Raw genomic sequence first — 57671 nt, 5'->3', positions numbered from 1 at the left:
TCTTCGTCCTCGGACTTGGGGCCGCGGTCGACATACATCTTATGGGTGCGCTTCTCCATTACAAAGGCAATAATCGCAAACAGCAGGATGCCGCCGGCGAAAAGGATGGCAAAACCGGTGCGGGTGCCAAACAAAAAGGAAAAAACTGCGTCCATTGGGTGCCTTCTTGCGTAGTTGAGTTGGGTCGTAAACGCTCATAAGTATATACTTGCCCATACATGTACAAGGTTGCAACCTAAATGGAATGTATATCGCCGGAGGATCTAATGCTTGATATCAAGTTTGTTCGCGAGAACCCCGATGCCATCGATGTCGCCATGGCTAACCGCCAGACGTCTTGGGATCGCGAGAAGTTCTTTGAGCTCGACGACGAGCGTCGTGCCGTCATCACCGAGGTCGAGGAACTTCAAGCTACGCGCAACGCCGAGTCCAAGAAGATCGGCGCCCTGATGAAGGAGGGCAAGAAGGACGAGGCCGAGGCCGCCAAGGAGGCCGTGCGCGCCGTCAACGAGAAGATTGACGGTCTGGCCGAGCGCCGCACTGCTCTCGAGCAGGAGCAGTACGACTTCATGGCTCACCTGCCCAACATTCCTTGCGAGGCCACGCCGTACGGCAAGGACGAGGACGAGAACATCGAGCGCCGTCGTTGGGGCACCCCGCGCGAGTTCGACTTCGACTTTAAGCCGCACTGGGATCTGGGCACCGACCTCGACATCCTTGACTTCGAGCGCGGCAACAAGCTCTCCGGCAGCCGCTTCACCGTTCTCGGTGGCGCCGGCGCCCGTCTTGAGCGCGCCCTCATCAACTTCTTCCTCGATACGCACACCAGCCGTGGTTTTAAGGAGTGGTGGCCGCCCATCGTCGTCAAGCGTCAGACCATGTTCGGCACGGGCCAGCTGCCCAAGTTCGAGGACGACGCCTATCACGTCTCGGGCGACAACTTCCTGATCCCCACCGCCGAGGTCGTGCTCACCAACCTGCACGCCGGTGAGGTCCTCGACGCCGATACCCTGCCGCGCCGCTACACCGCCTTCACCCCCTGCTTCCGCGAGGAGGCCGGCTCCGCTGGTCGCGATACCCGCGGCATCATTCGCCAGCACGAGTTCGACAAGGTCGAGATGGTAAAGTTTGCCAAGCCGGAGGAGTCCGACGAGGAGCTCGAGAGCATGACCGCCGAGGCCGAGTACCTGCTGCAGCAGCTGGGCCTTCCGTATCGCGTGATTAGCCTGTGCACCGGCGACTTGGGCTTCTCTGCCCGTCAGACCTACGACGTCGAGGTCTGGCTGCCGAGCTACAACGCCTACAAGGAGATCAGCTCCTGCTCCAACTGCGGTGACTTCCAGGCCCGTCGCGCCAACATCAAGTATCGCGACCCCGAGAACTTCAAGGGTTCGCGCTATCTGCACACCCTCAACGGTTCCGGTCTGCCGGCTGGCCGTACCATGGCAGCCATTCTGGAGAACTACCAGAACGCTGACGGCACCATCACGATCCCCGAGGTTCTGCGTCCCTACATGGGCGGCCTCGAGAAGATCGAGCCGGTCGCGTAGATTGGCTGCATAAGCGATTTGCTAGGGCACTCCTTTTTGGGGTGCCCTTTTTGTGTACGGCCATACCATGCTGTGCGGACAGCTCAATAGAAAACACACGAACAACTGTTCTGTATACAGCCATCTACCTGCTATGCTTTTGCTAAATAAGAGCGAGAGAAAGGGGACGCGATGGAGCTGTTTGATGATCGGGTGGTTTTGTTTGAGAGCGACGAGGGCGGGGAGTACCTGCTTGTAACGTGTGAGCCGTCTGGCATGGGTGGCCTGGTGGTTCGACAGACGAGCGGGGGTCCGTTGACCCAATGGTGCTTTGAGGAGTCGCCTCATGTGGTTGAGACGTTTGTGGCGCACGAGGGGCTTGTGGCCCTGGAGCATTTCTATGGGGTCCGGACATCTAACCAGGTTGCTCGCATGTTGAGTATCTCGTTTGCCGATTATGATTGTGCCCAGCGGGTGAGATCGCTCCTGAGGGAACTTGATGCTAAGTTTGACGTGATCGAAAAGCCAATCGATCGTACGGGGAACGACGGTATATGCGGAGCAGCATGACAAGACTGCGTTCCACAAAAAAGTTTGAAATTGTGCTTGACTCCAATAAGCTAAAGTGGTTTTATATGTCTTGCGCTGCGGCGTTACCTCAGCTGGATAGAGGGTCTGACTACGAATCAGAACGTCATAGGTTCGAATCCTATACGCCGCACCAATTGAAATTGAAAGCCTCCGGCAACGGGGGCTTTTCTTTTATGGCAGCACCGCATGGATTCGAACCTCGGTCGAGGCACGAACAACTTAATTATCACTCCGTAAAATTTTTTTCTAATTGTCGCTTGACCCATCGGGGGCTCGCGTGCATAATAATCCGTGCGTTGCGGCGTTACCTCAGCTGGATAGAGGGTCTGACTACGAATCAGAACGTCATAGGTTCGAATCCTATACGCCGCACCAATTGACTTTAAAGCTCCCGGCGACGGGGGCTTTTCTTATATCGCGATGCGTCGAAGATCGCGCCAAGCCCTCCAAATGATTAAAAATCAAATTCGATAACTTTTTTTGAAAAAATGCTTGACCATTATTCAGTCTCTGTGCATAATAATCAACAAGTCGCGGCGTTACCTCAGCTGGATAGAGGGTCTGACTACGAATCAGAACGTCATAGGTTCGAATCCTATACGCCGCACCATTTGAGATTAAAGCTCCCGGCAACGGGGGCTTTTCTTTTACGTAAACACCGCATGGATTCGAACCTCGGTCGAGGCGCGGGCGTAAAGAAAACGCGGAGCGTTTTTAGCCCGCGGGCGAGCACGCCGGCAGGCGGGCGAAGCCGGTGCGGATCCGCGCAGCGGATGCGCGGAATCCTATACGCCGCACCATTTGAGATTAAAGCTCCCGGCAACGGGGGCTTTTCTTTTGCGCCAGCTTGAGTGCTTTTGTCCAAAGGGACGATTTCCTGTCGACTCGTGTAAGATTCCGAGTAGATGTCGCGACTTATTCGCGACCACTCCTTCTCAAGCGACCGATCAGGGTGATATTTCGTGGCAGAGCGTCCGACATACAAGCTCAGGTTTCTCGATCCCAAGAAGCGCTTTCCGGCGATGCCCGAGCAGCCTGCGGGACGCTCATATGGCGTGGTCTGGAAACTCTTTGGCGAGGATCAGCATGAATCTTGTTATGTCGTCGAATTCGTTGGCAAAAGCCATGTGTCGCTTTTGGGCTACGTAAGCGTTTCGGGTGAGGTGTACAAGGTGGACCGCCCCGTCAGCGAGGCTCCGCTGCCCAACGATCCCGACATGGAACTGGTCCTTGACGAGTCGGACTCCGGTATTGGTGAGATTATGGTGAGGGGAGCAAACGGCACGATGCGCGCGTGCGCGCGAACCGTCGGCTCTCCCGAAGGTCCCATGCGCGAACAGTCCGATCACGAGACATGGAATTCGACCCGCTCCCTTCCTTACGGTGAGTTCATGGCATCGATGTTCCTGCGCTACGTGATATTCGCTGACTCCGAAAATACCATTGCGAGCACGGCGGACGCCGACGGACTCGACGAGGGTGTGCAAAACGTTGTCGACAAGATCAAGCTCGTAAAGTTGCCCGAGCCGGTCGAGGTGTTTTTGGGCTTTAACACGACACCGCTACCTGACGCTATCGAGACGCTGCTCTACCGCGTTGACCATGCCGAGAATCCGAGCGGTATCGAGCGCTATGCCGCCGCCCTTATGAGTGAAATTGACTTGCCTCGCTTGCGCACCATCGCCGCTAAGTCCGAGATGAGCCTGGCTCGCATCGATCGCTCAAAGCTTTTCTATCTCAATTTTGATCGCAGCCTGCTGGACCAGGACGAGATTGACATGCTGCTTGCCATCGAGTGCCGTCTTAACCGTCTCTCCGGCATCCTTGAGCACATCGGGGCCGGATTGGTCCCTGCGGCATCCTCGCCGAGCCTTGAGGGCTGCGCGCTCTTTGATGCGTGGCATATCGCCAAGACGACCAACGATGTTCCCCGACTGCTTGATACGGCCTCGAGCGATAACCCGTGGGGCAAACCGGGTACGGTGGCTTGCCAGCCGGGCGGTGAGTGGGATGTGCGTACCCGCTTCGCGCGTATTGTCGAGGCACTTAACGTGGTCACGCGGCTCGACTATACCTATCGGGCAAACGTTGCCGAAGGGATCATGCTCGTTCGGTTTGGGCAGTCTGTCGTTGATGCCATGCCGCAACGTGAATACGACGCTCAAGATGACGCCTGGCGCGAGTTGGACGAGGACGCGCGTGCGATCTGGGCCGCGGAGCACGATGCGCGCGTGGCACTCACGCTTGCGGCAGCGTGTTTTGCCGCGGGCACCTGCATCACGCGCTGCTATGTGCAGATTGCTGCTCCCGACAGTGAGCAGGGCGAGCGCGTTGTTGCAACGTATTTCTTTGGGCGCGCGGCCTATCTGGCCGATTGCGTGCCTGTCGCCAAGGATCTTGAGAGTATAGACATGGACGATATGCCGTGCAGGCGTGTGCTTGAGGCATATGAGTCAACCGCTCCGGAGACGATTGAACCTGCGGAGGTTCATGCTCGTCCGCGTGATGACCATCGCATGCTGCCGCCGGCGCTGCGCGATCTGCTGCTTGCCGATACGGCTGACGAGCTGGAGGTCATGGAAGAGGACGACGACCCATACGTGGCCCGTGTTGTTGAATTGCGCGAGCAGGCAAAAGTCGACCGTACAGGTGCTTTTGAAGGCTTTTCCCGTCTTGTTGAGGAGTTGGAGGCTAAGTGCGCCGTCGCCGAGCTTTTGGCGACAGGTCCGGTTCAAACGCAGTTTTGCGATAACCAGCTGGTGCGCATGGTGCTACCGGTGTTGGAAGAAGACCGCTCTGTGCGAATCCTTCGTGCGCCCGATGCGCTGTACTTTGCCCAGCACGAGATCTGCAGCTTTTACGCCGAGCAAGAGGACTTTGAACGAGCACTGCCCGAGGTGCGCCATCTTTACGATCTGGCGCGCTCGTCCATGCAGTCGCACTTTGCGCTCATCAACGTGCTTGCGCGTCTGGAGCGCTTTGACGAGATTATCGAGGTGGCGCGCCACGGCCTACGTATTGCCAGCGATCGTTCTGCAATCGGCTACCTGTTCTATCGCTTGGCGTTTGCCTATTGGAATTGCGATCAGCTCGACCTGGCGCTGGCTTGTTACCGTCTGGTGCCGCGCGGCGAGGAGTCGGGCAGCAGCGCGCTGGAAGAAATGCAGGGCCTTATGAACGAGATGGGCGTCAGCGAGCCTCCGACGTTCGAGGAAGCGGTCGAGACCATCCACAAGGCTGGACTAGAGCTGCCGCCAGTGTCCGCCGTGACGAATCAGCTGGCAGATGCCGCTGTGCGACTGGTCGATAACGGTTTCTTTTTCCTGGCGCGCGGTTGCATCTTCCAAATGTGGCGCACCATGGGCAACGACGAGCTCGGCTCCCTCAACCGCTCGCTGGGGTAGGCGAAGCTTCCAAGGAAGAAAGGCTGCTAGGCAATTAGAAAATTTCCTCTTGCTCATCCTTGGCTGTTTGGTTACTATAGAACGGCTGTTACGGAGAGCTGACCGAGAGGCCGAAGGTGCTCGCCTGCTAAGCGAGTATGCCCCAAAAGGGCATCTGGGGTTCGAATCCCCAGCTCTCCGCCAGTATGACTTGAAAGAAGGGTCCCATTTGGGGCCCTTTTTTGTGCGGAGAAAGGAGGCTGGGGATTCGAACCCGAGAGGGCACGGGCGTTAAGCAAACGCGAAAGCGTTTGTAGCCCGTGGGCGAAAAGCCGCCAGGCTTTGAAGCCGGAGGGCATGCGCAGCATGCCCGGACATCCCCAGCTCTCCGCCAGTATGACTTGAAAGAAGGGTCCCATTTGGGGCCCTTTTTATTATCAAGAATGGCGGCTGGGGATTCGAACCCTCAAAAAAAGGAGGCATCCTTTCGGACGCCTCCTTTCAGTGGACTTATTATTCTTGCGCCCTACACCTCGGGCGCCTTGGCGACGGTCTCGCTTTCTGCCGTGAGCGGGCGGTTGTCGATGCGACGGCCCAAGCGATCGAGCTTCACGAGCAGCCATTCAATGGGATTCGGCCCTGCGCCTTCCTCGTCGGCAACCAGGTCCATGACGGCGATCTTGGTGCCGTCCTGCTTGAGCGTGACGCTACCCACCTTGTCGCCCACATGCACCGTGCCCGAAAGATCGTCGTAGCTAACCTTTTCGGTCACCTCGCCGGCAAGGGAAAACACGGTCGCTTGCGCCGTAGGATCGGCGAGTGTGGCGTCGATCGTCTTATCAGTCCAGTCGGTTTGACCGATGCGCGCCATAAGCGGGTTGCCGTTGGCGGTCTTTTCCTGCGTGTTGGCGATTGCGACCGTCACCTTGTGACCGTAGTACCAATTGGCAAGGGTTGCGGTATCGGTAAAGCGCTGGTCGGTGGTGGTGGAGTTCAAAACGACGGTGTAGATCTCGTCGCCATCGCGGTTGTAGGCACCCGTAAAGCAATAGCCTGCATCATCGGTAGTGCCGGTCTTGCCACCGATGTTGCCATCTTGGCCCAGCAAATAGTTATGCGTGTCCATGGAATGCGAATGGTCGGTGCCGTCGGCGCCCGTGACCTCGATCCAGGAATCTTCGCTCGCTACGACCTCGCGGATCGTGTCGTTTTTCATGGCCTCCTGCATCATCAGCGCTACGTCGTGTGCGGTTGAGTGCATATCGCCAGCCCACTCATCAAAGTCCAGACCATGCGGGTTTTCAAAAAGCGTACCGGTGCAGCCGAGCTTCTTAGCGCGCTCGTTCATGGCCTTCACAAAGGTTGCCTCGGCGTCTTTGGTCTTAGGGTCGATCTTCTTGCCTACATATTCGGCGAGCACGACGGCGGCGTCGTTGCCCGAGGGAATCATCAGGCCGCGCAGTGCCTGCTCCACGGTAAGCTCGTCGCCTTCGAGTAGGCCGGCTGTTGAATTGCCCACGGTGGCTGCGGCGTTGCTCACCGTGACCTTCTCGTCCATCTTGCAATTCTCGACGGTTAGGATTGCGGTCATGACCTTGGTGATCGAGGCAATCTTGACCTGCTCATCGGCGCCGCGGGCATAGTAGACGGTGCCGTCTTTGCCCATGACGAGGGCATTGGTCGCATCGATATCGGGCAGGTTTTCGGCCGTGATGCCGCGCGCATCGGCGGTTTTGCCGCAGACATTGTCGGTCGTGAGCACTTGGGCGCCGGCGACGGTGGGCACGCCAGCGGCAAGGGCGATAGCGCAGACAAAGCCGGCGGCAAGCTGGGCTGAGCGCTTTGCAAAAGAGATGAGGGACTTCACAGATTTCGCTTTCGACGGGATGGTCTCTTCTGGAACTAGAGTATATCGTTTGCCGGTGTCGGCGATCATCGCGTGCGTGCGTGGCCCACATCCGCGCCCGAACGGGCACAAGGGTGCTTAAGGCCGACTTAATCACCCACGCTTGTTGTGTGTGGCATGCGCCCCCTCGGGCATAATGGAGCGCGAGAGGAGCACGCATGAACGAGCGCATTTTGGTAGTTGATGACGAAAAGGCCATCGCCGACTTGGTTGGTATCTACCTTACAAAAGAAGGCTTTGACGTACAGGTCGCCTATAGCGGGGCCGATGCTGCCAAGGCAATCTTGGAGCAGGAGTTCGATCTGGCGCTGCTGGATGTCATGCTGCCCGATATCGATGGCTTTGAGCTGCTACGTACGATCCGTTCCAGCCATACCTATCCCGTGATCATGCTGACGGCGCGCGATGCCCAGCAAGACAAGATCGAGGGCCTTTCGCTTGGCGCGGACGATTATGTGGTCAAGCCGTTCCGTCCGCTTGAGCTCATCGCACGCGTGCACGCTCAGCTTCGTCGCTACACCAGCTACGGTAGCCGCGCGCAGGCGGCCGAGTCGCCGACCATCCAGCTCGACGGCCTTGAGATCAACCGCGATGCTCGTTCCGTGACAGTGGACGGTTCACCGGTTCGCCTCACGCCCATCGAGTATTCCATCTTGCTGTATCTGGTCGAGCATCGCGGCAGCGTGGTGGCCGTGGAGGACCTGTTCCGCGCGGTGTGGAACGAGGATTTTATGCCCGGCTCCAACAATACGGTGATGGTGCACATTCGCCACCTGCGCGAAAAGATCGGCGACGACGCTCAAAAGCCGCGCTTTATCAAAAACGTCTGGGGCGTCGGCTACATAATCGAATAACGCCTTTGATGGTGGGGAAGTGGATATGACAAAAGACGATAGGCGGGTATTCGAGGTGCCCGATCGACTCTTTGAATACGTAAGGGCGGTCGTTGACAACCGTGCGTTGGCGACGGTACTGCTCTTTATGCTGAGTCTGCTGCTCATCGGCATCGACAATATCGTTGGCATCCTGGCGGTGCTGCTCATTGGCTTTTTGCTGATCGATCGATTCGAAATCGTTCGCCGCTGCGTGGTAATCGGCGGTGCCGCGTGGACCCTTACGCTGGCGATCGGGGCCCTGGCGCTTGGCGGTATTCGCGAGCCCGTGTTCTTTGATGCCGGCTTTGTGTTCAACATGCTTGGCTTTGTGCTGGCACTTGCCGTGTGCGTCCTGTTCTTTTGCGGGCGTGCCCTGTACTACCAGGGTTATGAGCAGGGCGAGCAGCATGCCGACCGCGTGATCGCCGCCCGCATTCAGGACCGTCTGATCGATAACCCCGACACATGGGACAACATTGACGGCGACTTCCTCGAGGTCGAGGGCGCGCTCAACCGGGTGCGCGATTGCGAGCGTAGGGTTCAACAAGCCCTGCGTGACGAATCCCACCGCAAAGATGACCTGGTGACGTACCTGGCGCACGACCTGCGCACGCCGCTCGCCAGCGTGGTGGGCTACCTTTCGCTCTTGCAGGAGGCCCCCGATTTGCCGCTTGAGCAGCGCGCACGTTTTACGGGCGTGGCACTCGACAAGGCCCACCGGCTCGATGCGCTCATCGAGGAGTTCTTCGACATCACGCGCTTTGATTTCCACGATATCGTGCTCACCCGCAGCTACGTCGATTTAGGGCTCTTACTGGCACAGGTGGCCGACGAGTTCTATCCCATTCTCAACGAACAGCATAAAGAAGCCCAGGTTGATATCTGCGAGGATCTGACGGTGCTCGTGGACGGCGACAAGATGGCTCGCGTATTCAACAACATCATGAAAAACGCCGTTGCCTATAGCTATGAAGGCTCGATGATCACGATTGAGGCCAGGCGCCAAGACGATGGCGGCGTGCGCGTACGATTTATAAACCAGGGCGATCCGATCCCTGCGGCAAAGCTCAAGGTGATCTTTGAGAAGTTCTATCGCCTGGATGCGGCGCGTGCAACCAATCGCGGTGGCGCCGGTCTGGGCCTTGCTATTGCCAAGGAGATCATCGCGGCACACGGCGGTACCGTTGCATGTGAATCGACGCCCGAACACACGATATTCACCATCGAGCTGCCCGCCGCATAGCCAGCGTGCCCTTACAAACACTTGACAATGTGCTCACGTGCGTATGAGCCGCGATTCCTACTATCGATACTGCTGAATTGATATCGATATGGAGGTATGCGGTATGACGGCTGCTGCGGCTGTGGAGCCCACGGAGCTTGAAGAACTCATGGAAGCGCAGGCCGAGGCCGCGCATGAGCGCGAGGTTGGGGATGCGACTCGCCCCACGGCAGAGGATCTTGCCGCCTCGCCGACGCGCATCGATGTCGAGGGCCTCGACCTGTTCTATGGCGACCACCATGCGCTCAAGGACGTGAATATCAAGATCCGCGACAAGCAGATCACCTCGTTCATCGGGCCTTCGGGCTGCGGAAAGTCCACGTTGCTGCGCTGCTTTAACCGCATGAACGACGGCATCAAGGATTGCCGCATCGAGGGCAAGATCGCGCTCGATGGTCAAGATATCCTGGGCGATTACGACATCTGCCGTTTGCGCCAGCGCGTGGGCATGGTGTTCCAGCGCCCCAACCCGTTTCCCATGAGCATCTACGACAACGTCGCCTACGGTCCTCGCGGTATGGGTGTGCGCGAGCGCGCCGTGCTCGATGAGCTGGTCGAGGACTCCCTGCGTCGCGCTACCCTGTGGGACGAGGTCAAGGACAAGCTCAAGGAGTCGGGCCTGGGTCTTTCGGGTGGACAGCAGCAGCGCCTGTGCATCGCCCGCGCACTTGCCGTGCAGCCCGACATTCTGCTGATGGACGAGCCGACCTCGGCGCTCGACCCCGTGTCGACGCTCGTGGTGGAGCAGCTTGCCTGCGAGCTCAAGGAAACCTGCACGCTGGTGGTCGTGACGCACAACATGCAGCAGGCCGCGCGTATTTCCGATTCGGTTGCGTTCTTTTTGCTGGGTGAGCTGGTGGAGCACGCGCCTACCGCACAACTCTTCAAAAATCCGTCCGATCCGCGCACGGCGGATTATTTGACGGGGCGTTTTGGCTGACGCTGTCTTTTACAGGTGCTTTTAGGGTTAAGATGCGGTCATATCGGCCGCAAAGGGGTTCAACATGATCTATTACGTCGAGGACGATGACAACATCAGGGATTTGACGGTCTACGCGCTGCGCAAGCAGGGAATCGAGGCCGAGGGCTTTTCGTGCGATGGCGAGTTTAAGGCTGCCGTGGCGCGACGGGTGCCCGATGCTGTGCTGCTCGATATCATGCTGCCCGACACCGATGGCCTAGCGATTATGCGTCGCCTGCGTGCCGATCGCCTGACGGCGACGGTGCCCATCATGATGCTTACCGCCAAGGACACCGAGCTCGACAAGGTGATGGCGCTCGATGGCGGTGCCGACGATTACCTGACTAAGCCGTTTTCGCTCATGGAGCTTGCGAGCCGCTGCCGCGCACTGCTGCGTCGCGGCGGCATGGTCAAGCAGGCGAGCGATGTGCTCAGCGTGGGCGGCATCGTGCTCTCGCCCAGCCATCGCGAGGTGACCGTTGCCGGCGAGCCGCTTAAGCTCACCCTGCGCGAGTTCGACCTGCTCGAGTACCTCATGCGCAAGCCCGGCGTGGTCTTTACCCGCGAGTCGTTGCTGCAGAGCGTGTGGGGCTGGGACTTCGACGGCGGTTCGCGCACCGTTGACGTGCACGTGCAGACGCTTCGCCAAAAACTGGGCGAGCATGCCAGCGCCATCGAGACCGTGCGCGGCGTGGGCTATCGCCTGGCCGAGCCTTCTGCCGGTGATGGTGCCGAAGGCGACGACACCGCGGCCACCGCATCGGAGGAGTAACCCGTGGTCTTCGCCCCCCAGGGAAAACATACGCTGTCGCACCGCGTTTTTGTGACGATCTTTGTCTGCGCCATGGCGGTTATCGTGGCGTTTACGGTGCTGGGCGCGTTCTTTGTGCAAAACACTTTGGCGGATGCCACGAGTGCCAATCTGGCGCAGGAAACCGAGCTCATTGCTGCCGCCCTCGACGAGCAGCGGGAGCCCATCCCGTTCTTGCGAAGCCTCGATCGCGAGGACTTGCGCATCACGCTGATTAACAAGGATGGATCGGTTGCCTACGACAACGAGGCGTCGCCTTCCACACTGCCCAACCACGGCGATCGCCCCGAGGTCATCGAGGCCTTTGAGAATGGTTCGGGTTCCGCGGAGCGTGCAAGCTCTACGCTCGACGAGATTATGCTGTATCGCGCCGTCGTCCTTGATAACGGCCAGGTCGTTCGCTTGGCGCAGGCCCAGCCTGGCGTTGCGGCGATTTTGCTGTCGATGCTGGCGCCGATGCTGCTTATCGCAGCAGCGGGTGCAGTACTCTCGTTTTTTATGGCGCGCCGTGAGTCCCGTGCCATCATCGCGCCGTTACAAGAGGTGGATTTGGATCACCCACGCCGTAGCTATGAGCACGCCTATGCCGAGATGGTTCCCATGCTTGAGCGCATCGAGTCGCAGCGCCAGGAACTCAAGCGCCAAATGGCGGTGCTAGCGGACAACGACCGTATGCGCCGCGAGTTCACGGCGAATATCACCCATGAGCTCAAGACGCCGCTTACGGCGATTTCGGGCTATGCCGAGCTCATCGCAAATGGCATGGTCGAGGGCGAGGACGACCTGCGCAACTTTGGCGGTCGCATCTATCGTGAGGCGGGCCGCTTGGCAGCGCTTGTCAACGACATCCTTACGCTGTCTAACTTGGACGAGGCCGAACGTGCGACTGAAGGCGAGGCAGTGCCCATTGGTTCCACGGAGCCTATTGAGCTCTCGCGTGCGATCTACGCGGTTGAGCAGCGTCTTGAACAGGTCGCCCGTCAAGCGAATGTGACGATAAGTCATGAGACCAAGCCTGTGGTCATCGAAGGCGTGTCGCGCTTGATCGACGAGCTCATCTATAATCTGGCAAGCAACGCCATCCGCTACAATCGACCCGGCGGTACGGTTACGTTGCAGTGCGGCACCAACGACGAAGGCCATCCGTTCCTCGCTGTCGCCGACACGGGAATCGGTATCGCGCCTGAAGAACAGGGCAAGGTATTTGAGCGGTTCTATCGCGTGGACAAGAGTAGGTCCAAGGCACGCGGCGGAACCGGCCTGGGGCTTGCCATTGTCAAGCATGCGGCCCTGTATCATCACGCCACGCTCGATCTGTCGAGCGAGTTGGGCGTGGGAACCACCATTACGGTGACGTTTCCCATACAGCAGGAGGAGCCATTCGCATAGCGATACAACATAGATATTGATGTAGACGCCGCATTTGACTTTCGGGTGCGGCGTTGTTGTGCAATTTTACGATTGCTTCCGACATTTTTACAGGAGAGCCTGTTTCTTATGTATAGAGTTTGGTCTCGGTAAAAAGATGCGATAACATACGGACAGTTTTGTCAATCCGAACTGGGGAAATGAAAGGCAAGCTGCATGACCCTTCTCGAACTGTTCCAGCTGCTGAAGAAGCACCTCAAGCTGGTCATCACCCTTCCGGTGGTCTGCGCGATCGCCATGGGCATCGTGTCCTTCGTTGCGATGGACAACACCTATACCGCGACGACGAGCATGTACATTCTCGCCAAGACCGACGATAGCGGTCAGATGAGCTACAACGATCTCTCGGCGAGCCAGATGCTTTCCAACGATATCGCCACGCTGCTGGATAGCGATAGCGTTAAGAGCGGCGCCGCCAAAGAACTGGGCCTCACCGATCTGGATGACTACAAGGTGTCTGTTTCCTCCGAGACCACCACGCGTGTCATTACGCTTTCGGTTACCGGCACCGATGCCAAGGAGACGGCTGAGGTCGCAAAGGCCATTGCCAGCTCGGTGAGTACGGTCGCTCAGAACGTCGGCGCTGCCCAGAGCATCAACGTTATCGACGAGGCTAAGACCCCCGAAGCCCCCAGCGGCCCCAAGCGCACGCTGTATATTGCCGTCGCGTTCCTCGCCGGTATCTTTATCGCAGTTGCCTATGTCGTTTTGGCAGACATGCTCAATACCCGCATCCGCGGTGCCGAAGAGGCAGAAGAGCTCCTGGGTATTCCTGTTGTTGGCCGAATTCCGGCTATGAAAGGTGGTAAATAGGCATGGCTAAGGCAAAGAACACCGATAAGCTCGTTGTGCAGAATGCCGCCAAGACCCTTCTGGCCAACATCCGCTTTGCGAGCGTGGACGACCCCATTCGCACCATCACCGTTACCTCCTCGATTCCCAACGAGGGCAAGTCTACGGTTTCCATTAATCTTGCTCAGGCAATCGCCACGAGCGGCAAGAGTGTCCTGCTGGTCGAGGCTGATATGCGTCGCAGGTCCCTTGCCGATATGCTCGGCGTCCGCTCCCGCGGCGGACTCTATGCAGTCCTGTCCGAGCAGGTTTCTATCGACCAGGCGATTGTCGAGACAGGTCAGAAGAATTTCTACTTCCTCGATGCCGAGCCGCATATTCCCAATCCTGCCGACATCATCGTCTCCCATCGCTTTGCCAAGCTGGTCAAGGCACTGTCTGCTAAGTTCCAGTACGTCATCTTCGATGCTCCTCCGGTCGGCACCTTCATCGATGCTGCCGAGATTGCCAGCCTGACCGACGGCGCGCTGTTCGTGGTGCGTGAGGACTTTACCAAGCGCGAAGAGGCGCTCAACGCCATCGGTCAGCTTAAGAAGTCCGAGAAGGTCAAGCTCATCGGTACCGTCATGAATTACTGTGAGACCGAGACCAGCGAGTACTACTATTCTTACTACACCAAGGACGGTAAGAAGGTTAAGAAGGGCTCCGACGGTCAGGGCACTTCCAAAAAGGGCATCTTCACCAACCGAGCAAACGTTTAGTTGATTAGGGCCGACCTATGCGTGACATTCATTGCCATATCTTGCCGGGTGTAGACGACGGCGCCGCCGATCTCGATGAGAGCTTGGCGATGCTCGAGGCTGCCAAGCGGGCCGGTGTAACCAGAATCGTTTGCACTCCTCACTGCCGTGATCCCTATTTTGATTACGACAAGATGTGGGATGCCTTTGAGCTGCTGCGCGATAACGCTGACGGTTTTCCGCTCCAGATGGGCTTCGAGGTCAACCATCGAAAGCTCGTTGAACTTGGTATCGATGCCGCGGAGCACTTGCATTTCGATGGGACCAACGAGTTTCTGCTCGAGCTTTCGACGCATGCCGATGCGTATGCGTTTAGAGAATACGAGAACACGATTTACGATTTGCAGTGCCGTGGCTACCAGGTGATCATCGCTCATCCTGAGCGCTATCGTGCGGTTCAAAAGGATGTAAGCGTGGCGGAACGCCTGGTCGATATGGGCTGCAAGCTGCAGGCTTCGGCGGACTTTATTGCCGGTGGTCGCTTTGGTCGCGAAAAAAAGCCGGCCCAGCGCCTGTTCGATCAGAACCTGTACAGCTTCATCGCGAGCGATGCCCATAACGTGGGTCATTACGACTGCCTGGCGAAGGCTCGCGCGAAGTTTAGCGTGCGCGGAGCTCATTTTCGCTAAAATCTGTCCCTAACGTTCTCATTGAATGAAAGGGCAGCCATGGATATCCAACTTAAGACGGGATGCTTTGATGACGCGGCGTTGGTGCGCCGCGTCGTTTTTATGGACGAGCAGGGCTACGAGAATGAGTTCGACGCTATCGACGAGGACCCGAACTGCATTCATGTGACGCTCTATGTAGACGGCGAGCTTGCCGGTTGCTCGCGCGTGTTTCCCGAAGAGCTTGAGCGCGCGGCTGACGCAGAGGCTCCGGTGTCGCCGGCGTGCGACTTGGACGAAGGCGTCGCAGCGGGGGAGACCTACATTATGGGGCGCGTCGCCGTGCTGCCGGCTATGCGTCGTCGTGGTTTGGCGAGCAAGATTGTCGAGGCCAGTGATACCGCCGCGCGTGATGCCGGCGCCAAGCTCATTAAGCTGCACGCGCAGGAATACGTGCTGCCGCTCTATGCCAAGGCGGGTTACACGCAGATTGCCCCAGTGGACTATGAGGATGAAGGCCAGCCCCATGCCTGGATGGCCAAACGGGTCGAGGGTGACAGATAGGGACGTTCCTTTTCTGCCGGCAGTTGGGGATACTCCTTGGCAATTGGCGCATCAGAGCGTTTGGACATACAGTTTTTCGATTCCGTATGTATATATGCGCGCTAATGGGTTATAAAATCTAAGTCTGAACATAGCAGGTCTGCGATGCGGCTCGGGCAACCGGGCCGTTTTTGCGGACGGGGGTAGCGCGAAAGGACTGCACATGCGTCAATTTAAGACCGAGAGCAAAAAACTGCTCGACCTCATGATCAACTCCATTTACACCAATAAGGAAATCTTCCTGCGCGAGCTTATCTCCAACGCGAGCGATGCCGTCGACAAGCTCAACTTTAAGAGCCTTCAGGATCCGAGTGTCAAGCTCGACCAGGGCGACCTGGCCATTCGTGTCTCCTTTGATAAGGATGCCCGTACCATCACAATTTCGGATAACGGTATCGGCATGACCGCCGAGGAGCTCGAGCGCAACCTGGGCACCATCGCCCATTCCGGCTCCGAGGAGTTTAAGACCGAGAACGCCGAGCAGCAGGGCTCCGATGTCGACATCATCGGCCAGTTTGGCGTGGGCTTCTACTCGGCCTTTATGGTCGCCAGCCACGTGAAGGTCGTCAGCCGCGCTTATGGCGAGGATACCGCCCACGTTTGGGAGTCCGACGGTCTTGAGGGCTACACCATCGAGGATGGCGAGCGTGCTGAGCACGGTACCGATGTCATTCTGACACTGCGTGAGAACGAGAAACTCGACGCCGACGGCGAGGCCGAGACCTACGATCGCTTCCTGACCGAGTGGGGCCTCAAGAGCCTGATTCAGCAGTACAGCAACTATGTGCGCTACCCGATTCAGATGATGGTGAGCAAGAGCCGCCAGAAGCCCAAGCCCGAGGACGCCGGCGACGACTACAAGCCCGAGTACGAGGACTACCAGGAGCTCGAGACCATCAACTCCATGACGCCGATCTGGAAAAAGCGCAGCTCCGACGTTGAGCAGAAGGATTACAACGAGTTCTACAAGTCCACGTTCCACGACTTTGACGATCCCGCGCGCACTATCAGTTTCCATGCCGAGGGTACGCTTGAGTACGATGCACTGCTGTTTGTGCCGGGTCGCGCCCCGTTCGATCTGTACAGCAAGGACTACGAGAAGGGCCTGGCGCTCTACAGCTCTAACGTGCTGATTATGGAGAAGTGCGACGACCTGCTGCCCGACTACTACAACTTTGTGCGCGGTGTCGTGGACTCTGCCGACGTGACGCTCAATATTTCGCGTGAGACGCTGCAGCAGAATCGTCAGCTCAAGGCCATTGCCAAGCGTGTCGAGAAGAAGATCACCGCCGATCTCGAGGACATGCGCGACAACGACCGCGAGGCATACGAGAAGTTCTTTGAAAACTTTGGTCGCGGTCTTAAGTACGGCATCTACTCGAGCTACGGCATGAAGGCCGACGAGCTCGCCGACCTGCTGCTGTTCTGGTCTGCCAAGGAGCAGAAGATGATCACCCTTGCCGAGTATGCCAAGGGCATGCCCGAGGGCCAGAAGGCAATCTACTATGCCGCCGGCGATTCGCGCGAGCGTCTGGCCAAGATGCCCGTCGTGAAGGGCGTGCTCGACCGCGGTTACGATGTACTGCTGCTGACGCAGGACGTGGATGAGTTCACCTTCCAGGCCATGCGTGAGTACGTGGCTGCCGATATGCCCAAGGTCTACGAGGATGACGCTGCTCGCGAGGCTGCTGAGAAGGCAGTTGCCGATGGCGCTGAGCCTGAGGTCGAGGATCGTCACCTGGAGCTTAAGAACGTCGCGACCGGCGATCTTGACTTGGCGACCGATGACGAGAAGAAGGAGGCCGAGGACGCCACCAAGGAGAACGAGGACCTCTTTAACGCCATGAAGGAGGCGCTCGGCGACAAGGTCGAGAAGGTTGCCGTCTCTGCGCGTCTGACTGACGCCCCCGCCTGCATCACCACCGAGGGCCCGCTTTCGCTCGAGATGGAGAAAGTGCTTCAGAAGGGCCCCGAGGGCGCGCCCGACGGCATGCCTAAGAGCCAGCGCGTGCTCGAGCTCAACGCCAAGCACCCGGTCTTCGCCAAGCTCGTCGCTGCCCAGAAGGCGGGCGACGCCGACAAGATCAAGCAGTACTCCGGCTTGCTCTACGACCAGGCCCTGCTCGTCGAGGGCATCCTCCCCGAGGACCCCGTAGCCTTCGCCGCGGCCATTTGTAATCTTATGTAACTTGGTTCCGCCGTTCTAACGAACGCCGTAGCTAGTTAGTAGAACGAGAGAGGAAAATCTCCCACATTGAGCCTGTATTTGGGCAAAAAGTGGGAGATTTTCCTCTCTCGATGTGTAGGTACGCATTTGGCACTTGGTTGCTTGCTAGTTTGTGCGGGTTGTGGTTTTGGGAGCTGCGGGAATTTAAGATACTGTACAACTGTACGTTAACTCATCTTCGTAGTATATTGCTACCCGCAAAACTCAGCACCATTGCGCCGTGACACGCTAAAGTGCCCCCGTACAATGGTTGTTAATAGCATGATTCGGCTAAACGACAGGATGGATGGTCCAAGCGTGAGTCTCGGCAGCAAACTATCCGATGCAAAGGTTTCCTTTGCAATCTTTAAACGCGACATCAAGCGATTGATCGTGAACCCCGTCGCCCTGGTGGTTACCCTGGGCGTGTGCGTCATTCCCTCGCTGTATGCCTGGTACAACATCGTTGCCAACTGGGATCCGTACGGAAATACCCAAGGCATTAAAATCGCCATCGCAAACAACGATCAGGGCACCCAGAACGACCTAGTGGGCGAGCTCAACGCAGGCGATAAGGTGGTCGACCAGCTCAAGAAGAACGACCAGCTTGGCTGGACCTTCGTCGACTCGGCGGCAGATGCCAAAGAGGGCGTCGAAAGCGGCGAATACTATGCTGCCATCGTGATTCCCAAGAACTTCTCTGACAATCTCGTCTCGATGCTCGACGGCAATTACCATCAGCCGAAGCTCACCTATTACGTCAACGAGAAAAAGAGCGCCATTGCGCCCAAGGTTACCGATACCGGTGCCAACACCATCGAGGAGCAGATAAACTCGGAATTTGTCTCTACGGTGGGCGAGACCGTTGCCGGCATTGCCAAGGATGCCGGAGTCGATCTAAAGGACAAGGCAACCCAGACGCAGGATTCGCTGGCAAGCTCGGTGTCCGAGGCATCCGATACCTTGGGCGAGGTACGTGATTCCATCGGCGACATGAACACCGCCATCGACAAGACGAGCAGCTCGATTGCTTCGGCCGATGCTGCGCTGGCGGGCCTGCAGGGGCAGGCGCCTTCGCTAACGCAGGCAATCGCTCAGGGTAATGATCTGCTGGGCGAAGCTCGCACCACGGCTGGCAAGTCCATCACCTCGCTCTCCAAGGCACTTTCGGAGGGCAGCCTTGCGCTAACCAAGACGTCGGCTTCCGCGAATGCTGCCATCGGCAAGTTGACGGGCACGGTCACATCTACGACCACCCGCATCGACAACTCGCTCGAGTCTCTCCAGGCAACGATCGATCACAACACCGCAGTTATCGGCCACCTGCAGATTCTTGCCGGCGATACCTCGACGGGATCGGATCAGATCGACGCACTGATCGCCTCGACGATCGATACGCTCAAGAAGCAGAACGACCAGCTGCAGAGTATCAAGAACAGTCTGTCCGCGCAGTCGAGCGCCATGGCAAATGATGCCGCGGCTGTCTCGGGTGCCAGCGACGCTATCAATAACGCAATTCAGACCGGGGCGACCAACCTTGGCCAGGCCCAGGCAGATCTGGGTCAAAACGCGCTGCCGAAGGCTTCGAGCGCGCTTGACTCCTTTGCCGCCGTTTCGGGCGATTTGACCGGCATTGTGTCGGGTATGACCCCCACGATAGCGAGCGCGCGCGGCACGCTGGCGCAGCTCGACGCCACGCTCAAGCAGGCAAAGACCACGCTGTCCCAAACCGACGCCTCCCTTGCCAAGGTTCAGGACAAGCTCGCGACCGCCGCCAATGACATCGCGGCGCTGCAGACCTCTGAGTCTATGGGCGAGTTAGCCGACCTCATGGACGTCGACGTCAATGACGTGGCAGATTTCATGGCATCTCCGGTTGAGCTGACATCCAAGTCAATCTATCCGGTCAAGAGCTTTGGCTCGGGCATCGCGCCCTTCTACACCAATCTGGCGCTGTGGGTAGGCGGCTATGTGCTCATCGCTATCTACAAACTCGAGGTCGACCGCGAGGGCATCGGTAGCTTTACGGCGCGTCAGGGCTACTTCGGCCGCTGGCTGCTGCTGGTGATCCTGGGCGCGTTCCAGGCCATTATCGTTACGGTAGGCGACCTGGTCATTGGCGTTCAGTGCGTCAATCCGCTGCTCTTTGTGCTGGGCGGCATCGCTATCTCGTTCACCTACGTCAACATCATCTATGCGCTGTCCACCACCTTTAAGCATATCGGTAAAGCCATTGGCGTCATCCTCGTCATTGTGCAGATCCCCGGCTCGTCGGGCATGTATCCCATCGAGATGATGCCAGGTTTCTTCCAATGGCTGCATCCGCTGCTGCCCTTCACCTATGGCATCAACCTGCTGCGCGAGACCGTCGGTGGCATGTATTCGTTCAACTACCTGTTCAACCTGTGCATCCTGGGCGTGTTCCTTATCATCGCGCTCTTTATCGGTCTGCAGCTGCGCCCGTTGCTGCTCAACCTCAACCTGCTCTTTGATAAGCAGCTTTCCACGACGGGCCTTATGATCTGCGAGTCCAACGACCTGCCGCGCCAGCGCTATTCGCTGCGCACGGCCATGCGCGTCATGCTCGATTCGGATTCGTACCGTCGCGAGCTGCTCGATCATGCCGTGGCGTTTGAGCATCGCTACCCGTACTACATCAAGGGCGGTTTTGCCGCCGTGGTAGGCGTCCAGGTCCTGCTCTTTGTGCTTTCGACGGTGCTCGATATCGACAATAACGGAAAGATCATCCTACTCGTTATCTGGATCATTTCGGTTATCGCCATCTGCGGCTGGCTCATCAACATCGAGTACATCCGTGCGAGCCTTAATACCCAGATGCGTATCTCGGCGCTTTCGGACGAGGATCTTCGCCGCGAGATGCGCGAGCACACGGCTGCCATCCCTGCTGCCCGTCGCATGTTTGGTCTCAACGCCAGCGAGCGGGGCACCAAGGACAGCGAACAGCCCACGAGCCGTCTGCCGCATATCGGTGCGCATCGTAAGGCTCAAGATGCCGACGGCGTTGACAACGTAAACGGAAACGACGGGGATACCACCCCGCTCGGCAAGCACTCCAAAGGAGGTGAGGCATAAATGAAGAACATCCTGCACCTGTTTAAGCGTGATGTCCAAAACGTGTCTCGCTCCGTGATCGGCATGGTCGTCGTGATGGGCCTGATCATCGTTCCGTGTCTCTATGCATGGTTTAACATCGCCGGCAGCTGGGATCCCTACGGCAATACCGGCAACCTTAAGATTGCAGTGGTCAACACCGACGAGGGTTACGAGAGCGATCTGATTCCCGTCGAGGTCAACGTGGGCGAAAACGTAACCGCCACTCTGCGCGGCAACGAGAACTTTGACTGGGTCGTTCTCAACGACCGCGATAAGGCGATTGAGGGCGTTAAGTCGGGCGCGTACTACGCTGCCGTCGTTATCCCTAAGACGTTTAGCGCCGACATGATGACGCTCTTTTCGACCGACGTGAAGCACGCCGATATCGAGTTCTACGAGAACCAGAAGGCCAACGCCATCGCGCAGATCGTGACCGAGAAAGGCTCGAGCGCCGTCCAGAGTCAGGTCAACGAGACCTTTACCGAAACCATTACGAGCATCGGTCTTAAAACCGTGTCCAGCCTGCTCGACTATATGAGCACCGACCAGGTGAGCAACTTTATCGCCAATCTGTCCTCTACGCTGGGCGATTCGGTCCAGGACCTGCAGGACATTCAGACCAGCGCAACGTCGCTGGCGGGCGTTTTGAGCTCCACGTCCGATTCGCTGACGTCGGCGGGCGGTATGCTCAAGCAGACGGGCACTGTTGATGAGTCGACGAAGCAGCTGATGGAGCACGCAAAGAACGGTGTGAGCGATTCCGAGGAAGCGCTCAAGGCAGCCAACGACGCCATCAACACCGCGATCGACGGAAGCGCGGGCTCATTCGACAACGTGTCTACCGAGCTTGCGAAGGCGTTTGACGCCGCGAACCAGCATGTCGACGTTACGGTGACCCAGCTCAACAAAGCCGCGTCGGCACTCGAATCGCGTGCCAACGATATCGATGACGTGGCTAACCAGCTTCGCAGTTTTGCCGAGCAGGTGAGTGACGAAAAGCTCCAGGACAGTCTTAAGTCTGTGGCGACATCGCTGGGCAGGATCGCGACGGAGTATCGCAACAACGCCAAGGACCTGAAGGCAACCGCAAAGTCCCTCTCGGACAGCATGGCAGAGGTTAACAAGTCGCGTGCCGAGGTCGATCAGGCAATCGCGGATGCCAAGGCTGGTATCTCGGGCGCCAAGACTGACTACGACTCTACGTTTTCGGTCAAGGCCAAAGAACTCAAGAAGACTATTTCGGGCGTTTTGGATTCGCTCAACGGTATCTCGGGCGATCTGGATAGTGCCGTAGACGGTCTGACCGACGCATCCGGTTCGCTGGCAAAGGGCCTCTCCAAGGCTGCAAAGCTGGTCAACAAAGCTTCCGATCAGCTGGGTGAGGCGTCGGACAAGATTAGCGCTTTCAAGGACGAGCTCGACGGTGCCCTTATGTCGGACGATCTGGCCACGATCAAGACGATGATCGGTAATGATCCCGAGGGTTTGGCCGTGTCGCTTTCCGGCCCCGTCGCGCTCGACCGCAAGCCGGTCTATCCGATCCGCAACTACGGTTCGGCCATGGCGCCGTTCTACACGATTCTGTCGCTGTGGGTCGGCTCGATCGTACTGGCGGCCATGATGAAGGTCTCGGTTGACGATGAGCTCATCAACGAGCTCATCCCCGTGCGCCTGCACGAGATCTACCTGGGTCGCTACCTGTTCTTTGGCGGTTTGGCCCTGCTGCAGGCGACGCTCGTGTGCGCGGGCGACATCCTGTTCTTTGGCATTCAGTGCGACAACCCACTGCAGTTTGTGCTGGCGGGCTGGGTTACGAGTCTCGTGTTCTCCAATATCGTCTACACGCTTACGGTGTCGTTTGGCGATATCGGCAAGGCGCTCGCTGTCGTGCTGTTGGTCATGCAGGTCGGCGGTTCGGGCGGCACGTTCCCCATCGAGATGACCGGCCCTGTGTTCCAGGCGATCTATCCGTTCCTGCCGTTCACCCACGGCATCAACGCCATGCACGCTGCCATGGCCGGTGCCTACCATATGGAGTACTGGATTGAGCTGGGTATCTTGGCGAGCTATCTGATTCCGTCGCTGGCCCTGGGCGTCGTCTTCCGCCGCCCGGTCATCAAAGCCAACGACTGGATCATCGAAAAGCTGGAGTCGACCAAATTGATTTAATACAGCTACGTAAACGCCGCCGGAACATCGAGGTCTTCCAACCCGATGCTTTAGCGTAGTGAATTGCATGGGCTGCTTGATTGTTGCTACAGTAGCGGGGCGTGCCGGGGGTCCGGCGCGTCCCGTTTTTATTTGACCATGAGGCGGCACGCAGCCATACGCGTGCGGACACCACGCCCAGATTGAGTGTGAGGATGTTCCATGGCCCAATACGCTGCCAACGAAATCGAAAACTTGCCCGATAGCCCAGTAGCCCGTGAGGATTTGGGCGCGGGCGGTATTCCCCGGGGCGCCGGCGCACGCTCTCCGCTGTTCTGGAAGGTTCTGCTCCTTTCGGTGGCGGTCATCTGGGGCTACTCCTTTACCACTATGAAGGACGCACTCGGCACCATTCCGGTGTTCGCGCTGCTCTATGTACGTTTTCTGCCCGCAGCGTTGGTCATGTTTGCCGTCTTCCACAAGCGCATCATCGCGCACCTCAACGCTCGCAACCTGATCGTTGGCCTGAGTATGGGCGTGCTCATGTGGGCGGCCTATGCGTTGCAGACGGTCGGTCTGGCACATACTACGGCGGGCAAGAATGCTTTTTTGACGGGCACGTATTGCATCCTTGTGCCGTTCGCGAGCTATTTCCTGAGCGGCGAAAAGCTCACGCGCTACAACTTGGGTGCCGCGCTGCTGTGCCTAGCGGGCATTGGCCTCGTCGCACTCGATAGCGTTGAATTCAACATTGGTGACGTCATTACGCTGGCGGGTGCGGCCTTTTTCGCCATCCAGATGGCGGTGACTGCCAAGTACGGTCGCAAAATGGACATCAACGTCATCACGTTTTGGATGTTTGTGGGCAACGGCGTGCTGAGCCTGGCAACGTCGCTGCTATTCGAGACCCAAGCGCCTCTGTCCGTGTGGACGCCGAGCTTTATCAGTTCGATGGCGTTTCTCTCGGTGGGCTGCACATGCGCGGCTCTGCTCATCCAAAACGTCGGCCTGGCGCATGTCCCGGCCTCGACGGGCTCGCTGCTCCTTTCGATGGAGTCGCCTTCGGGTGTGCTGTTCTCGGTGCTGCTGATGGGGGAGGCGCTCACCTCGCGCCTGCTCGCCGGCTTCGCGCTCATCTTCCTGTCGATTATCTTGAGCGAGACTCACTTCGATTTTTTGCGTCGAAAGCCGCGCCCGCAATTGTAAACAACTTGTTGCGCCGCCCTCCCGGGGCGGCATTTTTTATGCCTCGCCCTTAAAGTAGTACCTTGCACTTTACGATATCAAAGTGCTTGCTGCAAAAACGATACTGGAGGGCATCTATGGCACCAGCTTTGTCCGATCTTCAACCGCAATCAGCGCCCAAGGCCACCGCAGCGGCGCAGGCCGCTATCGGTGACGGTCTTGTTGCAGAAGCTCAGGCTTTTGCAGACGAGCTCGCTGCGTGGCGACACGATCTCCACCAGATGCCCGAGCTGGGTAATAGCCTCCCACAGACCTCTGCGTATATCCAAGCGCGCCTGACCGAGATGGACATCCCATTTGCCACGCTCGTTGATGGTTCCTGCGTTGTGGGCCTTGTCGGCGCCGGTGCCGCCGCGGCCCAAGACAATGGCGTCTGCACGAATGAGCAGGCCGGTACGGTCATCATGCTTCGTGGCGACATGGACGCCCTGCCCGTTGCCGAGGAATCCGGCGAGCCCTTTGCATCCACCAACGGCTGCATGCACGCTTGCGGTCACGATATGCACGCGACGGCGCTGCTTGGTGCGGCTCGTTTGCTCAAAGCGCGCGAGACTGAGCTTGTTGATGCCAACGCCACGGTTAAGCTGCTGTTTCAGCCGGGCGAGGAAACCTTTGAGGGTGCCCGCGCCGCCATCGCCGACGGTCTGCTGCAGAACCCGCGCCCTCAGGTCGCCTTTGCCATGCATGTCAATAGCCAGTCGCCGCTTGGCCTGGTGCTTTACGGCAGTCCGGCGCTCTCGGGCGTGTACGGTTTCCGCATCACGCTGCAGGGCAAGGGCGGTCATGGCTCGAGCCCCGAGATCTGCATCGACCCCATTACGGCGGGTGTGCACGTGCATCTGGCACTTCAGGAGCTTATCGCTCGCGAAGTGCCGGCGGCCAAGGAGGTCGCGCTTACCGTTGGCAAGTTCGCCGGCGGTCAGGCCGCAAATGTCATCCCTGATACTTGTGTGCTCGAGGGAACGCTGCGTGGCTTCGATGTCGAGCTCATGGAGCACCTCAAGGCCCGCATCGTGGAGGTCGTCAAAGGCGTTGCCACGACCTATCGTACGCCGGCGACTATCGAGACGCTCTCGGATGTTCCCCCGCTCGTACTCGATGACGATATGACGCAGGCGTCGCTTGGCTACGTGGGCGCGGTGCTGCCCAAGTCCGCCTTCCTGCCGCTGTTCCACGCCATGGCGAGCGAGGACTTCGCGTTGATCTCGAGCGAGATCCCGAGTGCGTACTTTACCGTGGGCGCTGCCGTGACTGATACGGACGAGCATTTTGCTCAGCATCATCCCAAGGCACGTTTTAGCGATGCCGAGCTTCCCCTTGGCGCCGCGGTTTATGCCGCCGTCGCTTTGGGCTATATCGCTGACCACAAGGAGTAATCCATAGCCCAGCAGCATAAATTCTTCTCCGGTTGGCTCGTCGTGGCCTCCGGCTTTGTCATCATGGCCACGGTCGTTATCGCCAAGATTTCGCTCGGCGCGATCTATGACCGTTTTGGCCTGCGCTTTGGCAATATCCTTGGCTCCGTTGCGTGCATTATCGCCTGCGTGGCGTTGTGCTTCCCGACGACGGACCTCGGTACCATCGTGGCCGCGGTGAGCTTTGGTATCGGAACGTGCATGGGCACCATCACGCCTACCATCGCCGCGTCCAAGCAGTTTGGCATGGCCGACCTCGGCAAGGTCACGGCACTATTACCTCGCTCGAGATGGTCGGCGGCACCGTGGGCGCCATTGTCTCGGGCGTGCTGTTCGATGTCACGGGCTCCTTTGCGAGCACCTGGATTGTGTGCCTGGCGTGCTCCGTGGTCATGCTTGTGTTCCTGCTAGCATCCGAGCCTATCGCCGCCAAGTTGCGCGCGAGCGTGGCGGGGGAGTAGATAGGCCAAAGCGCATTGCCGCTTGTCCGCTTCGTCCGTGGCTACCGCGGCGGCGCATCTGGCCGAACGAGCCCCCATACCCTCGTTCGGTCAGATGCGCCGCCGCTGTATGTGTTTGTGCCGTATAATGACCGTTACCTATGACGCGATACAAAAGAAAGGTGTTTGCCCATGCAGGCACAGAAGGCGGAGGGAACCCGCGACCTTATCGGCGCCGAGATGCGCGCCTGGCAAAAGATGCAGCAGATTGCGGCCGGCGTGTTCGAGCCGTTTGGTTTTAAGCCCATCGAGACGCCCGCCATCGAGCAGGTGGACGTGTTTGTCCACGGTATCGGCCAGTCGACCGACGTCGTGCGCAAGGAGATGTTCCGCGTGTTTAGCGGCGCCAACCTGGAGCGCGTCTTTACCGAAGGCACCGACACCAAGCTTAAGCCCAAGCAGCGCCTGGCCCTTCGTCCCGAGGGCACGGCCGGTGTGGTGCGCGCCGTCGTGGAGAACAACCTGGTGCCCCAGGGCTCCACGCCGTTTAAGGCTTATTACGCCGAGGCCATGTTCCGTGGCGAGCGTCCCCAGAAGGGTCGCCTGCGCCAGTTCCACCAGGTGGGCATCGAGTGGCTCGGCGCTCCCGATCCGGCGGCAGACGCCGAGTGCATCATCATGCTCATGGAGTTCTACAAGCGCCTGGGCTTCGACCTTTCCAAGCTCCGTCTGCTTATTAACTCGATGGGCGATGCGCAGTGCCGTCCGGCATACCGCGAGCAGGTCAAGCAGTTTATCCTCGATCACGCCGACGAGATGTGCGACGAGTGCCGCGAGCGCGCCGAGCTCAATCCGCTGCGCGCCTTCGACTGCAAGAACGACCATTGCTGCGAGATCATGGCCGACGCCCCGCTGATGGGCGACAACCTGTGTGACGAGTGCCGCGAGCACTACGAGCAGGTCAAGCGCTATCTGGATGCCGCCGGTATCGAGTATGTCGAGGATCCCACCCTGGTGCGCGGCCTGGACTACTACACCCGTACTGTCTTTGAGGTCGAGGCTCCCGGTGCCGGTGTCGGCTCCATCGGTGGCGGCGGTCGCTATGACGGCTTGGTCGAGCTCGAGGGTGGTAAGCCCACGGCCGGCGTCGGCTTCGCCGTCGGTTTTGAGCGCGCCCTGCTGGCCCTTCAGGCATTTGGTAACGACTTGGGTGCCGAGGAGGCCCCGTGCGTCTACGTCGCCAATGCCGGCAAGGAGCTGCGTCAGAACGTCTTTGCCATCACGCAGGAGCTTCGCGCCGCAGGCATCGTGACCGAGGCCGACTACCAGGGTCGTTCGCTCAAGGCCCAGTTTAAGCAGGCCGACAAGGTGGGCGCCAAGCTCATTTTGGTCTTGGGCGGCGACGAGCTTGCCGCCGGCAAGGTCAAGGTGCGCGACATGGAGAGCCATGACGAGGTTCTCGTCGATTTGACCAACGTGGTCGAGGCGGTTCGCGAGCGCCTGTAGCGCATCTTTTTGAGCTGCGGGCCTGCTAACGTGCCCTGCTCATGGAGAGCGATTGTTACGGGGGTGTTTCGCATTTATGCGGAATGCCCCCGTTTGCATATGCCGTCCACCGAGAAATACGACCATTTGGGGCAAAAAGCCTTGCAATGCAGAAAATACTTTTGTGTGGTAAAGCGCAATCAGCGTCGAAAGTTTTTGCCGAGTGCCTATAATAAATACCGCATGTTACGTGCATAGAAGGAGGAATGGGAGGAAACGTGGCTGAGAACCTAAGCAACCAGTCTGTACCCGAAGCCGCGGCGCGCGTCGCTGCCGTGGTCAACCGCCTCGTTAACCGAATCGGCTCGAATGCCGAATCCAAGGAGCGTCTCGCCGAGATCGAGATCCCCGAGGAGCTGCGCGACAATCTGGCGCTGTTCTTGCGCCTGGAGCGCCGTGTGCTTAGCGAGTATGATCCCGAGATCGCGGACCTGTTCGACAAGATTTTGACAGCCGAGATTGTGGCCAATGCCGGCAACCCCGGTAGCCGTGCTGCCGACGAGTCCGTCGACGAGCAGGGCGTGCCCACTGCCGACGAGCCCACCGCCGTGGCGTTTCGCGAGGTTGTCGATATGATCGACAGCCTGCCGCTCGATAAACAGCAGGTTATCGTCCGCGCCTTTACGAGCTTCTTCCATCTGGCAAACCTGTCGGAGGAGAATTACCGTGTGGCGCAGCTGCGCGAGCGCGAGGCCGGCGCATCGACCGATACCGAGGTCGATCCTGCCAACGAACTCACCGTCGCCTATCACCAGTTGGTAAACGAGATGGGTGTCGAGGGCGCCAACGAGCTGCTCGGCAAGCTCGAGTTCCACCCTGTCTTTACCGCACATCCCACCGAGGCCCGTCGTAAGGCCGTCGAGGGCAAGATTCGCCGTATCTCCAACCTGCTGGAGGAGCGTCCGCGTCTGGGCGGTTCCGACCTGGTGGAGAACGAGCGCCATATGCTGCAGGAGATCGACGCCCTGGTGCGTACGAGCCCCATCGCGCTCAAGAAACCCACGCCGGTCGAGGAAGCCGATACCATCATCGACATCTTCGATAACACGCTGTTCGACGTTATTCCCGTCATCTATCGTCGTTTTGATGACTGGGTGCTGGGCGATAAGGCCGGCACCGTGCCGCCGCTGTGCCCGGCGTTCTTCCACCCCGGCAGCTGGATCGGTTCCGACCGCGACGGTAACCCCAACGTCACCGCCAAGGTGAGCCGCGAGGTCGCTGCCAAGTATTTCACCCATATGGTGCTCAAGCTCGAGGACAAGTGCCGCCGCATCGGCCGCAACCTCACGCTCGAGGCCACCTACAGCAAGCCGTCTGCCGAGCTCATCAACCTGTGGAACCATCAGGTCGAGATGAGCACTCAGTACACCGCACGTGCTGAACTAATCTCCGAGCACGAGCCGCATCGCGCCGTCATGCTCGTCATGGCCGACCGACTCAACGCCACCGTGCGTCGCATCACCGACACCATGTACCACAGCGCCGATGAGTTCCTGGAGGACCTGCGCGTCGTCCAGCGCTCGCTGGCCGCCTGCGGTGCCGTCCGTGCTGCCTACGGCCCGGTCCAGACCATCATCTGGCAGGTCGAGTCCTTCGGCTTCCACATGGTCGAGATGGAGTTCCGTCAGCACTCCGTGGTGCACGCCCGCGCCCTCAAGGATATCCACGAGAACGGTATCCATGGTGATCTGCAGCCCATGACGCGCGAGGTCATCGATACCTTCCGCGCTATCGGCTCCATCCAAAAGCGTTACGGCAAGAAGATGGCGCACCGCTACATCATCTCGTTCACCAAGAGCGCCCAGCATGTGGCCGACGTCTTTGAGCTTGCCCACCTGTCCTTTGCGCATGAGGAGGATGTCCCCGAGCTCGACGTGATCCCGCTGTTCGAGCAGCTCGAGGACCTCGAGGGCTGCGTCGACGTGCTCGACCAGATGCTTACGCTGCCCGTGGTGCAAAAGCGCCTTGCCCAGACCAACCGTCGCATGGAGGTCATGCTGGGCTATTCCGACTCCTCCAAGGATGCCGGTCCTACCACGGCTATGCTCGCGCTGCACTCCGCACAGGAGCGTATTGCCAAGTGGGCCGAGAAGAACGATATCGATCTGGTGCTCATGCACGGTCGCGGCGGTGCCGTGGGCCGTGGTGGCGGCCCGGCCAACAAGGCCGTGCTGGCGCAGCCCAAGGGTTCGGTCAACTGCTTCTTTAAGCTCACCGAGCAGGGCGAGGTCATCTTTGCCCGTTACGGTAACCGCACGCTGGCTCAGCGCCATGTTGAGTCCGTTGCCGCTGCAACGCTTTTGCAGTCGGCCCCGAGCGTCGAGAAGACCAACACCGAGACCACGCAGAAGTTCTGGGATATGGCCGAGAAGCTCAACGCTGCAAGCCACGAGCGCTATCTGGATCTGCTGAACACCGAGGACTTTACACCGTGGTTCTCGACCGTGACGCCGCTGACCGAGGTCGGTCTGCTGCCGATCGGCTCGCGCCCGGCCAAGCGCGGTCTGGGTGCCAAGTCGCTCGACGACCTGCGTACCATTCCGTGGATTTTCAGCTGGAGCCAGGCTCGCATTAACCTGGCCGCTTGGTACGGTCTGGGTACCGCCTGCGAGCAGCTGGGCGATCTTGACCAGCTCAAGGCTGCCTACCAGGAGTGGCCGTTCTTCCGCACGTTCATCGACAACATCGAGATGTCGATCGCTAAGACCGACCAGCGCATCGCCAAGATGTATCTGCACCTGGGCGATCGCCAGGATCTGTCCAAGAAGGTCTTCACCGAGATGCAGCTCACGCGTAAGTGGGTCCTTGCCATCGTCGGTGACGAGTGGCCGCTACAGCGCCGTCGCGTGCTTGGCTGCGCCGTTCGCGTGCGTAACCCCTATGTCGACGCCCTGTCCATCGCTCAGGTCCGCGCCCTTCGCGAGGTGCGTATGAACCAGGACGAGATGGCCGAGGAGAAGAAGGCCGAGTACATGAGCCTGATTCTTTCGACTGTGACCGGCGTCTCGGCAGGATTGCAGAACACGGGGTAATCGATAACCCTGTAGTCGTCCGGGTCCGCCATCAGTTTACTTTTAGGCACGTCCTCGGACATGCAAGAAGCCCTCGCTGCGCACTTCGTGCGGCGAGGGCTTCTTGCGTCCTGCGGAGTGTGCCTAAAAGTAAACTGATGGGGCCCTACGATGTCCGGTCTTCGGCGGATTACTGCTGGGGAAAAGATAGCGCGCTTCGCGCGTTTTGGATGGGGTCTGTCTCGGCGGCGCGTTTGGCGCTTCTCGCCTTGCGACTGTAGCGCCCGCGGTCCTCATTGGGACCACGGCCGTTTTGTTATGGGTCAAATATGAACGTTGTGTTAATGAGTCGGTGGACGGTGGTGTTTTTCGGTGAGCGGCGTATCCTTCCAACGGTTTGACTAGTGTGTCAGTTGAAAGGAAGAGGGCGCTCGTCAATGTTTGAATGTGAACTACCGTTTGACCACAAGACGTTGCATCTGGAGCTCGAGGACAAGAACTTCGCGGGTGTGATGGAAGGTCATCAAAACGAGTTTAAGACTACAAAATCGCAGGAAGAGCTGGTAGAGGAGTCGCTTGCCAACCCTTATGGCTCGCCTTCGCTCGAGGAGCTTTGTGCTGGCAAAAAGGATATCGTAATTATCAGCTCTGACCATACGCGTCCCGTTCCTTCGCGTGTGACGATGCCTATTCTGCTGCATCACATTCATGCCGCTGCGCCCGAGGCCCGTGTGCGTATTTTGGTTGCTACGGGTATGCACCGTCCGTCGACGCACGAGGAGCTCGTCAATAAGTATGGCGAGGACATCGTTGCCAACGAGGAAATCGTTATGCATGTCGCGACCGACGACAGCATGATGAAAAAGATCGGCACCCTGCCTTCTGGTGGCGAGTGCATCATCAACAAGATTGCGGCCGATTGCGATCTGCTGCTTGCCGAGGGCTTTATTGAGCCGCACTTCTTTGCCGGTTTCTCTGGTAGCCGCAAGTCCGTCCTGCCTGGCATCGCCAGCTACAAGACCATCATGTACAACCACAACGGTCAGTTTGTGAACGATTCCCACTCGCGTGCCGGCAACCTGTGCCACAACCACGTGAGCGAGGACATGTTTGCCGCCGCCGAGATGGCTCACCTTGCCTTTGTGCTCAACGTGGTGCTCAACGGCAAGCACGAGGTCATTGGCTCCTTTGCCGGCGACATCCACAAGGCGCACGAGGCTGGCTGCGAGTTCGTGAAGAGCCTTGCCGGCGTTGAGCCCGTCGAGTGCGAGATCGCCATTACCACTAACGGCGGCTACCCCCTCGATCAGAACATCTATCAGGCTGTGAAGGGCATGTGCGCTGCCGAGGCCACGCTTCCCGAGGGCGGCGTGATCATCGACGTCGCCGGTTGTGCCGACGGTCACGGCGGCGAGGGCTTCTATCACAACATCGCCGACAACGATCCGGCAGAGTTTGAGCGCGCCTGTATCGATCGTCCTAAGGACGAGACCCTGCCCGATCAGTGGACGAGCCAGATCTTTGCCCGCATCCTGGCGCATCACCCCGTGATCATGGTCACCGACCTGTGCGATCACCAGATGCTCAAGGATATGCACATGACGCCGGTCAACACCCTCGAGGAGGCGCTCAAGCTCGCCTTTGAGATGAAGGGTGCCGACGCCAAGGTCGCCGTCATCCCCGATGGCCTGGGTGTTGTCGTCGCGCAGCACTAGTGCGCGGCTTAAACGAATCGTTTATAACCGACAAGAAAGATAAGGTTTTATGCTTACCAAACTCCTCTGCGAATTCGGCGCGACGGCCCTCATGATCGTCTTTGGCGTGGGCGTGCACTGCGATACCGTGCTCAAAGGCACCAAGTATCAGGGCTCCGGCCATATGTTTGCCATCACCACCTGGTCTTTTGGCATCTCGGTCTGCCTGTTTGTCTTTGGCGGCGCCGTGTGCATGAACCCCGCTATGGTGCTTGCCCAGTGCATCGTCGGTCTGGTGCCGTGGGGCAACTGCATCCCCTTCATGCTTGCCGATATGCTCGGCGGCTTTGTGGGTGCCGTGATCGCTTGGTTTATGTATGCCGATGAGTTCAAGGCTTCCGAGGGTGTCGTCGATCCCATTGCCCAGCGCAACATCTTCTCGACCAACCCCACCACCGAGGGTACGAACTATGCCCGCAACTTCTTCTGCGAGGCAATCTGCACCTTTGTGTTCATTAGCGCCATCCTTGCTGCTGCTAGCCGTGCTGGTGAGGACGTTTTGATGCTCGCCATCTGCGTCGGCCTGATTGTCTGGGCCGTTGGCATGGGCATGGGCGGCATCACCGGCTTCGCTATGAACCAGGCACGTGACCTTGGTCCCCGCCTTGCTTATCAGGTGCTGCCGATTAAGAACAAGGCTGACAACAACTGGAAGTATGGTCTGCTTGTTCCTGGCATCGCGCCGTTTGTCGGTGCTATTGTCGCCGCGCTGTTTGTGCACGGTTTCTTGGGCATGTTCTAGTCGAAGGACGGCTCTATAAGGTTCGGGCTCGGCAAGGGTTTACTTTCCAACGCGTCCTCGGACATGCAAAAAGGCTCGCTGCGCACTTTGTGCGGCGAGCCTTTTTGCGTCCTGCGGAATGCGTTGGAAAGTAAACCCTTGCCGAGCCCTGGGCATTCTTGGCTGTGTTCGAACAAGCAACCCAACATATATATCTGAATTTGGATGTGAGGGGCGCTTTGTTTTTGGGTGCCCTTACAAGAAAGCGTGACTTGGGGATGGGATGGGCACTTTGCTTTTTAGTGCCCTGAGATGGGGGCGAGACTTTGGAATGAGAGGCTAACTTAGGTGAAGAGGGGCTGTATGGCTGATAGGTAGTCTTTGGCTACGTCGGCTTTGTCTGCTTGGAAGTTGTGCCAGGCCCACCATTGGACCATTCCTACGAAGCTTGAGGCTATGTGGTGTAGTAGGAAACTGCGGTCCATGGTGCCGGCGGGGCCTGCGGGGTCGACGGGGACGGTTTCGGCTGCGCGCGACATGATGGTCTTGCGGAGACAGTCGGCGAAGACGCGTGAGCCGGCGCCGGCTACGAGGGCTCGAACGCCCTGGCGGCGTTCCCAGAGATTGTTGAGGATATGCTCGACCTGCACGAGTGGGTCGTCGAGCGGTGTGCCATCGTCGTCAAGAGCGTGGGTGCAGATGTCGCTCACGAGTTCGGACAGTAGGTCGTCTTTGCTCTTAAAGAGACCGTAGAATGTCGCGCGGCCTACGTGAGCGCGAGCGATGATGTCGCCGACGGTGATCTTGCCGTAATCTTCCTCGCGCAGGAGCTCGGAGAACGCCGCAACGATGGCGGCGCGGCTTTTTGCCTTGCGGGCATCCATGGCTATGCGTCCGCGTGAACGAGCAGGCAGCGGAGCGTGCCGGAGCAACCCTCGTAGGGGCGTTTGCCGGCGCCGTAGCCGACAGCTTCGATGCGGTAGCGTGAGGGCAGTTGGTCGGACGTACGCAGGGCGGTGACGATGGCGGCGCCTGTGGGCGTTACGAGCTCGCCAGCGACCGGTGCAGGCGTGAGAGCGATATTGCCCGCCTGGCACAGGTTGACGACAGCGGGGACGGGAATGGGCATGAGGCCGTGTGCACAGCGGATGGTTCCGTGGCCCTCGGAGAGCGACTCGACCACGATGTCCTCAATGCCCAGGTCATCGAGGCAGATGGCGACAGAGCAGACGTCGACGATGGAGTCGATGGCGCCCACCTCGTGGAACATGACGGTCTCGGGCGTTTTGCCGTGAGCCTTGGCCTCGGCAGCGGCGAGTGCGGTAAAGATGGCGAGGGCGCGACGCTTGGCGCCATCGCTTAGCTGCGAGCCATCGATAATGGCGGTGACGTCCGCCAAAGACCGGTGGTGATGGTGGTGGGCGTGATGATGCCCCTCGTGGCCATGGCCGTGGATCTCATGGTCATGGTCGTGTGTGTGCTCGTGCTCATGCTCGTCATGGTCATGATGATGGTGGTGCTCATGCTCATGCATATGCTCGACAGCTGCTTCGTTGCCGTAGAGCCAGGCCATATCGTGGTCGTGGTTCTCGAGCTCCTCTGCCAGCTGAACGTCAAAGTCGCAGGCGTCGATGCCGTGCTTGTTTACGCGCGTGACGGCGATCGAAAAGCCATCGACCGGCAGCGTGGCGAGCTGTTCGCGCAGCTGCTCCTCACTGGCATCCAGGTCGAGCAGGGCCGCAACGGTCATATCGCCGCTGATGCCCGAGGTGCCGTCGATGATAAGCGTGTGCTGATGGTTGGACATGGGATGCTCCTTAGCGGGCGCAGGGCGTGCCGGCGCTCAGATGATTGATAAGACTTGCCTGGTAGGCGGCACCAAAGCCGTTGTCGATATTGACGACCGAGACGCCGCTGGCGCAGGAGTTGAGCATGGCGAGCAGCGCGGCCACGCCACCAAAGTTCGCGCCGTAGCCCACGCTGGTGGGAACGGCGATGACCGGGCAACTCACCAGGCCGCCGATGACGCTCGCCAGGGCGCCTTCCATGCCGGCGATGGCGATGACCACCTGCGCCTGGGCAAGTTCCTCGGCATGCGCAAGCAGGCGGTGCAGCCCGGCGACGCCCACGTCGTAAAGGCGATCGACTTCGTTGCCATAGAACTCGGCCGTCAACGCGGCTTCCTCGGCGACGGGCAGGTCGCTCGTGCCGGCGCAGGCGACAACGATGCGTCCGTTGCCGGTAGGGGAGGGCTTGCCGCCCACGAGGGCGAGCTGCGCGTCCGGGACATATCCCAGGTCGATGCCGTTGCCGAGAAGCTCCGAGGTGCGGGCGGCCTTTTTGGCGTCCAGGCGCGTGACCAGGATGCGCTCCTGGCCGGCATCGCGCAGCGCTTTGATAATGGCGGCAATCTGATCGGCGGTTTTACCGGCACCGTAGACAACCTCGCCGGCTCCCTGGCGCACCCCGCGCGAAAGATCGAGCTGCGCAAAGCCCAAATCGGCGGTCGGAGCCGTCTGGATGCGCGTGAGGGCGACGGCCGGGGTGACTGCCCCGCCGGCAACATCGCTCAGTAACTGCTCAAGATCTCGCTTATCCATATATGTTCCCTTCGACGGCGCAAAGTCTAGCACTCAAAGGGTATGTTTCCGAACATTAAGACAAAATTGTTCGGAAACTATAGGACAGACTGATTCAATTGTTAGACGGATCGACTAGTCACGCAGGATGATGTCCATGGCGAGCATCAGATTGCGCTCGTCGATGGCAAACGGGGCGGCCTCGCGCGTCTTGGGCTTGGCACAAAACGCGATGCCCGTGCCCGCGGCCTGAATCATGGGGATGTCGTTGGCACCGTCGCCGATCGCGACGGTGTGGGCCATGTCGACGCCGCACTCAACTGCCCAGTCCAGCAGCTGGATGAGCTTGGACTCCTTGGTCACAATGTCGGCAGCCAACTTACCGGTGAGCTTGCCGCCTACGACCTCCAGACGGTTGGCCAGGCAAAAGTCGATTCCCGCGGCGGCCACGATCTTGTCGGCAACCTCGTGGAAGCCGCCACTTACGACGCCGACCTTCCAGCCCTTGCTGTGCGCCGAGCGCACAAGCTCCAGCGCGCCGGGGGTAAACGTCACGCGCTCAAAGGTGCGCTCGAACACGCTCTCGTCCAAGCCGGCAAGCAGCCCCACGCGCTCCTCGAGCGCTTGCTTAAAGTCAAGCTCGCCGCGCATGGCGCGCTCGGTGATCTGCGCCACTTGCTTGCCCACGCCGGCTTCCTCGCCCAACAGGTCGATGACCTCCTGGTTGATGAGCGTGGAGTCGATATCCATAACGATGAGGCGTGCAGTCATGGCGGGCCTTTCCAAGTGCAGTTGTATTGGGGCACATTGTCGCACGTGACGAGCGCGGGCGGGTGTCACGGCGCGTCAATTGTTTCGTCTCCGTCAAGTCTTTGGGCAGGAGCCACTTTTTCGCGGCACATCGACGCGAGTGCGATAAGATAGAACGCCATGTCTGGCTGCGCGGTTTACGCAGGCTGGGCAAATCTGTACGACGCCGCCCGGAACGACACGGGGCGGCACAGATCCATAAAGGAGGATCACTGGTATGAGCCAGACCCGTCCCATCGATGAGCATTCCATGCACACCCGTACCTGCGGCGAGCTTCGCTTCGAGAACGTGGGCGAAGAGGTCACCCTCACCGGTTGGGTGAGCCGTCGCCGCGACCACGGCGGCCTTATCTTCTGCGACCTTCGCGACCGTGAGGGCATCACGCAGCTCACCTTCGACCCCGAGCACTCCGACGGCGACGCCTTTAAGATCGCCGAGACCATGCGTCCCGAGTGGCCCATCAAGATTCACGGCGTCGTGCGCGCCCGTGGCGAGGAGACCACCAACACCAAGCTCGCGACTGGCGAGATCGAGGTCCTGACCGACCACGCCGAGGTGCTCAACACGTCCGTCACCCCGCCGTTCCAGATCGAGGACGGCATCGAGACCAGCGAGGACACCCGCCTGCGCTATCGCTATCTGGACCTTCGTCGTCCCGAGATGATGGCCAACCTCAAGCTGCGCTCCGACTTTACCTTTGCCATTCGCGAGGCGCTGCACAACCGTGAGTTCATGGAGGTCGAGACGCCCTCCCTGTTCAAGTCCACGCCCGAGGGCGCCCGCGACTTCATCGTCCCCAGCCGCATCCAGCCGGGCAACTTCTACGCCCTGCCGCAGTCCCCGCAGCTCCTGAAGCAGCTGCTTATGGTCGGTGGCGTCGAGCGCTACTATCAGGTTGCCAAGTGCTTCCGCGACGAGGACTTGCGTGCCGACCGTCAGCCCGAGTTCACCCAGGTCGATATCGAGATGTCCTTCGTGGACCAGAACGACGTTATGAGCGCGCTCGAAGAGGTTCTTGCCGATGCCTTCGGCCGCATGGGTGTCGAGATGCCCACGCCGCTGCGTCGCATGAACTACTGGGAGGCCATGGACACCTATGGCTCCGACAAGCCCGATACCCGCTATGGCATGCACTTGGTCGACCTGACCGACATCTTCGCCAACTCCAAGTTCAAGGTCTTTGCGACTGCCGCGAACGAGGAGGGCTCTGTCGTCAAGGCCATCAACGCCAAGGGCGCCGGTGCCTGGGCTCGCGCCAAGATCGATAAGCTTGCCGGCGTGGCCTCCACGTTTGGCGCCAAGGGCCTGGCCTGGATCGCCTTCCGCGAGGACGGCTCCATCAACAGCCCCATCGTCAAGTTCTTCTCGGACGAGGAGATGGCTGCTCTGCGCGAGCGCATGGACGTCGAGCCCGGCGACCTTGTGATGTTCGCCGCCGGCCCGCGCCTGCTCTCCGACGAGATCCTGGGCGGCATGCGTTCCCACATGGCCAATGCGCTCGAGATCAAGCGCGAGGGCCACGACTTCCTGTGGGTCGTCAACTTCCCGCTGTTCCACTGGGACGAGGACCGCAAGGCCTACGCTGCCGAGCACCAGCCCTTCACCCTGCCGACCGAGACCGACATCGCCATGATCGAGGCCGATCCGTTGGCAGCCGGTTCTTGCACCTACGACTTTGTCATGGACGGCTTTGAGGCCGGCGGCGGCGGTATGCGTATCCACAACGCCGAGATGCAGATGTCCATGCTCAAGCTCCTGGGCTTTACCGAGGAGCGCGCCGAGTCGCAGTTCGGCTTCCTCATGGAGGCTCTCAAGTTTGGTGCGCCCCCGATGGGCGGCTTCGCCCTGGGCCTGGACCGCGTGTGCATGCTGCTCACCGGCTCCGACTCCATCCGCGACGTCATGGCGTTCCCCAAGACGGCCAGCGGCTCCGACCTCATGTCGGGCGCCCCGAGTGCCGTTTCCGGCGCCCAGCTCAAGGACGTCAGCCTGCGCTTGATGTAGGCAAGCGGCTACCTATTGCCTGTAACGAGGGAAGGACGTGTGCCTTCCCTCGTTTTTTATACGTCGAGATTGTGAGGGCATGGGATGACCGGGCGTTGCGGAAAGTGCGTCCCGGAATCTGCGTCCAGAACGGGTCGCGCTTTCCCAAAGGGGGTCCTCTGGGAAAGCGCGACCCAGAATTCGGCAAAATAATGGGGCACAGTTTCCGCTTGAGCGGTCTAACGGAAACTGTGCCCCAGAATGAGCGCTCAAAACGGGGCAGGCTTTCCGCAACAACTGTCTGGCGAAAAGCCCGGCCCAGTTTCCTACAGCGAGTCTCTCTGAACGAGCTGCATGTGCATCACGGAGGTGGTGGGCTCGGCGCCCTTGATCATGTCGAGCGCAATGTTGGCGGCCATGTGGCCTTCTTCGCGCAGGGGCTGGCGGACGGTCGTGAGTGCGGGGACGCAGCGCGCCGCAATCTCGTGATCGTCGAAGCCGACGACAGAAACGTCCGCCGGAACGGATAGGCCTGCCTCGTTGAGTGCGGTGATGACGCCAGCCGCGATACGGTCCGATCCGCAGAGCACGCCATCGAAAGCAATCTCGCGCGCGAGGATCTGGTGCATGGCCTGATAGCCGTCTCCGCTGTTCCAGCCGGTATAGATAACGTTTGCGTCTGGGAGGTCTTCGCCCAAGACGGCGCGGTAGCCGCGCAGGCGGTCGACAACAGCGGGGTTGTCTTGCGGTCCCAACACGGCGACGATATCTTTGCGCCCGCGCTCCTTCATGGCGAGTGCCGCAAAGCGTCCGCCCTCTTCGTCGTCAGAGTAGACCGTCGAGAACACATCGCGATAGGGGTGACCCTCGAGCTGGCCGCACAACACGGTGGGCACGCCCAGCTCGCGCAGTACCTCGAGCAGTTCGCTGCCCTTGTAGGGGGAGACGTTGATTACGGCGTCGAACGAGCGGCGCTCAAAGTGCTCGCGTGCGCGGTTGCGCTCATGCGTAGAAGACGCCTGCAAGATAACGGGCAGATAGGATGACTCCGACAGTTCTTCGGTAATGCCGCTCAAAAACTCGCTATAGGTGGGGTCGCTGAAGAGTTCACTCAGGGGCTCGGTCACGAGCACGGCGATGATTTCCGTGCGTCCGACAGCGAGCGCTCGGCCACGAGCGTTGGGGACAAAATTGACTTCCTTGGCCGCTGCGCGGACGCGCTTTTTGGTTTCCTCGCTAATGCGGGGCGAATCGTTGAGGGCGCGCGATGCCGTGGAGCGCGACACGCCGGCAGCTGCGGCAACCTCGGCAAGCGTAGGTGCGGTGCGAACTGGTTGGGTCATGGCGTCTCCTGGAAAATGCGGTCGATGTTGTCATTGATACGGGCTGGTGCGGATACAGCTTACTATAGTGCGCCTGAACAGCGTTCATGATATCCGGCCACTGGTGGCATTTCACGTTCAAGCTGCTGTTGAACATGGCTTGCACGGGTGGGGCATAGATGGGCGCGGCCGTTGTCAGCCGCCTGGGAATGCTGTTTTGCGCTGAGTTTCGATACTCAGGGTGACATAAGTGTCGTGGTTGTACAACCGGTTGCACCGTTAATCCGACAAAATCGACCGTTCGGCGGACAACCGGTTGCACAGATTTTTGTACCGCCCGTAAGATAAGGACAACCGGTTGCACAAAGAAGCACTACGATGACGAAGGAGCATCACCATGGACGCCATTAACGATTGGGAAAACCAAGCGCTCACCCACAGGAACCGCCTGGCACCCCATGCGTACTTTATGGGTTATGAGGCCGCCGATCTCGCCGCTACGTACAGCCGCGAGCTGTCGCGCGGATTTGTCCAGCTGTCCGGCTCGTGGCAGTTCCGCCTTTTTGAGGGCCCCGCGGCCGTCTCCAACGAAGCACTTTGCACGTACAAGCCCGAGTGGGATCACGTGGAGGTTCCGCACCTGTGGCAGGTAGACGGCTATGGCAACCTTGCCTACACCGACGAGGGTTTTCCGTTCCCGGTGGATCAGCCGTTCGTTCCCTCCGACGACCCTACGGGCGTCTACCAGCGCATCGTCAAACTTCCCGCCGTGCCTGCCGGCGCTCGCGAGATTATTCGCTTCGACGGTATCGAGAGCTACGGCGAGCTGTATGTCAACGGCAAGTTTATCGGCATGACCAAGGGTTCGCGCCTGTCCGCCGAGTTTGACGTGACCGACGCGCTCGTCGAGGGCGACAACCTGTTTGCGGTCAAGGTTCTGCAGTACAGCGATGGTAGCTACATCGAGGACCAGGACATGTGGTGGGCATCGGGCATCTTCCGCGATGTGTACCTCATGCAGCGTCCCGCCGCGCATCTGGTCGACTTTAGGTTCCGCACGCACCGCGAGGGCGATGCCGCTCTGATCACGCTCGATACGGTTGCCGAGGGCGCAAGTCGCGTCGTGTATACGCTCAGCGATGGCCAGAATGTGGTCGCTACGGGCGAGTGCGTCGACGGCCATGCCGAGTGCAGCGTTGCCGATGCCCACTTCTGGAACCCCGAGGACCCCTTCCTCTATGACCTTACGCTTGAGGTCTACGACGGCGACGAGGTCAGCGAGTACGTTCCGCATCGCCAAGGCCTTGCCGAGGTGACGGTCGAGGGCAATCATATCTACCTCAACGGCACCTACTTTAAGATGCATGGCGTCAACCGCCACGACCACGACGATCACAAGGGCCGCGCCGTGGGTCTCGAGCGCATGCGCCGCGACCTGGAGCTCATGAAGCAGCACAACATCAACGCGGTGCGCACGTCCCACTACGCCAACGATCCGCGCTTCTACGAGCTGTGCGACGAGTACGGCATCATGCTGGTCGCCGAGACCGATATGGAGAGCCACGGCTTCGAGAATATCGGCAATATCGCCCTGGTCACCGACGACCCTGCCTGGGAGCCGGCTTACGTTGACCGTGTTGAGCGCCTGGTGATGCAGGAACGCAACCACGCGTGCATCATCATGTGGTCGATGGGCAACGAGAGCGGCTATGGCTGCAACATCCGCGCGATGTACGCCAAAGCTCACGAGCTCGACGGTCGTCCGGTCCACTACGAGGAGGATCGCAACGCCGATACCGTCGACGTCATTTCCACCATGTACTCCCGCGTGTCGCAGATGAACGACTTTGGCGAGCATCCGTTCCCCAAGCCGCGCATCAACTGCGAGTACGGCCACTCCATGGGTAATGGTCCCGGAGGCCTGTCCGAGTACCAGGAGGTCTTCGATCGCTGGGATTGCATCCAAGGCCAGTTTATTTGGGAATGGTGCGACCACGGTTTGGCTGCTGTGACCGAGGACGGCGTTGCCTACGACATGTATGGCGGCGACAACGGCGATTACCCCAACAACAGCAACTTCTGCATCGACGGCATGGTGTTCCCCTGGCAGCAGCCGAGCCCGGGCCTTACCGAGTACGGCCAGGTCATCTGCCCGGTTCGCATGGCCTACGATGCCGAGGCGGGCGAGCTGACCGTCACCAACAAGCGTTGGTTTACCACCCTCGAGGATGTCTGCCTGTCGGCGGAGACCCTGGTGGACGGCGACGTGGTCTGCCGCAAGACGCTCATGCCCGGTGCGGTTGCCCCCGGCGAGTCCGTCCAGCTTCCGCTGGTGATTCGCGAGGCCGCAGTGGGCGAGACCCTGCTGACCGTGCACGCCTACACCATGGCGGCTCACGCCTGGTGCGAGCCGATGTTCCAACTGGGTGCAAGCCAGTTTGCCATCGCAAACCATCCGGCGCCGGCAATTGCCGCCCCCACTCGTCCTGAGCTTACGGTCGAGGAGACCGAGCAGGAGATTCGTATTCGCTCCCTCAACGGCGAGCTGACCTTCAGCAAGGTCAACGGTACCGTGAGCGAGTGGAAGGCATCCGGTCGCGACGTCATGACCTCCGGTCCCCAGGTTGGTTTTTGGCATCCGCTCGTCGATAACCACGCCCAGGAGTACGACTCCCTGTGGAAGGATAACTTCATCGATGTGATGCAGACGTCTACCCGCAATGTTTCTTGGAAGCAGGACGACAATGCGGTTGTCGTTACCGTGAGCCAGCGTATCGCTCCTCCCGTCCGCGCGTTCGGCATGCGCGTCGAGCTCGTCTATACCGTGCTTCCGAGTGGCCGCGTCGACCTCAAGGTTTCCGGCGAGCCCTACGGCGACTATTCGGACATTATCCCGCGCATCGGCATCTCCTTCGAGGTCCCCGGTTGTGATCGTGCCGTCGAGTGGTATGGCCACGGCCCGGGCGAGAACTATCCGGACTCGCTGCGCGCCAACCCGGTCGGTCATTACCGCACTACGGTCGACGACATGTTCACGCCCTACGTTATGCCCCAGGACTGCGCCAACCGCGAGGGTACCCGCTGGGTCGCCCTGCGCTCCAGCCACGGTGACGGTCTGGTCGTGACGCGTCCGAGCGACGCCGCTTCCAATCCGTTCTCGTTCTCCGCATGGCCCTATAGCTGCGAGGCTATCGATAATGCCAAGCATGTCTACGATCTTGTCCCGGGCGACACGGTTACGGTCAACATCAACGACCAGCTGCTCGGCCTTGGCTCGAACTCTTGGGGTTCCGAGGTGCTCGATTCCTATCGCACCCGTTTTGAGAGCTTCAGCTTTGAGGTGTCCCTGCGACCGCTGACGTCTGCCGATCTGGCTCAGGCGCTGGCACCCATTAAGGAGGCATAAGTCATGCATATCTTTAACTCGCGTGCCGATTTCGACGCCCAGATGAAGTCCGTCAAGAAGTGGATGCGTACCGGTCAGGCACTCGACGGCGTTTCTGAACTGCAGCACGATGTGGCGTACTCTATCGGCGACTCGCTGGTGTATTGGTGGGTGAACGCCCACGAGGCGGCTACTGCCGATCTGGTCGGTCACCGTCGCTACCATGCCGTGCTCGCCCCGCTCGACGGCAATCTGACCGTTGAGGTGGCTTCCAAGGCCGATCTTACCTGTACGCGCGCCTACAGCGATATCGATGATCGCGAGCGCTTTGAGGGTACGGGGGAGACCGTGACGATTCCCACCGGCGGCGTTGCCGTCGTCGAAATTGACGAGGCCTACCGTGTCGTGGCCGATGCCGCGGATCCCCGCGTCGTGGTGCTGCACGTGACAGTCGAAGGTTATTCCTTCCCCAACAAGTAGTATTCGTCCGCCTGGACGTTTGCTTCGCGCCGTTAAGGGGGATGGCTTTGTTGACTCCCTTTTCCCCATTCCCCTTAGCAGGTGCGCCGTCCGTGTTTGCACTTGCAGCTCGGACGGTTTTAGATGACATTTAACAGATGATTGGGAGGGCTTATGAGCTCTGAAAAACGAGGAACGATTGGTTCGTTCGCTCTGCTGGGCATGACGGTCGCCGCCGTGTTCGGTATCAAGAACATCATCAACAACAACGCGGCCATCGGCTTGGCAGCTGCGCCGTCGTTCTTCTTCGCCACGCTTTTGTACTTTGTCCCCTATACCCTGGTTACCGCCGAGTTCGTCGGCCTCAACAAGGACTCCGAGTCTGGCGTGTACGCATGGGTTAAGACCTCGATGGGTGGTCGCTGGGCGTTCCTGACGGCATTTAGCTACTGGTTCGTTAACCTGTTCTTCTTTGCGTCCGTCCTGCCCAACGTCATCATCTACGCGAGCTACGTGTTCTTTGGTGCCAACGCCGAGCTTTCGCAGCTGTGGATCACCATTATCGAGATCGTCGTCTTTGCTATCGCCACGTGGGTTTCGACCAAGGGCGCTAAGTGGATCGGCTCCATTTCCTCCTTCGGTTCGACCGCGGCTCTCGGCCTGACCGCCGTGTTCATCCTGCTGTCCCTGGCTGCTGCCTTTGGCGGCGTTGAGTTCGCTACGGCTCCTACTCCCGCTAACATGGCTCCCGACATGAGCAACTTCGCAACTGCGTGGGGCTTCTTCGGTACGCTTGCCTGGATCATCCAGGGCGTTGGCGGCGCTGAGTCTGTCGGCGTGTTCCTTAACGACCTTAAGGGTGGCGTCAAGGCCTTCGTGCGCACCGTCGTTATCGCCGGCCTGACCATCGGCCTTCTGTATGCAGGCGCTTCGCTGCTGGTTAACCTGTTCATCCCCGAGGGCGGCGTTGCCATCTCCACCGGTATCTTCGACGTATTCGGCGCTGTCTTTGCCCACTTTGGCATTCCCATGGAAGTGTCTACGCGCGCCATCGGCTTGATCCTTCTCGCCGCCACGCTGGGCTCCCTCATGATGTGGACCTCTGCTCCCATCAAGGTTTTCTTCACCGAGATCCCCAAGGGCGTCTTTGGTAGCAAGATCGTCGAGCTCAACGAGCATGGCATTCCTGCCCGCGCTGCTTGGCTGCAGTTCGCCATCGTCGTCCCCATCCTGATCATTCCGGCCCTGGGCTCCGGTAACCTCGACGACCTGCTCATGATCGTTACCAACATGACTGCTGCCACCGCTCTGCTCCCACCGCTGCTGATTTTGCTTGCCTACTTTATGCTGCGCAAGAACTTTGACGCCGCTCCCCGTGGCTTCCGCATGGGTTCGCGCCGCTTTGGCCTGGTCGTTGCCGCATTCCTGCTTGTGGTCTTCTGCTTCGTGCTTATCTGCGGCACCATTCCGCTCGATCAGCCGCTGTGGCTGACGCTGGTCTACAACGTTGGCGGCGTGGTTGTCTTCTTGGGCCTTGCCGTGATGTGGTACAACCGCTACATCAACCGCCTGCGCGAGACCGATCCCGAGGCCGCCGAGAACGAGCTTCGCCCTTCCGTCCTCGATATGATGGAGTAGCGGCTAGGATTAATCTACGGCTGTGGAATAAATCGATTCCCTTTCCTAAGGAGGGGCCTTACGAGGCCCCTCCTTTTGTGTTTTGGGGCATGGTTTTGGCCCCCGTGGTCAAAAAATGCCAAATATGAGTACTGTTGCAAAAGAAGTGCCATATTTTTCGGCCTGCTCTGAGCGAAAATGGGCTCAAAATCGATTTATCTAACTCCCTTTAAAGGGCGTTTGACGGCTTTCAACCTCTTCGAATCGCTCAAGCTAGGCAATTTGCTCTCGATTTTGCTGCTACTAAATTTGTGACAGTACTCATATTTGCCACTTTTTGACCACGGGGTATCCGGAGGGGCCCTCGATAAGCATCTAACGCTACAATAACTACCACGTGGCTGGGTTTGCCGGCCGAATGTGTGATGTCGTGGGAGGGGACATGGTCGAGTTTACAAAGACGATTAAAGATCCGTTGGGACTACACGCCCGCCCGGTTGCGCTGCTCTATGACATCATTGCCAAGCACCGTAGCGACGTGTCGGTCAGCATCGGCGACCGCCATACCGACGGTCGCGATGTCATGGGCCTCATGGCTCTCTACGGCGAGTGCGGCGAGGACATCATCTTTCGCGTTTCGGGCGTAGACGAGGCTTCCTGCGTTACGTCGATCAGAAACCTCTCGCTCTAAGCATGACAGGGCGCGGCAAAGGACAGCTCTTTGCCGCGCCTTTTTGTTTCATATAGGAAACTTTTTCGAAATCTGAATAGGGACCCTTTCCAAAAAGTTAACCACGTGCTAGTTTACTAAAGCGAACATAGACGTGGTTAACTTTTATCGCGTCGATGTTGAGGACGAACTGACGTTAGGAGCCACTCATGTCTTGCGGACCGCAGATGCCGGCCATGCCGCTTTCGATGGTAAAAGCGGGCGAAACCGTGCGCGTGTCTCGTGTAAAGGGCAATGAGGACATGAAGCACCACCTCAAGGACCTCGGCTTTGTCGAGGGCAACGAAATCCACGTGGTGAGCTCGAGTGGCGCCAATATCATCGTCACGGTGCTGGGCGCACGCTTTGGCATCGATTCCAAGGTTGCCATGCACATCATGACCGTCGGTTAGTCCGCAGCATTTCATAAAAACTGAAAGGGGGACAAGAGGATGAAGACGTTGGGTGACGTTAAGGTGGGCGAGAGCTCTACCATCGTCAAGCTTCACGGTGAGGGTGCGCTTCGCCGTCACCTTATGGACCTGGGGCTCATCAAGGGCACTTCGTTCAAGGTCGTGAAGGTTGCACCGCTCGGTGATCCGGTCGAGATCAACGTGCGCGGCTACGAGCTTTCCATCCGCAAGGAGGAGGCTGCCGTCGTCGAGGTCCAGTAAGGGCTCGCGGCGCATATATCTGCAGATAAAGTTAGGTTTTTCTAACTTAATGCAGCATCTTTGAAGCACATTATCCAGCCTGCGCGGAGAAAGCAGCGCAGGCACACAAGGAAGAAGGATTGAATGGCGGATTCTCAGATCCATGTCGCGCTGGCGGGTAACCCCAACTGCGGCAAGACCACGCTTTTCAACCTGATCACCGGCGCCAACGGCTACGTTGGCAACTGGCCCGGCGTCACGGTTGAGAAAAAGGAGGCCAAGCTCCTAAGCGACAAGAACGTTACCATCACGGACCTCCCTGGCATCTACTCGCTTTCCCCCTACAGCCCTGAGGAGCAGTGCTCGCGCGATTACCTCATGAGCGGCGAGCCCGATGTCGTCGTCCAGGTGGTCGACGCCACCAACCTCGAGCGTAACCTGTACCTGGCGCTTCAGGTTATCGAGACCGGCCTGCCCGTGGTCGTTGCCCTCAACATGGCCGACCTGGTCGAGAAGAACGGCGATAAGATCGACACGGACAAGCTCTCCAAGAAGCTCGGTTGTCCGGTCATGATGATCTCGGCCCTTAAGAACAAGGGCATCAAGGAGCTGTTCGAGCAGGTCAAGAAGTCCGCTGCTTCCAAGGGCCAGGTGCCGGAGCACAAGTTCGATTCCTCCATCGAGGACGTTCTGGACCACATCGAGAACAATCTGCCGGCGAGCGTTCCCGCCAACAAGCGCCGCTACTACGCTGTCAAGCTGTTCGAGCGCGATGCGGACGCCTGCAAGCTCATCAACCTCACCAAGGAGAAGGCCGCTCGCGTCGAAGGTCTGGTCGCTCAGTGCGAGCAGGACTGCGACGATGACGCCGAGTCCATCATCACCGGCGAGCGTTACGGCGTGATTGCCCACATCATTGACGAGTGCCTCACCAAGGCTCCGGCAAAGATGAGCACCTCCGAGAAGATCGACCGCGTGGTTACCAACCGTATCCTGGGCCTGCCGATCTTTGTGGTCATCATGTTCTGCGTGTACTACATCGCCGTTTCTACCTTGGGCGGCACGGTGACCGACTTCACCAACGACCAGCTCTTCGGTACCGACGGTTGGTACGTGCTCGGTCAGGGCCGCGACGCCTACGACGCGGCCGTCGAGGCTGCGGGCGACAATGCCGACTCGGTCGACCCGGCACAGTACGGCCCCTATGTTCCTGGTATTACCACCATGGTCCACGACGCCCTTGTGGCGGGCGGCACCGAGGACGGTGGCCTGGTCGATTCGCTGGTCTGCGACGGCATCGTCGGCGGCCTGGGCGCCATCTTCGGCTTTGTCCCGCAGATGTTCCTGCTGTTCGTCATGCTGTCCTTCCTGGAGGACTGCGGCTATATGGCCCGCGTCGCCTTCATCATGGACCGCGTGTTCCGTCGCTTTGGCCTGTCCGGTAAGTCGTTCATCCCCATGCTCGTATCCTCGGGCTGCGGCGTCCCCGGCGTCATGGCCACCAAGACCATCGAGAACGAGAAGGACCGCCGCATGACGGTCATGACCACCACGTTTATTCCCTGTGGCGCTAAGCTGCCGATCATCGCCCTGCTCATGGGTTCCATCATCGGCGATTCTTCCACCACCGCCGCGTGGATCAGCCCGCTCTTCTACTTCCTGGGCGTCTTTGCCGTCATCGCTTCGGGCCTCATGCTCAAGAAGACCAAGCTCTTCGCCGGCCGCCCGACGCCGTTCGTTATGGAGCTTCCCGCCTACCACTTCCCGGCGATCCGCTCTTGGGCGCTGCACGTGTGGGAGCGCTGCTGGGCCTTTATCAAGAAGGCCGGCACGGTCATCTTCGCGTCCACCGTCGTTGTTTGGTTCCTGTCCAACTTTGGTAGCTACAACGGCACGTTTGGCTTCCTGCCTGCTATGGAGGGCATCCCCGAGGAGTTCATGGACTACTCCGTGCTTGCCATGCTGGGCAACCTGGTCGCCTGGATCTTCGCCCCGCTCGGCTTTAGCACCTGGCAGGCAACTGCGCTGACCGTCTCGGGCCTTGTCGCTAAGGAGAACGTCGTCGCCACCGCCGGTTCGCTGCTGTCCGTCGCCGACGCCGGCGAGACCGACCCGAGCCTGTGGACCGCGTTCGCCGGCATGTTCCCGACTATGGGCGCTTGCGTTGCCTTTGGTGCGTTCAACCTGCTGTGCGCTCCGTGCTTTGCCGCCATGGGCACTATCCGCAACCAGATGGATTCCGGCAAGTGGACCGCCATCGCGATCGGTTACGAGTGCGCCTTTGCTTGGGTCATTGGTCTGTTCATCAACCAGTTCTACAACCTGTTCGTTCTTGGACAGTTTGGTATCTGGACGGTTGTGGCCATCGTGCTGCTGGTTGCGATGCTCTTCCAGATCTTCCGTCCCATGCCTAAACATGCTTGGACCGACGAGGACGAGACCAACACTGCTTCCGCCGCAGTTTCCGCTTAAGTCCGAATAAGGATTAGCCCCTTTCCATGAGCCCGGGTGTCCCAGCGACACTCGGGCTTTTTGGTGCAATGGGGGACAGATTGCTTTGCTCCAGAAGTAAGATGTGGCGTTTCCGCAGATAAAACCGACCAAAACAAACCTGTCCCTTTTTGGCAGGTGGAAGATGGGGTAAAGTAAGTGGTGGTTAACTAGAGGAGGCTTACTATGGCACCTATCGATATTGTTGTGTTGGCTGTTATCGGCATTGCGTTTGTCGCCGTGTGCGTGCGTATCTACCGAAAGGGCACCTGCGCCGACTGCGCCCAGGGTGGCGTTTGTACGGGGCATTGCTCCAACAAAAAGACCTGCGCCGCACTTAAGGGCGTAGACAAAATCGCCGAAGACTTGGGCCGCGGTATCAAATAAAGGTCCAGGCACCCAAGCGCCTCGCGAGCATCCGTTCGCGGGGCGCTTTGCACATTTGGGGGAGAGTGTGGCGAGTTGAAGAGTATTTTTGGGTATCGCTAACTATGTGGTCAACGGCCCGCTCACCGTGGTCCATGCCGTAGCGAGCGCCAATCTCGCCGTCGAAGGCATGACCAACTACCTGGGCCTCTAACTCCATCCCGCCCATCAGTTGCGGTGAAATACAGACTGTTTTGGCCGTCAAAGGCCTTATCTACTCCGTATTCCACCGCAACTTTTTTGTGGGGTGGGCTAGAGACGCTGCATGCGGTACCCGACACCCATGTGCGTCTGAATCATCTTGGGGTGAGAGGGGTCTGCCTCGATCTTCTTGCGCAGGGTGCGCATGAACACGCGCAGGCTCGCCAGATCGCTGTCCCAGCTCGTGCCCCATATCTCGCGGGTGATGAAGGTGTGGGTGAGCACCTTGTCGACGTTTTTCGCCAGAAGGACGAGCAATTTGTACTCGGTTGGGGTGAGCGAGAGCTCGCGTCCGTCTTTCGTCGCGTATCCCGCGGCGTAGTCGATATGCAGCGGACCGTTGTCGAACGTGCTCGCTTCTGTCGATTCGCTTGACGCCATCGAGGAGCGCCTCAAATTCGCACGGACGCGCGCGAGCAACTCATCCACAGAAAAGGGCTTGGTGAGGTAGTCGTCTGCCCCTGCGTCAAGTGCTGCAATCTTGTCGGAATCTTCGGTGCGCGCCGAAATGACGATAATGGGGACTGCCGACCAGCTTCGGATCTTCGTGATGACCTCGATACCGTCAATGTCGGGAAGGCCGAGGTCGAGCATGATGAGGCTGGGGCCGTGCGACACCGCATCCATGATGGCGGCCTGGCCGTTGCAAACCTTGCTCACGACATAGCCGTGGAGGTCAAGCGCGGTCGAAACGAGGTTTTGAACGGTCAGGTCATCTTCGACCAGGAGGATGCGTGGCTTAGCGGCATTATTCATGAATCTCGATCTCCTCGGCGGGCAGGGTAAAACGGAAGACGGCCCCATGGGGGTGGTTGTCGCGAGCTTCGATGACGCCGCCATGCGCCTCCACGATGGAGCGGCAGAGCGACAGCCCAAGGCCGATGCTTCGACGCGAATCCACGGGCCGCGTATTGCGTGAGGTGAAGAAGCGCTCAAAGATATGAGGCTTGTCGCAGTCTGCCACACCCGGCCCATCGTCTGCGACGTCCACCACGACGAACGCACCCTCGCGACGTGCGCTGATGGTGACAGTCGAGTCCTCGGGCGTGTATTTGAAGGCGTTCATGATGAGATTCGTAAGCACCTGCATGATGAGATGGACGTCGATGCGTACCAGCAGGATGTCGTCAGTGTGCTCGATGGTGACGGTACGTCCATGCGATGCTTGGGCGACATGGCTGAGGGCGGCCTCGATGACCTCGTCGATGAGCTCGGATGTGAAGTTGAGGCAAATGGTGCCATCCTCGACGCGTGTGATGGCGAGGAGGTTCTCCACGGTATCGATAAGCCAGAGGGAGTCGTCGTAGATGGCATCGGCAAGATCGCAGCGTTGTTCGAGGCTGAGCTTCTCGTCGCTCTTCCGAAGGATTGCCGCAGATCCGGATATAGCCGTGAGTGGTGTCCTCAAATCGTGGCCGATGGAGCGCAAAAGGTTGGCGCGCAGCTGCTCGTTTTTCGCCAAGACCGCAGCCTCTTCGCGCTCTTGCGCCGCCCGGTCGCTTTCGAGCGCCAAGGCGCATTCGCCTACGATAGATAGGACGATCGAATGCTCGAAGGCTTCGATCTCGCGCCCCTCCAGGTCGATGCCGATGACACCGAATACCTTGTCGCCGGTGCGAACCGCGAGGTAGAGGCAGCGCGCCTCGGGCAGGGTCCGCGTGCTTGCGCCCGCGCGTTTGTTGTTGGTGTAGGTCCAGGTTGCAACAGCGCGCTCGTAGTCGGTGAGCAGCGACGCGGATCGGTTTTCGGTGCCAGCGGACTCATAGAGCGTCTTGCCGAGCGTGCCGTGTTCGGCGGTGTAGAAGACCACGTCGAGTTTTAGCAGTTTGATGAGTTGGTTCATGGCGACGCGGGCACACTCCTCCGCGCTATGGGCTTGCTGCAAGAGCTGGTTCGTTTCGAGGAGTACGCGCGTTTTGAATGCGTTCTCGGCGGAGGTACGGGCGTTGTCGGCGATGCGCGCAGTTAACTCGCCGGCGACCATAGCGGTAGCGAACATGATGCCGAACGTGACCAGATAGCTTCGGTCGTAGCTGGCGAGCGAAAACAGAGGCGTTACGAAGCAGAAGTTGTAAAGCACTACAGAGAGCACGCTCGATACGATCGTGCAGATACGCCCCGTCGTGGTGACGGCGGTCAGCAGGGCCGTGAGGATATAGAGGGATATGATGCTGGAATCGGCAAATCCCAGATGGCGGAAAGCCGTGCCGATCGCTGTGGCGACAAGAGAGAGGGCCAGCGTGCGAAGCACGTTTCGGCTGCTGGGCGGCTGCAGGGCGAGCGCATGGCGGCGTCCTTTGGGTCGGGAGGGCGGAGTCGACTGGTCTGGAATGATGTAAATGTCGAGGTTCGGGGCGAATGTTATGAGCTGTTCTACGAGAGATTTGCGGCCAAAGAGGGCCTGACGGACGCTGCTGTGCTCGCCCGTGCGCCCCATGACGATCTTCGAAATACCCGACAGGCGTGCGAACTCGGAGATCTGAAACGCGACGTCGTCGCCATAGACGGTTTCCATATGTGCTCCGAGCTGCTCGGCTAGGGCGATATTGTCTGCAAGCTTGGCGCGCTCATCATCGCTCATGGCTTGCGTGCGCGGGCTCTCTACGAACAGGGCGACGAGCTCGCTGCGAAACGCTTTCGCCATGCGTGCGGCGGCACGGACGATGCGGGGATTGGTCGGCGCCGGGGAGACACAGACTAAGATACGCTCCCTGGTGTAGTAGTCACGGTTTCCCAGCACGCGTGCGGCGTCTGTGAGGTGGCCGGTGCGATCGGCGCAGCGGCGCAGCGCGATTTCTCGGAGTGCGGTGAGGTTCTCGACGGTAAAAAAATGCTGTTGCGCTCGCTCGGCTTGTGCGGGACGGTAGACGAGGCCGGCGCGAAGGCGCTCAAGTAGGTCTTCGGGCTCTATGTCAACGAGCTCGACCTGGTCGGCATCATCGAAGATGCGGTCGGGGATTCGTTCGCTCACGACAACGCCGGTGATGGATGCAACCATGTCGTTTAGGCTCTCGATATGCTGAACGTTCACAGTCGTATAGACGTCGATGCCTGCATGTAGAAGTTCCTCGACGTCTTGATAACGTTTGTCGTGGCGAGACCCCGGCGCATTCGTATGGGCGAGCTCGTCGACAAGGATGAGCTGAGGGGCGCGTTCGATAGCCGCATCTAGATCGAACTCGCTGAGCGCAATGCCGTTGTGCTCAGCGAGTTTACAGGGCACGTTCTCAAGCCCTTGTGCAAGATGGGCAGTTGCCGGACGTTCGTGCGGCTCGATGTATCCCGCGACGACGTCGACACCTCGCCGCTTGGCGGCGTGGGCGGCTTGAAGCATCGCATAGGTTTTGCCTGCACCAGCAGCGTAGCCAAAGAAAATCTTGAGGTGTCCCCGGCTGGTTCGAGCGTCATCGGCGGCCTCGTCTTTCTCAATTGCCTTGAGGATGAGGTCTGGATTGACGCGAGTGTCCGATGCGTCGCGCTGCATAGCGTAGCCTTTCTGAAACGTTGCCCATGCGTGCATACGCGGTGAGGACGCCACTGTATGCTCGCGAGGTCGAGTATAGGCGCACTGCAGCCGCAATAGTGCTTTCTACCTGCATCTTTACGGCATCTTAAGGTCGTGAGCCCCGGCCCTCACGCCTCTTTAATCTCTAGAAGCGTTTACTGTCCCCAGGCGCTTGCGAGAGCAGGCGTCCGAGACATCGGACCGCGCGTGAAAGGGGCGGTAAATGAACATCCTCATTCCCATCATCGGAGTCGTCTGCATTGGACTCCTTATCTATTACATCTACATTCTGATGAGGAGTGATTCGTAAACTATGGACGCTGCGATTCAGTACATCTTGTACTTTGCCGTGCTCGTCGTCCTGGCCGTTCCGCTCGGTCGGTTCATGGCCCATATCATGGATGGTGAGCATACGTTCCTGTCGCCTGTGATTGCTCCTGTGGAGCGTGGCGTCTATCGTCTGCTTCGCATCGACGCGGCAGAGCAGATGGGGTGTAGGCGCTACCTGGCGAGCGTGCTGGTCTTTTCGGGGATCGGCCTCGTGGTCCTTGTGGCACTTCAAGCGCTTCAGTCCTTCTTGCCAGGCAATCCCCAGCACCTGCCGGGTGTGCCATGGGACCTGTCGTTCAATACGGCTGCTTCCTTCATAACCAACACCAACTGGCAGTCCTACTCCGGCGAGACCACCCTGTCCTACCTTGTGCAGTTCATGGGTCTCACCGTGCAGAACTTCGTTTCCGCTGGCACCGGTATCGCGGTCATGTTCGCGCTGATTCGTGGCTTCCGTCAGGTCAAGGAGCAGAGCTTGGGTTCCTTCTGGGTCGACCTCACCCGCACCGTCCTGTATGTGCTCATCCCGCTGAACCTCGTGTTCGGCATCTGCCTGGCTGCCGGTGGCGTCATCTCCAACTTCCAGCCGGCTCAGAAGGCTGAGCTCGTAGAGCCCGTCGCCGTCCAGCCTAATGCAGACGGCGGCTGGAGCGTCCTCGACGGCGCCCAGATCGAGGGCGACACGGTCAAGGTCGACGGCAAGGTTGTCGAGGGCGCGCGCGTGGTCACCGAGCAGTTCCTGCCCCAGGGTCCTGCGGCTCCTCAGGTCGCCATCAAGCAGTCCGGAACCAACGGCGGCGGCTTCTTCGGCGTGAACTCCGCCCATCCGTATGAGAACCCCAGTGCCTTCACCAACATCATCGAGATGACCAGCCTGCTGCTGATCCCGGCTGCCTGCTGCTTCACCTTCGGTATCGGCGTCAAGAACACCAAGCAGGGCAAGGCCATCTTTGCCGCCATGTTCATCCTGCTGGTGATCTTCACCGGCATCATCGCCGTCAACGAGCATGCGGGCACCCCGCAGCTGGCCGATGGCGGAGCGGTCAATATCGAGATGACCGACGGCCAAGCCGGCGGCAACATGGAGGGCAAGGAGAGCCGCTTCGGTATCGTCACCTCCTCCACGTGGTCGGCTTACACCACCGCCGCTTCCAACGGCTCGGTTAACTCCATGCACGACTCCTACACCCCGCTGGGCGGTTTTGTCCAGATGCTCCAGATGGCTCTGGGCGAGGTTGTCTTCGGCGGCGTGGGCTGCGGCCTGTACGGCATGATCGGCTTCGCCATCCTCACAGTGTTCATCGCCGGCCTTATGGTCGGCCGCACGCCCGAGTTCCTGGGCAAGAAGATCGAGCCGGGCGAGATGCGCTGGGCAGTTGTCCTGTGCCTGGCAACTCCGTTTGCCATTCTGGTGTGCTCGGCCATCGCCTGCATGGTGCCCGGTCTTGCCGACCAGCTCAACAATGGTGGCGCGCACGGCTTCTCCGAGGTGCTGTATGCCTTCACCTCATGCGGCGGCAACAACGGCTCGGCGTTTGCAGGTATGAACTGCAACATTCCCTGGATCAACGTCATGCTCGGCCTCGAGATGCTGTTCGCCCGCTTCATGCCCATCATCGGTACGCTGGCTATCGCCGGCTCGCTGGCCAAGAAGGGTAAGGTCGCCGAGAGCGCCGGTACCCTGTCTACCACCAACGGCATGTTCGTATTCCTGCTCGTGTTCATCGTTCTGCTGATCGGTGCCCTGAGCTTCTTCCCGGCCCTGGCGCTTGGCCCCGTTGCCGAGTTCTTCCAGATGATTGCGTAAAGGAGGGCGCAGATTTATGACTATGCAAAAAGACATGATGGGCCGCGCGGTCCGCGACTCGTTTGCCAAGCTGGACCCTCGCGTCCAGATTCAAAACCCGGTCATGTTCCTGGTGTGGCTTTCAGCCGTCATGACCTCCGTCCTGGTCGTCGCTTCCATCTTCGGTGTGCGGGACGCGGGTGTGCCCACCTACTATGTGGTCGCCATCGCGGTCATCCTGTGGCTCACCGACCTGTTCTCGAACTTCGCCGAGGCGCTTGCCGAGGGCCGCGGTAAGGCTCAGGCTGATTCTCTGCGTGCGGCCAAGAAGGATGTCGAGGCCCATCGCATCGAGTCCGTTGAGGACAAGGAGCACTTCACCGTCGTTCCCGGCACCGAGCTCACGCGCGGCGACCTGGTGATCGTACGCGCCGGCGAGCAGATTCCCGGCGACGGCGACGTCATCGAGGGCGCTGCCTCCGTTGACGAGTCCGCCATCACCGGCGAGTCCGCCCCCGTGGTCCGCGAGGCCGGCGGCGACCGCTCTGCCGTTACCGGCGGTACCACGGTGCTGTCCGACTGGATCATCGTCAAGATCTCCAGTGAGCCCGGCCAGAGCTTCCTGGACAAGATGATCGCGATGGTCGAGGGTGCCGCGCGCAAGAAGACCCCTAACGAGATCGCTCTGGAGATCTTCCTGGTGGCCCTTTCCATCGTCTTTATTCTGGTCACGCTGGCCCTGTATTGTTACTCCTGCTTCTCGGTCGGTCTTAACGACATGGTCAACCCCACGGCCGTGACCACGCTCGTGGCGCTGCTCGTGTGCCTGGCTCCCACTACCATCGGCGCCCTTCTGTCCGCCATCGGCATCGCCGGCATGAGCCGTCTGAACGAGGCCAACGTGCTGGCCATGTCCGGCCGCGCCATCGAGGCCGCCGGCGACGTCGACATCCTCATGCTCGACAAGACCGGCACCATCACCCTGGGTAACCGCCAAGCCGCCGAGTTCATCCCGGTCGACGGCGTCGATCCCGCGGAGCTGGCCGATGCCGCCCAGCTTTCCTCGCTGGCCGACGAGACCCCCGAGGGCCGTTCCATCGTCGTGCTCGCCAAGGAGCAGTTCGGTCTGCGCGGCCGCACGCTCGAGGATAAGGGCATGGAGTTCATCCCGTTCACCGCGGCAACGCGTATGTCCGGCGTGAACTACGAGGGCAATGAGATCCGCAAGGGCGCTGCCGATTCCGTGCGCACCTATCTGGAGGCAGCCGGCGGCGTGTTCTCCCAGGAGTGCGAAGAGGCCGTCGAACGCATCGCCAAGGCCGGCGGCACCCCGCTGGTCGTGACCAAGAACTGCCGCGTGCTGGGCGTTGTGTACCTCAAGGACATCATCAAGTCCGGCGTTAAGGAGAAGTTCGCCGACCTGCGCAAGATGGGCATCAAGACCATCATGGTGACGGGCGACAATCCGCTCACCGCCGCGGCAATCGCCGCCGAGGCCGGCGTTGACGACTTCCTGGCCGAGGCCACCCCTGAAGGCAAACTCGAGAAGATCCGCGAGTTCCAGCGTGAGGGTCACCTGGTCGCCATGACCGGCGACGGCACCAACGACGCGCCCGCTCTGGCCCAGGCCGACGTCGCCGTGGCCATGAACACGGGCACCCAGGCTGCCAAGGAGGCCGGCAACATGGTCGACCTCGACTCCAGCCCCACCAAGCTCATCGAGGTCGTGCGTATTGGCAAGCAGCTGCTCATGACCCGCGGCTCGCTCACGACCTTCTCGGTGGCCAACGACGTGGCGAAGTACTTCGCTATCATCCCGGCCCTGTTCTCGCCGATCTATTCGGGACTGGGCGCCCTCAACATCCTGAGCCTCACCAACCCGTTGACGGCCGTGCTGTCCGCCATCATCTACAACGCGCTGGTCATCGTCGCGCTAATTCCGGCGGCTCTCAAGGGCGTCAAGTACCGCGAGGTTCCATCCGGCCAGCTGTTGACCCATAACCTGCTGGTGTGGGGTCTGGGCGGCATCGTGGCGCCGTTCGTATTCATCAAGATTATCGACATGCTGCTGGCCTTGTTCGGCATTGGCATGATGTAGACGGAGGTTTGTATGTTCAAAGGTATCGCATCGCGCGCACTTGGCGTGTTCGCGCTGTTTACCATCGTCTGCGGCCTGGGATACACGCTCGTGGTGACCGGCGTCGTGCAGCTTGCGTTTCCGTACCAGGCGAACGGATCGCTTATTAC

43 protein-coding genes and 4 tRNA genes (2 of these 47 running past the window's edge) are annotated in these 57671 nt (G+C 59.5%); 38 read left to right on the top strand and 9 right to left on the bottom strand.

The window, feature by feature from the left end:
• Positions 1–155, bottom strand: the 5' portion of a protein-coding gene (locus DXC99_RS10400) for a DUF6724 family protein (RefSeq protein ID WP_168170424.1). The gene continues 19 nt to the left of window position 1, outside the view; 155 of the gene's 174 nt are visible here — the first part of the coding sequence; it begins with the start codon at positions 153–155; the stop codon falls past the left edge of the window.
• A gap of 111 nt (positions 156–266) precedes the next feature.
• Here DXC99_RS10400 and serS point away from each other — a divergent pair, with 111 nt between their 5' ends.
• From serS to DXC99_RS00985, 7 genes are all read left to right on the top strand, one after another.
• Positions 267–1550, top strand: coding sequence for a serine--tRNA ligase (gene serS / locus DXC99_RS01015; protein ID WP_040359108.1), 1284 nt, complete (start codon positions 267–269; stop codon positions 1548–1550).
• A 171-nt stretch (positions 1551–1721) separates the two neighbouring features.
• Complete coding sequence (locus DXC99_RS01010; protein ID WP_117628981.1) at positions 1722–2099, top strand: hypothetical protein; 378 nt, start codon at positions 1722–1724, stop codon at positions 2097–2099.
• Positions 2100–2176: 77 nt separating this feature from the next.
• Positions 2177–2253: transfer RNA gene (locus DXC99_RS01005), tRNA-Arg, on the top strand.
• A gap of 165 nt (positions 2254–2418) precedes the next feature.
• Positions 2419–2495 (top strand) — tRNA-Arg (locus DXC99_RS01000).
• A 158-nt stretch (positions 2496–2653) separates the two neighbouring features.
• Positions 2654–2730, top strand: a tRNA-Arg gene (locus DXC99_RS00995).
• A 352-nt stretch (positions 2731–3082) separates the two neighbouring features.
• Positions 3083–5524 (top strand): lipopolysaccharide assembly protein LapB, encoded by a 2442-nt coding sequence (locus DXC99_RS00990; RefSeq protein WP_117628980.1) that lies wholly within the window; start codon positions 3083–3085, stop codon positions 5522–5524.
• Positions 5525–5616: 92 nt separating this feature from the next.
• Positions 5617–5707, top strand: a tRNA-Ser gene (locus DXC99_RS00985).
• A gap of 322 nt (positions 5708–6029) precedes the next feature.
• Here the strand turns inward: DXC99_RS00985 and DXC99_RS00980 are convergent.
• Entirely contained in the window at positions 6030–7370 is a 1341-nt protein-coding gene (locus tag DXC99_RS00980) for a D-alanyl-D-alanine carboxypeptidase family protein (protein ID WP_158551569.1), read from the bottom strand.
• 197 nt (positions 7371–7567) lie between these two features.
• Between DXC99_RS00980 and DXC99_RS00975 the strand changes: the two genes are divergently transcribed.
• The 19 genes from DXC99_RS00975 to larD all read left to right on the top strand — a co-directional run bounded on the left by DXC99_RS00975 (position 7568) and on the right by larD (position 33189).
• The gene (locus DXC99_RS00975) at positions 7568–8263 is read left to right on the top strand and encodes a response regulator transcription factor (protein ID WP_117628978.1); all 696 of its coding nucleotides are present in this window, start codon (positions 7568–7570) and stop codon (positions 8261–8263) included.
• Between the two features lie 25 nt (positions 8264–8288).
• The gene (locus tag DXC99_RS00970; RefSeq protein WP_117628977.1) at positions 8289–9527 is read left to right on the top strand and encodes a sensor histidine kinase KdpD; all 1239 of its coding nucleotides are present in this window, start codon (positions 8289–8291) and stop codon (positions 9525–9527) included.
• Positions 9528–9630: 103 nt separating this feature from the next.
• On the top strand, positions 9631–10506 hold the full coding sequence (pstB, locus tag DXC99_RS00965) for a phosphate ABC transporter ATP-binding protein PstB (protein ID WP_199408832.1): 876 nt from the start codon (positions 9631–9633) through the stop codon (positions 10504–10506).
• 64 nt (positions 10507–10570) lie between these two features.
• Positions 10571–11299 (top strand): response regulator transcription factor, encoded by a 729-nt coding sequence (locus tag DXC99_RS00960; RefSeq protein ID WP_117628976.1) that lies wholly within the window; start codon positions 10571–10573, stop codon positions 11297–11299.
• Between the two features lie 3 nt (positions 11300–11302).
• Positions 11303–12727, top strand: a complete 1425-nt coding sequence (locus tag DXC99_RS00955; RefSeq protein WP_117628975.1) for a cell wall metabolism sensor histidine kinase WalK — start codon at positions 11303–11305, stop codon at positions 12725–12727.
• Positions 12728–12922: 195 nt separating this feature from the next.
• Positions 12923–13579, top strand: coding sequence for a YveK family protein (locus DXC99_RS00950; protein ID WP_055250503.1), 657 nt, complete (start codon positions 12923–12925; stop codon positions 13577–13579).
• A gap of 2 nt (positions 13580–13581) precedes the next feature.
• On the top strand, positions 13582–14319 hold the full coding sequence (locus DXC99_RS00945) for a CpsD/CapB family tyrosine-protein kinase (RefSeq protein ID WP_117628974.1): 738 nt from the start codon (positions 13582–13584) through the stop codon (positions 14317–14319).
• 17 nt (positions 14320–14336) lie between these two features.
• The gene (locus DXC99_RS00940) at positions 14337–14987 is read left to right on the top strand and encodes a tyrosine-protein phosphatase (RefSeq protein WP_022094060.1); all 651 of its coding nucleotides are present in this window, start codon (positions 14337–14339) and stop codon (positions 14985–14987) included.
• Positions 14988–15026: 39 nt separating this feature from the next.
• On the top strand, positions 15027–15530 hold the full coding sequence (locus DXC99_RS00935; RefSeq protein ID WP_117628973.1) for a GNAT family N-acetyltransferase: 504 nt from the start codon (positions 15027–15029) through the stop codon (positions 15528–15530).
• 202 nt (positions 15531–15732) lie between these two features.
• Positions 15733–17757 (top strand): molecular chaperone HtpG, encoded by a 2025-nt coding sequence (gene htpG, locus DXC99_RS00930; protein ID WP_117628972.1) that lies wholly within the window; start codon positions 15733–15735, stop codon positions 17755–17757.
• 336 nt (positions 17758–18093) lie between these two features.
• Entirely contained in the window at positions 18094–20868 is a 2775-nt protein-coding gene (locus DXC99_RS00925) for a YhgE/Pip domain-containing protein (RefSeq protein ID WP_233505635.1), read from the top strand.
• Positions 20869–23058, top strand: a complete 2190-nt coding sequence (locus tag DXC99_RS00920; protein WP_117628970.1) for a YhgE/Pip domain-containing protein — start codon at positions 20869–20871, stop codon at positions 23056–23058.
• 201 nt (positions 23059–23259) lie between these two features.
• Positions 23260–24243, top strand: coding sequence for a DMT family transporter (locus DXC99_RS00915; protein WP_117628969.1), 984 nt, complete (start codon positions 23260–23262; stop codon positions 24241–24243).
• Positions 24244–24359: 116 nt separating this feature from the next.
• The gene (locus DXC99_RS00910; RefSeq protein WP_117628968.1) at positions 24360–25658 is read left to right on the top strand and encodes a M20 family metallopeptidase; all 1299 of its coding nucleotides are present in this window, start codon (positions 24360–24362) and stop codon (positions 25656–25658) included.
• Between the two features lie 152 nt (positions 25659–25810).
• Positions 25811–26158 (top strand): major facilitator superfamily domain-containing protein 7, encoded by a 348-nt coding sequence (locus tag DXC99_RS10255; protein WP_147329316.1) that lies wholly within the window; start codon positions 25811–25813, stop codon positions 26156–26158.
• Between the two features lie 171 nt (positions 26159–26329).
• Positions 26330–27643, top strand: coding sequence for a histidine--tRNA ligase (gene hisS, locus DXC99_RS00905; protein ID WP_117628967.1), 1314 nt, complete (start codon positions 26330–26332; stop codon positions 27641–27643).
• A gap of 257 nt (positions 27644–27900) precedes the next feature.
• Positions 27901–30714 carry a phosphoenolpyruvate carboxylase gene (locus DXC99_RS00900; protein WP_369831442.1) on the top strand — a complete coding sequence of 938 codons (2814 nt, stop codon included), beginning with the start codon at positions 27901–27903 and terminating at the stop codon, positions 30712–30714.
• A 416-nt stretch (positions 30715–31130) separates the two neighbouring features.
• Positions 31131–32408: a nickel-dependent lactate racemase gene (gene larA, locus DXC99_RS00895; protein ID WP_117583385.1), complete on the top strand. Its 1278-nt coding sequence runs from the start codon at positions 31131–31133 to the stop codon at positions 32406–32408.
• Positions 32409–32457: 49 nt separating this feature from the next.
• Entirely contained in the window at positions 32458–33189 is a 732-nt protein-coding gene (gene larD / locus DXC99_RS00890) for a D/L-lactic acid transporter LarD (RefSeq protein WP_117583384.1), read from the top strand.
• Positions 33190–33512: 323 nt separating this feature from the next.
• On the opposite strand, the gene DXC99_RS00885 is transcribed toward larD, so the two are convergent.
• The 4 genes from DXC99_RS00885 to serB form a co-directional block, all read right to left on the bottom strand.
• Positions 33513–34052: a TetR/AcrR family transcriptional regulator gene (locus tag DXC99_RS00885; RefSeq protein ID WP_117628965.1), complete on the bottom strand. Its 540-nt coding sequence runs from the start codon at positions 34050–34052 to the stop codon at positions 33513–33515.
• Positions 34053–34054: 2 nt separating this feature from the next.
• Positions 34055–34975, bottom strand: a complete 921-nt coding sequence (locus DXC99_RS00880; protein WP_117583382.1) for a LarC family nickel insertion protein — start codon at positions 34973–34975, stop codon at positions 34055–34057.
• Positions 34976–34985: 10 nt separating this feature from the next.
• A complete protein-coding gene (larB, locus tag DXC99_RS00875; protein ID WP_117583381.1) occupies positions 34986–35768 on the bottom strand; it encodes a nickel pincer cofactor biosynthesis protein LarB in 783 nt (260 codons plus the stop codon).
• A 114-nt stretch (positions 35769–35882) separates the two neighbouring features.
• Positions 35883–36518, bottom strand: a complete 636-nt coding sequence (gene serB, locus DXC99_RS00870) for a phosphoserine phosphatase SerB (protein WP_117583380.1) — start codon at positions 36516–36518, stop codon at positions 35883–35885.
• Positions 36519–36774: 256 nt separating this feature from the next.
• Between serB and aspS the strand changes: the two genes are divergently transcribed.
• The gene (aspS, locus tag DXC99_RS00865) at positions 36775–38562 is read left to right on the top strand and encodes an aspartate--tRNA ligase (protein WP_117628964.1); all 1788 of its coding nucleotides are present in this window, start codon (positions 36775–36777) and stop codon (positions 38560–38562) included.
• Positions 38563–38867: 305 nt separating this feature from the next.
• Here the strand turns inward: aspS and DXC99_RS00860 are convergent, their stop codons facing one another.
• Positions 38868–39884, bottom strand: a complete 1017-nt coding sequence (locus DXC99_RS00860; protein ID WP_117583378.1) for a LacI family DNA-binding transcriptional regulator — start codon at positions 39882–39884, stop codon at positions 38868–38870.
• Between the two features lie 376 nt (positions 39885–40260).
• Here DXC99_RS00860 and DXC99_RS00855 point away from each other — a divergent pair, with 376 nt between their 5' ends.
• The 8 genes from DXC99_RS00855 (at position 40261) to DXC99_RS00820 (ending at position 49563) form a co-directional block, all read left to right on the top strand.
• On the top strand, positions 40261–43269 hold the full coding sequence (locus DXC99_RS00855) for a glycoside hydrolase family 2 TIM barrel-domain containing protein (RefSeq protein WP_117583377.1): 3009 nt from the start codon (positions 40261–40263) through the stop codon (positions 43267–43269).
• A 3-nt stretch (positions 43270–43272) separates the two neighbouring features.
• Entirely contained in the window at positions 43273–43728 is a 456-nt protein-coding gene (locus DXC99_RS00850) for a hypothetical protein (RefSeq protein ID WP_117563669.1), read from the top strand.
• Between the two features lie 153 nt (positions 43729–43881).
• Positions 43882–45345, top strand: coding sequence for an amino acid permease (locus DXC99_RS00845; RefSeq protein WP_117583376.1), 1464 nt, complete (start codon positions 43882–43884; stop codon positions 45343–45345).
• A 421-nt stretch (positions 45346–45766) separates the two neighbouring features.
• On the top strand, positions 45767–46015 hold the full coding sequence (locus tag DXC99_RS00840; protein ID WP_022094361.1) for an HPr family phosphocarrier protein: 249 nt from the start codon (positions 45767–45769) through the stop codon (positions 46013–46015).
• Positions 46016–46203: 188 nt separating this feature from the next.
• Positions 46204–46446 (top strand): FeoA family protein, encoded by a 243-nt coding sequence (locus DXC99_RS00835; protein ID WP_022094360.1) that lies wholly within the window; start codon positions 46204–46206, stop codon positions 46444–46446.
• Positions 46447–46485: 39 nt separating this feature from the next.
• Positions 46486–46707, top strand: a complete 222-nt coding sequence (locus DXC99_RS00830; RefSeq protein WP_006234774.1) for a FeoA family protein — start codon at positions 46486–46488, stop codon at positions 46705–46707.
• Between the two features lie 123 nt (positions 46708–46830).
• Positions 46831–49158, top strand: a complete 2328-nt coding sequence (locus DXC99_RS00825; protein ID WP_117628963.1) for a ferrous iron transporter B — start codon at positions 46831–46833, stop codon at positions 49156–49158.
• A 204-nt stretch (positions 49159–49362) separates the two neighbouring features.
• Positions 49363–49563 (top strand): hypothetical protein, encoded by a 201-nt coding sequence (locus tag DXC99_RS00820; RefSeq protein WP_035136858.1) that lies wholly within the window; start codon positions 49363–49365, stop codon positions 49561–49563.
• A 291-nt stretch (positions 49564–49854) separates the two neighbouring features.
• Here DXC99_RS00820 and DXC99_RS00815 read toward each other — a convergent pair whose 3' ends face one another.
• Together DXC99_RS00815 and DXC99_RS00810 are read right to left on the bottom strand one after the other, a co-directional pair.
• The gene (locus tag DXC99_RS00815; RefSeq protein ID WP_117583373.1) at positions 49855–50559 is read right to left on the bottom strand and encodes a response regulator; all 705 of its coding nucleotides are present in this window, start codon (positions 50557–50559) and stop codon (positions 49855–49857) included.
• The gene (locus DXC99_RS00810; RefSeq protein ID WP_117583372.1) at positions 50552–53287 is read right to left on the bottom strand and encodes a sensor histidine kinase KdpD; all 2736 of its coding nucleotides are present in this window, start codon (positions 53285–53287) and stop codon (positions 50552–50554) included. The genes DXC99_RS00815 and DXC99_RS00810 overlap by 8 nt, the downstream gene beginning before the upstream one ends.
• A gap of 334 nt (positions 53288–53621) precedes the next feature.
• Here DXC99_RS00810 and kdpA point away from each other — a divergent pair, with 334 nt between their 5' ends.
• The 3 genes in view from kdpA to kdpC are tightly spaced (at most 16 nt apart) and all read left to right on the top strand, a layout consistent with a single transcriptional unit that may run on beyond the window.
• A complete protein-coding gene (gene kdpA, locus DXC99_RS00805) occupies positions 53622–55445 on the top strand; it encodes a potassium-transporting ATPase subunit KdpA (RefSeq protein WP_117628962.1) in 1824 nt (607 codons plus the stop codon).
• 16 nt (positions 55446–55461) lie between these two features.
• A complete protein-coding gene (gene kdpB / locus DXC99_RS00800) occupies positions 55462–57522 on the top strand; it encodes a potassium-transporting ATPase subunit KdpB (protein ID WP_117583370.1) in 2061 nt (686 codons plus the stop codon).
• Positions 57523–57534: 12 nt separating this feature from the next.
• Positions 57535–57671 carry the beginning of a potassium-transporting ATPase subunit KdpC gene (kdpC, locus tag DXC99_RS00795; RefSeq protein WP_117583369.1) on the top strand. It continues 454 nt past the right edge of the window, so 137 of the gene's 591 nt are visible here — the first part of the coding sequence; the start codon lies at positions 57535–57537; the stop codon falls past the right edge of the window.

This window comes from Collinsella sp. TF10-11AT, from assembly GCF_003437565.1.
Taxonomy (GTDB): domain Bacteria; phylum Actinomycetota; class Coriobacteriia; order Coriobacteriales; family Coriobacteriaceae; genus Collinsella.
The sequence above is the reverse complement of the archived record's forward strand: the minus strand, read 5'-3'. Positions and strand labels throughout refer to the sequence as shown.

What these genes read in the sequence shown, in the direction of transcription:
- serS (WP_040359108.1), top strand. Translation starts at nt 267, where the DNA reads ATGCTTGATATCAAGTTTGTTCGCGAGAACCCCGATGCCATCGATGTC.
- DXC99_RS01010 (WP_117628981.1), top strand. Translation starts at nt 1,722, where the DNA reads ATGGAGCTGTTTGATGATCGGGTGGTTTTGTTTGAGAGCGACGAGGGC.
- DXC99_RS00975 (WP_117628978.1), top strand. Translation starts at nt 7,568, where the DNA reads ATGAACGAGCGCATTTTGGTAGTTGATGACGAAAAGGCCATCGCCGAC.
- DXC99_RS00970 (WP_117628977.1), top strand. Translation starts at nt 8,289, where the DNA reads ATGACAAAAGACGATAGGCGGGTATTCGAGGTGCCCGATCGACTCTTT.
- pstB (WP_199408832.1), top strand. Translation starts at nt 9,631, where the DNA reads ATGACGGCTGCTGCGGCTGTGGAGCCCACGGAGCTTGAAGAACTCATG.
- DXC99_RS00960 (WP_117628976.1), top strand. Translation starts at nt 10,571, where the DNA reads ATGATCTATTACGTCGAGGACGATGACAACATCAGGGATTTGACGGTC.
- DXC99_RS00950 (WP_055250503.1), top strand. Translation starts at nt 12,923, where the DNA reads ATGACCCTTCTCGAACTGTTCCAGCTGCTGAAGAAGCACCTCAAGCTG.
- DXC99_RS00945 (WP_117628974.1), top strand. Translation starts at nt 13,582, where the DNA reads ATGGCTAAGGCAAAGAACACCGATAAGCTCGTTGTGCAGAATGCCGCC.
- DXC99_RS00940 (WP_022094060.1), top strand. Translation starts at nt 14,337, where the DNA reads ATGCGTGACATTCATTGCCATATCTTGCCGGGTGTAGACGACGGCGCC.
- DXC99_RS00935 (WP_117628973.1), top strand. Translation starts at nt 15,027, where the DNA reads ATGGATATCCAACTTAAGACGGGATGCTTTGATGACGCGGCGTTGGTG.
- htpG (WP_117628972.1), top strand. Translation starts at nt 15,733, where the DNA reads ATGCGTCAATTTAAGACCGAGAGCAAAAAACTGCTCGACCTCATGATC.
- DXC99_RS00920 (WP_117628970.1), top strand. Translation starts at nt 20,869, where the DNA reads ATGAAGAACATCCTGCACCTGTTTAAGCGTGATGTCCAAAACGTGTCT.
- DXC99_RS00915 (WP_117628969.1), top strand. Translation starts at nt 23,260, where the DNA reads ATGGCCCAATACGCTGCCAACGAAATCGAAAACTTGCCCGATAGCCCA.
- DXC99_RS00910 (WP_117628968.1), top strand. Translation starts at nt 24,360, where the DNA reads ATGGCACCAGCTTTGTCCGATCTTCAACCGCAATCAGCGCCCAAGGCC.
- hisS (WP_117628967.1), top strand. Translation starts at nt 26,330, where the DNA reads ATGCAGGCACAGAAGGCGGAGGGAACCCGCGACCTTATCGGCGCCGAG.
- larA (WP_117583385.1), top strand. Translation starts at nt 31,131, where the DNA reads ATGTTTGAATGTGAACTACCGTTTGACCACAAGACGTTGCATCTGGAG.
- larD (WP_117583384.1), top strand. Translation starts at nt 32,458, where the DNA reads ATGCTTACCAAACTCCTCTGCGAATTCGGCGCGACGGCCCTCATGATC.
- DXC99_RS00885 (WP_117628965.1), bottom strand. Translation starts at nt 34,052, where the DNA reads ATGGATGCCCGCAAGGCAAAAAGCCGCGCCGCCATCGTTGCGGCGTTC.
- DXC99_RS00880 (WP_117583382.1), bottom strand. Translation starts at nt 34,975, where the DNA reads ATGTCCAACCATCAGCACACGCTTATCATCGACGGCACCTCGGGCATC.
- larB (WP_117583381.1), bottom strand. Translation starts at nt 35,768, where the DNA reads ATGGATAAGCGAGATCTTGAGCAGTTACTGAGCGATGTTGCCGGCGGG.
- serB (WP_117583380.1), bottom strand. Translation starts at nt 36,518, where the DNA reads ATGACTGCACGCCTCATCGTTATGGATATCGACTCCACGCTCATCAAC.
- aspS (WP_117628964.1), top strand. Translation starts at nt 36,775, where the DNA reads ATGAGCCAGACCCGTCCCATCGATGAGCATTCCATGCACACCCGTACC.
- DXC99_RS00860 (WP_117583378.1), bottom strand. Translation starts at nt 39,884, where the DNA reads ATGACCCAACCAGTTCGCACCGCACCTACGCTTGCCGAGGTTGCCGCA.
- DXC99_RS00855 (WP_117583377.1), top strand. Translation starts at nt 40,261, where the DNA reads ATGGACGCCATTAACGATTGGGAAAACCAAGCGCTCACCCACAGGAAC.
- DXC99_RS00850 (WP_117563669.1), top strand. Translation starts at nt 43,273, where the DNA reads ATGCATATCTTTAACTCGCGTGCCGATTTCGACGCCCAGATGAAGTCC.
- DXC99_RS00845 (WP_117583376.1), top strand. Translation starts at nt 43,882, where the DNA reads ATGAGCTCTGAAAAACGAGGAACGATTGGTTCGTTCGCTCTGCTGGGC.
- DXC99_RS00840 (WP_022094361.1), top strand. Translation starts at nt 45,767, where the DNA reads ATGGTCGAGTTTACAAAGACGATTAAAGATCCGTTGGGACTACACGCC.
- DXC99_RS00835 (WP_022094360.1), top strand. Translation starts at nt 46,204, where the DNA reads ATGTCTTGCGGACCGCAGATGCCGGCCATGCCGCTTTCGATGGTAAAA.
- DXC99_RS00830 (WP_006234774.1), top strand. Translation starts at nt 46,486, where the DNA reads ATGAAGACGTTGGGTGACGTTAAGGTGGGCGAGAGCTCTACCATCGTC.
- DXC99_RS00825 (WP_117628963.1), top strand. Translation starts at nt 46,831, where the DNA reads ATGGCGGATTCTCAGATCCATGTCGCGCTGGCGGGTAACCCCAACTGC.
- DXC99_RS00820 (WP_035136858.1), top strand. Translation starts at nt 49,363, where the DNA reads ATGGCACCTATCGATATTGTTGTGTTGGCTGTTATCGGCATTGCGTTT.
- DXC99_RS00815 (WP_117583373.1), bottom strand. Translation starts at nt 50,559, where the DNA reads ATGAATAATGCCGCTAAGCCACGCATCCTCCTGGTCGAAGATGACCTG.
- DXC99_RS00810 (WP_117583372.1), bottom strand. Translation starts at nt 53,287, where the DNA reads ATGCAGCGCGACGCATCGGACACTCGCGTCAATCCAGACCTCATCCTC.
- kdpA (WP_117628962.1), top strand. Translation starts at nt 53,622, where the DNA reads ATGGACGCTGCGATTCAGTACATCTTGTACTTTGCCGTGCTCGTCGTC.
- kdpB (WP_117583370.1), top strand. Translation starts at nt 55,462, where the DNA reads ATGACTATGCAAAAAGACATGATGGGCCGCGCGGTCCGCGACTCGTTT.